This is a genomic window from Sulfoacidibacillus ferrooxidans (genome assembly GCF_022606465.1).
Lineage (GTDB): Bacteria > Bacillota > Bacilli > Alicyclobacillales > SLC66 > Sulfoacidibacillus > Sulfoacidibacillus ferrooxidans.
This window is the reverse complement of the sequence record NZ_JALBUF010000003.1, coordinates 115,343-173,013: the sequence shown is the minus strand read 5'-3', so window position 1 is coordinate 173,013 and position 57,671 is coordinate 115,343. Positions and strand designations below refer to the sequence as shown.

62 protein-coding genes, 1 pseudogene and 1 riboswitch (2 of these 64 running past the window's edge) are annotated in these 57,671 nt (G+C 41.8%); of the genes and pseudogenes, 54 read left to right on the top strand and 9 right to left on the bottom strand.

Annotated elements, in window-relative coordinates; genetic code table 11:
* The 10 genes from MM817_RS07135 to zapE all read left to right on the top strand — a co-directional run.
* A protein-coding gene (locus tag MM817_RS07135) for a GspE/PulE family protein (RefSeq protein WP_241713078.1) crosses the window boundary here: on the top strand, positions 1–285 show its end. Its footprint begins 792 nt before the window's first position; only the last 285 of its 1,077 coding nucleotides appear in the window; its start codon lies beyond the left edge, outside the window; the stop codon is at positions 283–285.
* The gene (locus tag MM817_RS07130; RefSeq protein WP_241713075.1) at positions 227–1,252 is read left to right on the top strand and encodes a type II secretion system F family protein; all 1,026 of its coding nucleotides are present in this window, start codon (positions 227–229) and stop codon (positions 1,250–1,252) included. Before MM817_RS07135 ends, MM817_RS07130 begins: the two co-directional genes overlap by 59 nt.
* 12 nt (positions 1,253–1,264) lie before the next feature.
* Entirely contained in the window at positions 1,265–1,648 is a 384-nt protein-coding gene (locus MM817_RS07125; protein WP_241713073.1) for a competence type IV pilus major pilin ComGC, read from the top strand.
* A gap of 78 nt (positions 1,649–1,726) precedes the next feature.
* On the top strand, positions 1,727–2,188 hold the full coding sequence (locus MM817_RS07120) for a prepilin-type N-terminal cleavage/methylation domain-containing protein (RefSeq protein WP_241713071.1): 462 nt from the start codon (positions 1,727–1,729) through the stop codon (positions 2,186–2,188).
* A 36-nt stretch (positions 2,189–2,224) separates the two neighbouring features.
* Complete coding sequence (locus MM817_RS07115) at positions 2,225–2,569, top strand: type IV pilus modification PilV family protein (protein WP_241713069.1); 345 nt, start codon at positions 2,225–2,227, stop codon at positions 2,567–2,569.
* Positions 2,570–2,628: 59 nt separating this feature from the next.
* Positions 2,629–3,096: a hypothetical protein gene (locus tag MM817_RS07110; RefSeq protein ID WP_241713066.1), complete on the top strand. Its 468-nt coding sequence runs from the start codon at positions 2,629–2,631 to the stop codon at positions 3,094–3,096.
* A 100-nt stretch (positions 3,097–3,196) separates the two neighbouring features.
* Positions 3,197–3,478, top strand: a complete 282-nt coding sequence (locus MM817_RS07105) for a hypothetical protein (RefSeq protein ID WP_241713064.1) — start codon at positions 3,197–3,199, stop codon at positions 3,476–3,478.
* A 60-nt stretch (positions 3,479–3,538) separates the two neighbouring features.
* Positions 3,539–4,054, top strand: a complete 516-nt coding sequence (locus tag MM817_RS07100; RefSeq protein ID WP_241713062.1) for a shikimate kinase — start codon at positions 3,539–3,541, stop codon at positions 4,052–4,054.
* 33 nt (positions 4,055–4,087) lie between these two features.
* Positions 4,088–6,010 (top strand): asparagine synthase (glutamine-hydrolyzing), encoded by a 1,923-nt coding sequence (gene asnB, locus MM817_RS07095; RefSeq protein WP_241713061.1) that lies wholly within the window; start codon positions 4,088–4,090, stop codon positions 6,008–6,010.
* Positions 6,007–6,936 carry an AFG1/ZapE family ATPase gene (gene zapE / locus MM817_RS07090; protein ID WP_241713059.1) on the top strand — a complete coding sequence of 310 codons (930 nt, stop codon included), beginning with the start codon at positions 6,007–6,009 and terminating at the stop codon, positions 6,934–6,936. The genes asnB and zapE overlap by 4 nt, the downstream gene beginning before the upstream one ends.
* Before the next feature lie 188 nt (positions 6,937–7,124).
* On the opposite strand, the gene MM817_RS07085 is transcribed toward zapE, so the two are convergent.
* A complete protein-coding gene (locus tag MM817_RS07085) occupies positions 7,125–7,973 on the bottom strand; it encodes a YqhG family protein (protein WP_241713057.1) in 849 nt (282 codons plus the stop codon).
* Between the two features lie 47 nt (positions 7,974–8,020).
* On the bottom strand, positions 8,021–9,679 hold the full coding sequence (locus MM817_RS07080) for a DEAD/DEAH box helicase (RefSeq protein WP_241713055.1): 1,659 nt from the start codon (positions 9,677–9,679) through the stop codon (positions 8,021–8,023).
* Positions 9,680–9,823: 144 nt separating this feature from the next.
* Positions 9,824–9,932, top strand: a riboswitch (glycine riboswitch).
* Between the two features lie 181 nt (positions 9,933–10,113).
* Here MM817_RS07080 and gcvT point away from each other — a divergent pair.
* Genes gcvT through efp form a run of 6 tightly spaced genes read left to right on the top strand, consistent with a single transcriptional unit; the run spans position 10,114 to position 16,205 of the window.
* On the top strand, positions 10,114–11,208 hold the full coding sequence (gcvT, locus tag MM817_RS07075; protein WP_241713320.1) for a glycine cleavage system aminomethyltransferase GcvT: 1,095 nt from the start codon (positions 10,114–10,116) through the stop codon (positions 11,206–11,208).
* Between the two features lie 38 nt (positions 11,209–11,246).
* Positions 11,247–12,590, top strand: coding sequence for an aminomethyl-transferring glycine dehydrogenase subunit GcvPA (gcvPA, locus tag MM817_RS07070; RefSeq protein WP_336605155.1), 1,344 nt, complete (start codon positions 11,247–11,249; stop codon positions 12,588–12,590).
* Positions 12,587–14,053, top strand: coding sequence for an aminomethyl-transferring glycine dehydrogenase subunit GcvPB (gcvPB, locus tag MM817_RS07065; RefSeq protein ID WP_241713054.1), 1,467 nt, complete (start codon positions 12,587–12,589; stop codon positions 14,051–14,053). The genes gcvPA and gcvPB overlap by 4 nt, the downstream gene beginning before the upstream one ends.
* 47 nt (positions 14,054–14,100) lie before the next feature.
* Positions 14,101–14,532 carry a type II 3-dehydroquinate dehydratase gene (gene aroQ / locus MM817_RS07060; protein WP_241713053.1) on the top strand — a complete coding sequence of 144 codons (432 nt, stop codon included), beginning with the start codon at positions 14,101–14,103 and terminating at the stop codon, positions 14,530–14,532.
* 21 nt (positions 14,533–14,553) lie between these two features.
* Complete coding sequence (locus tag MM817_RS07055; RefSeq protein ID WP_241713051.1) at positions 14,554–15,621, top strand: M24 family metallopeptidase; 1,068 nt, start codon at positions 14,554–14,556, stop codon at positions 15,619–15,621.
* A 26-nt stretch (positions 15,622–15,647) separates the two neighbouring features.
* A complete protein-coding gene (gene efp, locus MM817_RS07050) occupies positions 15,648–16,205 on the top strand; it encodes an elongation factor P (protein ID WP_241713050.1) in 558 nt (185 codons plus the stop codon).
* 97 nt (positions 16,206–16,302) lie between these two features.
* On the opposite strand, the gene MM817_RS07045 is transcribed toward efp, so the two are convergent.
* Positions 16,303–16,455, bottom strand: a complete 153-nt coding sequence (locus tag MM817_RS07045) for a hypothetical protein (RefSeq protein ID WP_241713048.1) — start codon at positions 16,453–16,455, stop codon at positions 16,303–16,305.
* Positions 16,456–16,629: 174 nt separating this feature from the next.
* On the opposite strand from MM817_RS07045, the gene spoIIIAA reads away from it, so the two are divergent.
* The 31 genes and pseudogenes from spoIIIAA (at position 16,630) to MM817_RS06885 (ending at position 42,592) form a co-directional block, all read left to right on the top strand.
* Positions 16,630–17,601 carry a stage III sporulation protein AA gene (gene spoIIIAA, locus MM817_RS07040; RefSeq protein WP_241713046.1) on the top strand — a complete coding sequence of 324 codons (972 nt, stop codon included), beginning with the start codon at positions 16,630–16,632 and terminating at the stop codon, positions 17,599–17,601.
* Complete coding sequence (locus MM817_RS07035; RefSeq protein WP_241713044.1) at positions 17,567–18,100, top strand: stage III sporulation protein AB; 534 nt, start codon at positions 17,567–17,569, stop codon at positions 18,098–18,100. Before spoIIIAA ends, MM817_RS07035 begins: the two co-directional genes overlap by 35 nt.
* 18 nt (positions 18,101–18,118) lie before the next feature.
* Positions 18,119–18,322, top strand: a complete 204-nt coding sequence (gene spoIIIAC / locus MM817_RS07030) for a stage III sporulation protein AC (protein WP_241713042.1) — start codon at positions 18,119–18,121, stop codon at positions 18,320–18,322.
* 9 nt (positions 18,323–18,331) lie between these two features.
* Positions 18,332–18,718 (top strand): stage III sporulation protein AD, encoded by a 387-nt coding sequence (spoIIIAD, locus tag MM817_RS07025; RefSeq protein WP_241713040.1) that lies wholly within the window; start codon positions 18,332–18,334, stop codon positions 18,716–18,718.
* Between the two features lie 18 nt (positions 18,719–18,736).
* Entirely contained in the window at positions 18,737–20,002 is a 1,266-nt protein-coding gene (gene spoIIIAE, locus MM817_RS07020) for a stage III sporulation protein AE (RefSeq protein WP_241713038.1), read from the top strand.
* 4 nt (positions 20,003–20,006) lie between these two features.
* Complete coding sequence (gene spoIIIAF / locus MM817_RS07015) at positions 20,007–20,531, top strand: stage III sporulation protein AF (RefSeq protein ID WP_241713035.1); 525 nt, start codon at positions 20,007–20,009, stop codon at positions 20,529–20,531.
* A 5-nt stretch (positions 20,532–20,536) separates the two neighbouring features.
* Positions 20,537–21,169 carry a hypothetical protein gene (locus MM817_RS07010; RefSeq protein ID WP_241713033.1) on the top strand — a complete coding sequence of 211 codons (633 nt, stop codon included), beginning with the start codon at positions 20,537–20,539 and terminating at the stop codon, positions 21,167–21,169.
* Positions 21,170–21,219: 50 nt separating this feature from the next.
* On the top strand, positions 21,220–21,795 hold the full coding sequence (locus tag MM817_RS07005; RefSeq protein WP_241713031.1) for a SpoIIIAH-like family protein: 576 nt from the start codon (positions 21,220–21,222) through the stop codon (positions 21,793–21,795).
* A 160-nt stretch (positions 21,796–21,955) separates the two neighbouring features.
* The gene (gene accB, locus MM817_RS07000) at positions 21,956–22,459 is read left to right on the top strand and encodes an acetyl-CoA carboxylase biotin carboxyl carrier protein (protein WP_241713029.1); all 504 of its coding nucleotides are present in this window, start codon (positions 21,956–21,958) and stop codon (positions 22,457–22,459) included.
* Between the two features lie 12 nt (positions 22,460–22,471).
* On the top strand, positions 22,472–23,812 hold the full coding sequence (accC, locus tag MM817_RS06995) for an acetyl-CoA carboxylase biotin carboxylase subunit (protein WP_241713027.1): 1,341 nt from the start codon (positions 22,472–22,474) through the stop codon (positions 23,810–23,812).
* A gap of 130 nt (positions 23,813–23,942) precedes the next feature.
* The gene (locus tag MM817_RS06990) at positions 23,943–24,341 is read left to right on the top strand and encodes an Asp23/Gls24 family envelope stress response protein (protein ID WP_241713315.1); all 399 of its coding nucleotides are present in this window, start codon (positions 23,943–23,945) and stop codon (positions 24,339–24,341) included.
* 70 nt (positions 24,342–24,411) lie between these two features.
* Positions 24,412–24,930: an alkaline shock response membrane anchor protein AmaP gene (gene amaP, locus MM817_RS06985; RefSeq protein ID WP_241713026.1), complete on the top strand. Its 519-nt coding sequence runs from the start codon at positions 24,412–24,414 to the stop codon at positions 24,928–24,930.
* 20 nt (positions 24,931–24,950) lie between these two features.
* Positions 24,951–25,181, top strand: coding sequence for a DUF2273 domain-containing protein (locus MM817_RS06980; protein WP_241713024.1), 231 nt, complete (start codon positions 24,951–24,953; stop codon positions 25,179–25,181).
* 18 nt (positions 25,182–25,199) lie between these two features.
* Positions 25,200–25,643, top strand: a complete 444-nt coding sequence (gene nusB / locus MM817_RS06975; protein ID WP_241713022.1) for a transcription antitermination factor NusB — start codon at positions 25,200–25,202, stop codon at positions 25,641–25,643.
* Positions 25,640–26,641 (top strand): tRNA (adenosine(37)-N6)-threonylcarbamoyltransferase complex transferase subunit TsaD, encoded by a 1,002-nt coding sequence (locus MM817_RS06970; RefSeq protein WP_241713019.1) that lies wholly within the window; start codon positions 25,640–25,642, stop codon positions 26,639–26,641. The genes nusB and MM817_RS06970 overlap by 4 nt, the downstream gene beginning before the upstream one ends.
* Before the next feature lie 96 nt (positions 26,642–26,737).
* Positions 26,738–27,748, top strand: coding sequence for an NAD(P)/FAD-dependent oxidoreductase (locus tag MM817_RS06965; protein ID WP_241713017.1), 1,011 nt, complete (start codon positions 26,738–26,740; stop codon positions 27,746–27,748).
* Positions 27,749–27,828: 80 nt separating this feature from the next.
* Positions 27,829–28,695 carry a bifunctional methylenetetrahydrofolate dehydrogenase/methenyltetrahydrofolate cyclohydrolase FolD gene (gene folD, locus MM817_RS06960; RefSeq protein WP_241713015.1) on the top strand — a complete coding sequence of 289 codons (867 nt, stop codon included), beginning with the start codon at positions 27,829–27,831 and terminating at the stop codon, positions 28,693–28,695.
* A gap of 19 nt (positions 28,696–28,714) precedes the next feature.
* On the top strand, positions 28,715–30,091 hold the full coding sequence (xseA, locus tag MM817_RS06955; RefSeq protein ID WP_272879805.1) for an exodeoxyribonuclease VII large subunit: 1,377 nt from the start codon (positions 28,715–28,717) through the stop codon (positions 30,089–30,091).
* The gene (gene xseB, locus MM817_RS06950) at positions 30,072–30,347 is read left to right on the top strand and encodes an exodeoxyribonuclease VII small subunit (RefSeq protein ID WP_241713011.1); all 276 of its coding nucleotides are present in this window, start codon (positions 30,072–30,074) and stop codon (positions 30,345–30,347) included. Before xseA ends, xseB begins: the two co-directional genes overlap by 20 nt.
* Entirely contained in the window at positions 30,340–31,233 is an 894-nt protein-coding gene (locus tag MM817_RS06945) for a polyprenyl synthetase family protein (RefSeq protein ID WP_241713008.1), read from the top strand. The genes xseB and MM817_RS06945 overlap by 8 nt, the downstream gene beginning before the upstream one ends.
* 65 nt (positions 31,234–31,298) lie before the next feature.
* Complete coding sequence (locus MM817_RS06940; protein ID WP_241713006.1) at positions 31,299–31,502, top strand: DUF1657 domain-containing protein; 204 nt, start codon at positions 31,299–31,301, stop codon at positions 31,500–31,502.
* Positions 31,503–31,643: 141 nt separating this feature from the next.
* On the top strand, positions 31,644–33,533 hold the full coding sequence (gene dxs, locus MM817_RS06935; protein WP_241713004.1) for a 1-deoxy-D-xylulose-5-phosphate synthase: 1,890 nt from the start codon (positions 31,644–31,646) through the stop codon (positions 33,531–33,533).
* Positions 33,533–34,354 carry a TlyA family RNA methyltransferase gene (locus tag MM817_RS06930; protein WP_241713002.1) on the top strand — a complete coding sequence of 274 codons (822 nt, stop codon included), beginning with the start codon at positions 33,533–33,535 and terminating at the stop codon, positions 34,352–34,354. The genes dxs and MM817_RS06930 overlap by 1 nt, the downstream gene beginning before the upstream one ends.
* 67 nt (positions 34,355–34,421) lie before the next feature.
* On the top strand, positions 34,422–34,931 hold the full coding sequence (locus tag MM817_RS06925) for a hypothetical protein (protein WP_241713000.1): 510 nt from the start codon (positions 34,422–34,424) through the stop codon (positions 34,929–34,931).
* Between the two features lie 13 nt (positions 34,932–34,944).
* Positions 34,945–35,799: an NAD(+)/NADH kinase gene (locus MM817_RS06920; protein ID WP_241712998.1), complete on the top strand. Its 855-nt coding sequence runs from the start codon at positions 34,945–34,947 to the stop codon at positions 35,797–35,799.
* A 14-nt stretch (positions 35,800–35,813) separates the two neighbouring features.
* Positions 35,814–36,263: a transcriptional regulator AhrC/ArgR gene (gene ahrC, locus MM817_RS06915; protein ID WP_241712996.1), complete on the top strand. Its 450-nt coding sequence runs from the start codon at positions 35,814–35,816 to the stop codon at positions 36,261–36,263.
* 11 nt (positions 36,264–36,274) lie between these two features.
* Complete coding sequence (recN, locus tag MM817_RS06910) at positions 36,275–37,975, top strand: DNA repair protein RecN (RefSeq protein WP_241712994.1); 1,701 nt, start codon at positions 36,275–36,277, stop codon at positions 37,973–37,975.
* Between the two features lie 138 nt (positions 37,976–38,113).
* Positions 38,114–39,331 (top strand): SpoIVB peptidase, encoded by a 1,218-nt coding sequence (gene spoIVB, locus MM817_RS06905; protein WP_241712992.1) that lies wholly within the window; start codon positions 38,114–38,116, stop codon positions 39,329–39,331.
* A gap of 177 nt (positions 39,332–39,508) precedes the next feature.
* Complete coding sequence (spo0A, locus tag MM817_RS06900; RefSeq protein WP_241712981.1) at positions 39,509–40,363, top strand: sporulation transcription factor Spo0A; 855 nt, start codon at positions 39,509–39,511, stop codon at positions 40,361–40,363.
* Between the two features lie 83 nt (positions 40,364–40,446).
* Positions 40,447–41,633, top strand: a pseudogene (locus MM817_RS17400) (MFS transporter).
* 62 nt (positions 41,634–41,695) lie between these two features.
* Positions 41,696–42,592, top strand: a complete 897-nt coding sequence (locus MM817_RS06885) for a DMT family transporter (RefSeq protein WP_241712976.1) — start codon at positions 41,696–41,698, stop codon at positions 42,590–42,592.
* A gap of 510 nt (positions 42,593–43,102) precedes the next feature.
* On the opposite strand, the gene MM817_RS06880 is transcribed toward MM817_RS06885, so the two are convergent.
* Positions 43,103–43,639, bottom strand: a complete 537-nt coding sequence (locus MM817_RS06880) for an HPP family protein (RefSeq protein WP_241712974.1) — start codon at positions 43,637–43,639, stop codon at positions 43,103–43,105.
* Between the two features lie 150 nt (positions 43,640–43,789).
* Here MM817_RS06880 and MM817_RS06875 point away from each other — a divergent pair, with 150 nt between their 5' ends.
* The 3 genes from MM817_RS06875 (at position 43,790) to tpx (ending at position 47,234) form a co-directional block, all read left to right on the top strand.
* On the top strand, positions 43,790–45,718 hold the full coding sequence (locus MM817_RS06875) for a prenyltransferase/squalene oxidase repeat-containing protein (RefSeq protein ID WP_241712972.1): 1,929 nt from the start codon (positions 43,790–43,792) through the stop codon (positions 45,716–45,718).
* A 74-nt stretch (positions 45,719–45,792) separates the two neighbouring features.
* Positions 45,793–46,614, top strand: a complete 822-nt coding sequence (thiM, locus tag MM817_RS06870) for a hydroxyethylthiazole kinase (RefSeq protein ID WP_241712969.1) — start codon at positions 45,793–45,795, stop codon at positions 46,612–46,614.
* A gap of 110 nt (positions 46,615–46,724) precedes the next feature.
* Positions 46,725–47,234: a thiol peroxidase gene (tpx, locus tag MM817_RS06865; RefSeq protein WP_241712967.1), complete on the top strand. Its 510-nt coding sequence runs from the start codon at positions 46,725–46,727 to the stop codon at positions 47,232–47,234.
* A 76-nt stretch (positions 47,235–47,310) separates the two neighbouring features.
* Here tpx and MM817_RS06860 read toward each other — a convergent pair whose 3' ends face one another.
* Positions 47,311–47,808: a helical membrane plugin domain-containing protein gene (locus MM817_RS06860; protein WP_241712965.1), complete on the bottom strand. Its 498-nt coding sequence runs from the start codon at positions 47,806–47,808 to the stop codon at positions 47,311–47,313.
* Positions 47,781–50,768, bottom strand: a complete 2,988-nt coding sequence (fdhF, locus tag MM817_RS06855; RefSeq protein WP_272879804.1) for a formate dehydrogenase subunit alpha — start codon at positions 50,766–50,768, stop codon at positions 47,781–47,783. The genes MM817_RS06860 and fdhF overlap by 28 nt, the downstream gene beginning before the upstream one ends.
* 238 nt (positions 50,769–51,006) lie before the next feature.
* Here fdhF and MM817_RS06850 point away from each other — a divergent pair, with 238 nt between their 5' ends.
* Complete coding sequence (locus tag MM817_RS06850; RefSeq protein ID WP_241712963.1) at positions 51,007–51,774, top strand: IclR family transcriptional regulator; 768 nt, start codon at positions 51,007–51,009, stop codon at positions 51,772–51,774.
* Positions 51,775–51,854: 80 nt separating this feature from the next.
* On the opposite strand, the gene MM817_RS06845 is transcribed toward MM817_RS06850, so the two are convergent.
* The gene (locus tag MM817_RS06845; RefSeq protein WP_241712958.1) at positions 51,855–53,033 is read right to left on the bottom strand and encodes a C40 family peptidase; all 1,179 of its coding nucleotides are present in this window, start codon (positions 53,031–53,033) and stop codon (positions 51,855–51,857) included.
* A gap of 104 nt (positions 53,034–53,137) precedes the next feature.
* Positions 53,138–54,070: a PhzF family phenazine biosynthesis protein gene (locus tag MM817_RS06840; RefSeq protein WP_241712956.1), complete on the bottom strand. Its 933-nt coding sequence runs from the start codon at positions 54,068–54,070 to the stop codon at positions 53,138–53,140.
* A gap of 118 nt (positions 54,071–54,188) precedes the next feature.
* Between MM817_RS06840 and MM817_RS06835 the strand changes: the two genes are divergently transcribed.
* The gene (locus tag MM817_RS06835; RefSeq protein ID WP_241712953.1) at positions 54,189–54,824 is read left to right on the top strand and encodes a histidine phosphatase family protein; all 636 of its coding nucleotides are present in this window, start codon (positions 54,189–54,191) and stop codon (positions 54,822–54,824) included.
* Positions 54,825–54,908: 84 nt separating this feature from the next.
* On the opposite strand, the gene MM817_RS06830 is transcribed toward MM817_RS06835, so the two are convergent.
* Complete coding sequence (locus tag MM817_RS06830) at positions 54,909–55,892, bottom strand: NAD(P)H-quinone oxidoreductase (RefSeq protein ID WP_241712943.1); 984 nt, start codon at positions 55,890–55,892, stop codon at positions 54,909–54,911.
* Between the two features lie 103 nt (positions 55,893–55,995).
* Here MM817_RS06830 and MM817_RS06825 point away from each other — a divergent pair, with 103 nt between their 5' ends.
* Both MM817_RS06825 and MM817_RS06820 read left to right on the top strand, forming a co-directional pair.
* Complete coding sequence (locus MM817_RS06825) at positions 55,996–56,400, top strand: hypothetical protein (RefSeq protein WP_241712941.1); 405 nt, start codon at positions 55,996–55,998, stop codon at positions 56,398–56,400.
* Positions 56,401–56,508: 108 nt separating this feature from the next.
* On the top strand, positions 56,509–57,671 hold the 5' portion of the coding sequence (locus tag MM817_RS06820) for a D-alanyl-D-alanine carboxypeptidase family protein (RefSeq protein WP_241712939.1). It continues 109 nt past the right edge of the window; the window shows 1,163 of its 1,272 coding nt (coding positions 1–1,163); the start codon lies at positions 56,509–56,511; its stop codon lies beyond the right edge, outside the window.

Sequence of the window (57,671 nt, the reverse complement as noted above, 5' to 3'; positions counted from 1 at the left end):
CAATCATTAAAATTAGTTATTTGGCAAACCCTATTACCCATTGTCTGTCCAGATTGTCAAGGGCAAGGGTGCGATTATTGTCATGGAATAGGGCTAAGTGGTCGGAGAGCTGAATTTTCCTTTTTAACATCAGATGCCATCGAACGACATGTGTCAGGATACAAATTTAAACCTACTGCGCCATCTGTGGCGTCAGAACTGAATCGCAAATCTGGAGGAATGTCTGTTGCAGAGCCGGGTGCGCACGAAACTAAATACCGAGAATTTTCTCATCGATTTGAGTGATCTGTTGCGTGCAGGAATTGATGTTGATTTTGCATTAGGTGTCTTATCTGAGCAGAGTGGACTTCACAAAGTAGTTGCGCGGGAATTAAGAGAGCATTTACGAAGTGGTTCTTCCTTATCAAATGCATTTACTGCTGTACAGTTTCCTAAACATATCGTTCGATTTGTTCATATAGCAGAGTTGACAGGTGAACTTGACATTGTCCTTCAACGAGTATCAGAGCTACTTTCTAAACAGAGAATGCGAAGAGAAAAGTTTTTTAAGATGTTGTCATATCCCACGTTGGTGTTGCTCCTTTCCATTGGAGTACTGTATATACTGGCGGCTATGGTTATGCCAAGTTTTGAACAGATGTATCGGTCGATGCATCTTATGTTAACACCTAGTACCATGTATATTTTTGAGTTATCACATGCGATGGTGATTGGGGTTCCTGTTCTAATTTCGTTTCTCGTAATTAGTGGTGTATTCTTCCTTGTTTTTTGGAAGCGAATATCAAAATCAGTGTTACATATCCTGCTCTTTTATTCTCTGTCGCGTTCAATTATTCAAGTTTGGAAAGGTAGAGAAACGATGGAAATATTGTCGTTTTTATTATCGGCAGGTATTGACTTGTTATCTTCGTTGCATGTTCTAGAAGAGATTGATGCAGGGCATATGGCATTATATTGGCATCAAGTGATCAGTAGTCTAAAGGAAGGAAAAACATTTTCAGTTGCGCTTTCTATCGTTCCATATTTACCATCATTAGTATGTGAAATGATTGCTTTGGCAGAAACAACAGGCAATTTAGAACAAACATCTACACGACTATATATACATTTAGAGCGTATGATCGATCGTAAAATGGAGCGCTCACTTCGCATTATTGAACCAAGTCTGACGATTGGATTAGGACTAGTCGTTGGGGGGGCAACTTTGTTTTTAATGTTACCTATGCTTGCTATGGTGAAACAACTATCATAAGGGGGATTAATTGTGAATGGAATTACTAAGCACGCCAAAGATTGTAAAGGTCGGCTATACAATGATGATGGATTTACGTTAATTGAAATGGTGATTGCATTATTTATTGCAGGTGTGATGATGGCTGTTGCATTACCAAACTTAGAGGCTGCAGGTGTAAATGCAACACAATTAGCCACTCAAAGTGATGAAAAAATGATAAGCGCAGCACTCACACAATATTATTTGAATTATCATGTGTATCCAACAGAGACTACAGTGCAAGGTGATCTAGCAGATTTAAAAACAGCGGGATATTTAGATTCAATTCCTACTTGTCCAACTGGTGGTAACTTTATAATTACGATTTCTCCTGATGGAACGACTGCAACTGTTACTTGTTCGACAACACCATAACGAAGTAGATGTAAGGCAGTTCTTGATGAAGAGGGATCATAACCATTCTTAAGTTATCCATTTCCTGGAGGTATTGGTTTGGTCAATGAAGATGGATTTTCTTTAATAGAAGTTTTAATTGCTTTAGTGATCTGGGCAATTATTATCGCCATTGCGCTACCTGATTTTATTGGTTTACTTGATGGTGCCCAATTGCAACAAACAGCATTACAAATTGTTTCAGATCTACGATCACAGCAGATGAAAGCGGAGCAAGTGCAACTATATCAAGAAGTGCGTTTTGCACCTTTTAACACCTATTATTTTCTTTATGGAAACGGGACCGGCTATGAGGCTTACAAGTCATTTGCTTGGCCAACTACTTATTATGATGGATATTTACATCTTCAATATCCTACCGTTCGTTATGATGATTATGGGAATGTGAGTGAGAGTGGGCAAATAGGACTTGTCGATCCATTCGGTCAAATACAAAATATCGTTTTGTATTTGCAATACGGAGATATGAGACTTACGTCTCACATGTTGATGGGTACCTAAGATGGCTAATATACATGAGTGAGGGGTAGCCGATGTATGACTTTAGGCGAAGTAGTTGTAGCTTTATGGATCTTAGGTATGGCAATTCTAACAACATTCAGCAGTATACAAACAGCTCTTTTGGAATTTGCTATGACTGAATCTAGATCACAAGCCATGTATTTATGCCAAAGCCAACTAGAAATGGATTCCCGTTATGTATCTTTAGGAGAGCCAGTGATTGAGCAAAGTATGGCTTTGGTTAATGGCATTTCCTATTCCTTGCATACAACTGTAGAATCTTCTAGTGATCATTTATTTACCATCATTGTTGTTATTTCCTATGAAGTAGACAATCACAATCAATTACTGACAGCTGAGACAGACGCGGCCACATCATGAAGAGGATACACAGAGAAATAATCAAATGCCAGATTTCACGACATGATATATTGAAGTATGTGAATCATGCATTCCATTTAAAGGTAACAGATGGATTTGGTTTGCTTGAAACGATATTTAGTGTAGCTATTACAAGTTTAATTTTAACTTCTAGCCTCGCGGTGTATATTAGTTGTTTACGTTTTAGTGATCAGATGACTACTAAAGGTTTTGAATTAGACGATAGTTGGGTCATGTATCATGCAATGGCTAACGATATGCACTGTGCATCTTCTTATTCTTATGATAATTCGATCATCAGTATATCTGAACAAGGACAAGTCATGGACTATCAATTATCGCCTTCTCTGATGATCTATCGCAGTGTCAACGGCAACGGAACAGCCATCGTATCTACAAATGTAGAAAATGTCAATTATCAAATTCTTCCAAAGACTGGGGTTGTAGTCAATGTCTATTATGGGCAAGATAGTCCAACGCTTAATACAAAATATTCTCTTGTATTTGCGCTTGGACACATCAATTAATCAGGAGTCAAGTGCAGGGCTAGCTCTGCCGTTTGTACTCTTAATTTTTGGTGTACTGATGGTCATCTCATCCTCGATACTTATGATGAGTATCGGAGTTATGCAAAGACAATCAGCGCGCGAAGATATTTTGGCAGCATATAATTTAGCTCATGCGGGAATGGAGTCTGAAATGGCAGTCCTTTTTTCAGGCGGATCGACTATGCTCCAATCAGTTCCTGGTTACGGGGGAGATTATAGTGCCACTATTATTGGAAGCTCACAAGGCCCGGTGGTTGAAATACAAACACAAGGCATCACTGCTGATGGCGCTACTTCAAGCATTACAGCGAATGTAAATACAGTAACACATTCGGTTTTATCTTGGTCGTCCATGCCGTAGTGAAGATATGATCAAGGAGTAAATTGTGTTAACATAGAATTGCGTAGAAGGAGGTTTGCTATGATATCTTTGATTGGTTTTACTGGTGCTGGCAAATCTTCACTAGGCCGATTACTGTCATTGCGTTATGGGTTACTTGTTTGGGATCTAGATTATTTTATTGCATGTCAAGAAAAAATGTCTATTTCACAGATATTCTCACAAAAAGGTGAGTTGTATTTTCGCGATGTAGAGGCAGCAGCTATTGTCGCATTAAGTAGTGGCCCGGGTTCTTCTTACGCCGTTCTAGCAACTGGCGGAGGGGCTGTCTTGCGAGAGGAATCTTCTAAATATCTATCTGAACATTCGTTTGTTGTGCATGTTCATGCTACTTTGGATGTTATTGTACAACGGCTTAAAAAAGATATAACTCGACCTTTATTGCAAGGCGAAAACTTTGAATCTACTATTAAAGAACTTTATGAAAATAGAAAAGGAAAATATGATTTTGCAGATCTCACGGTTGACTCGCAGAATTTAGAAATGGCTGCAAGCTACATTGTGGGATACTACTTAGAAAATGATATAAAGAGATGATTTTTCCGTAAATAGGTAGGAGGATGTTATAACGTGTGTGGAATTGTAGGATATATGGATCGGCAAGGAAAGATATGTGATCCACAAATTGTGCATGCGATGAATGGTGAGATCGTTCATCGTGGTCCAGATGATGATGGTTATTATTTCGATGGAGTTGCAGGCTTAGGGTTTAGGCGGTTAGCCATTATCGATCTGAAAGGTGGACATCAGCCTTTAACTAACGAAGATGATACAAAGTGGATCGTTTTTAATGGCGAAATTTATAATTATAAAACATTACGTGATGAACTTATTGATCTTGGACACACTTTTAAAACGGAGACTGATACAGAAGTCATTGTTCATTTATATGAGCAATATGGTGTGGATTGTGTAACTAAATTGCGTGGTATGTTTTCGTTTGGTATTTGGGATGGAGAGAAGCAACAACTTTTTATGGCGCGAGATCCATTTGGAATTAAACCTTTATACTATACGCAGCAAGATGGGTTTTTGGCGTTTGCATCAGAGATTAAAAGTCTGCTTAGAATTCCAGATGTGTCACGTATCATTGACAGAGAAGCATTTTGGAATTATCTAACATTTCAGTATGTCCCTGAGCCAATGACTATGTTTGAAGGGATTCACAAGTTACCACCAGCGCATTATCTAATTGCACGTGGTAATGAGACGATTGTTAAACGCTATTATCAATTAAAATTTTCTCCAATTGATCAACCTATTTCATATTATGTTGACGGGATTTTAGAACAACTGCGGGAATCCGTACGTGTACACATGAATAGCGATGTGCCACGTGGTGCTTTTTTATCTTCTGGTGTGGATTCGAGTGCAATTGTCGCTTTATTAAAGGAATTAGAAGATGTACAAACTTTTACTGTTGGGTTTGAAGGTGCTGGTGGATTAAGTGAGATTCAGTATGCGCGCGAAACCGCACGAGTATTAGGAACTGTGCATCGTGATACTGTAATTACAGCAAAGAGATATTTGGAGGAACTTCCACGCCTTGTATATCATCAGGACGAGCCTGTAGCAGATCCGTCCGCTATTGCCTTGTATTTTGTTTCTGAGCTAGCTAGCGAGCATGTGACAGTAGTGCTGTCTGGTGAAGGCGCTGATGAGATTTTTGGTGGATATACAATTTATAGAGAGCCCCTTTCCTTGCGTATGTTTGAGTATGTCCCACCTAGTATTCGCCAAAGTCTTTCAGGTGTTGCGCAAATTTTACCTGAAGGAATGAAAGGAAGAAGCTTTTTGATGCGGGGCTCTCGAACAGTTGAGGAAAGATTTTTTGGTAATGCTTTTCTATTTTCAGAAGCTGAAAAGAAAAAATTTGTGAAATTTAATCCGGATGAATATCATTATCGACGTCCAATGGATATCACTGGTCAATATTATAGCCAAGTAAAAGATGCTGATGACGTGACTAAAATGCAATATTTGGATTTGCATACTTGGTTGCCAGGGGATATTCTCATGAAAGCTGATAAAATGACGATGGCTAATAGTGTGGAGCTAAGGGTTCCTTTTCTTGATAAACAAGTTTTTGAGTTTGCGTCCCAGATTCCAATGGCATATCGTTTAGCGAATGGCACAACTAAGCATGTTATGCGTGAAGCCGTTCGGAAATTACTACCAAAAGAAGTGACTGAACGTAAAAAATTAGGATTTCCAGTACCTACTCGCAAATGGTTAAAAGATGAGCATTATCAATTTGCTCGCGATCTCATCGGTTCCAGTACGCTTGATGATCTGTTTGATAAACATTATATTCTTCATCTACTTGAGGAACATCGTCAAGGCACACGTGATCATGCTCGTAAAATTTGGGCGATTGTCATCTTTTTATTATGGCATCAAACGTATGTCGAACAAACTCGCAGCTTTGTGTCCGCTGAATCAGAGTTGGTGGCTAAACGTCGACAACGAATGTTTACGGAGGCCTTGGTATGAGTTTAGAACGTTTGGGTGGTTTATTACCTAAGGGTGCAGTAAAGGTACAAGATCATCACAACCCAAATGAGTTACGTAAATTGATTCCTGCTTTACAAGAACTTCATGTCTCAGATGATGCAATTACTCGTTCAAAACCATTACTGTTAGATCTCATTGCGCAAGATAAGATCTGCAATGGCTGTAATGGATACGATCATTGTGGCAAAATAGGTGATGCAAAAGGGATGCAATATCATCTTGATGTATATAATGAACAAATTGTAGCGCAAACGGGATATTGTGAACCTTTTAAGGATTATTTGGCATTATCTCGTGCGGCGCGTTATCAGACTTATTCAGAACGCACTCCGTATGATTTACAACTAACCTTTGCTAATTTTCCTAAATCACAGAGGATGAGAAAACCCAATCTTTTCGCAGCAGCACAAACATTTGCTAATCAATTTCGTCCAGGTGACAATATGAGTGGACTTTATATTTTCGGACCTGCTGGTGTTGGTAAGACGCATCTTTTGCACGCTATTTTAAATCGATTAGATGATAGAAAAATACCGGCAATATTCGTTCGTGTTGATGCTCTTTTTGATCGTCTGAGAAGTATGATTGGTGAAGGAAAAGACATTGAACCAGCTCTAGAAATGTTTTCTACGGTACCTGTACTAGCTCTAGATGAGATTGGGCAAGAACGTCCCAATGAGTTTACATTAGAAAAGTTATTTCGGATTGTTAATCAGAGATTCTCAGCTAAATTGCCTACGCTCTATACCAGTAACTTTGCACCACCTAATTTGTATGACCGTATGCCACAGGATATGGTGAATTTTGTGGATCCGTTAAAGAGTCGCGTGATTGGTGGGTCGCAGGTAGGGTATTTAGATGGTAGTGACTATCGTATTGCGAATGCAGAAATTCTTGATGTTTAAGTTTAGTAAGCAAGCTATCTCTTGTTAAGTGTTATGAAGGTATGTGGATCATTTTGAATATTTGTATCAGGTGCGATGGTAATCGGTAGCTTTTGATCACAATCAGATGATCTAAAAATGACTGTTACCATGCACCATCTATCAGATGGTAACCATGTACTATGTCTGCACTTTGTCTATGAAAAGTGTTAGACAGGTGGTGATGCTAGATATGCAAGTGCCATTTGTTGTGGACGAACTTCAATTTTTGGTTCAGTACGCCATATGAGTTCTGCGCGACGTAATTCTCTTTCAGCCTGTATCGACAGATCACTTTCACCTTCTCCCTCACCTTCAAGATTCATGGATGGATCTTTTGTACTTGTCCTAGAGGACAAGGAGTTATAGTACTGATCTAATTTTTGTAGTTCATCTTGCAGACGATCATGCGCTTCTGTAGCCCATGTATGATCGCGATCCTGTACGTCAAGGCGAACACATTGTAATAAAAGCGAAAATAATTGATCCATGTCTAATGGAACAGGTAGAATTTGTGCGTGTAGTGGCCGTTCATCCAGTAAGTTGCGCTCATTTAAACGTGTGATTACGTCTCCATATACCTGTAAGGTTGTTAAATCAATAGCGTATGACTCTAAAAAGTCGATTCGACGGTCAGACACAAATGAAACTCTGACAATGAAAATTGCATAAGGGGAGAGAAGAGATTGATTCTCATATGCAGCTGCAAATGCACCACGCGTCTTAGCACTTGCATAGATCCTCATCAGTCGATAACATCCTGGCGTGATTAATTCAGGTTTTGCGTCTTTAGGAATTTCCTGTGGTTGCATGTCTTCTTTAAATTGTAAATAAAGAACGGTATTTGGTGGATTTTCGTTCATTGCTTCAACCCACATCCAATAAAATGGGCGATCTGTAAGTTCTTTGTCAACATCACGCGTAATTTCAACACAAAGTGCATTCTCATCACTAGGTAATATGGTTGCTCCCACTGTTTTAAAATATCGTTCACAATACTCGTAGAGCGTTGATGGCATATATGGATGGCCCCCTAGTCGTATGGTCATGTTCATCAAAAGTGAAGTTATATATTGACAAGTTGATCGTCGTCAGATCTCTGTACACGGTGAGAGATAGCAGAGAGTCTAGCTCTAATTTCTGATTCATCTGAGCTTTCCATAAATGTTTTCATGAGATCTTCTTCAAATGCTTTTGTGCCTAAGATAATGTCTAGTTTACCGATAACCATTTCAAACATGCGTATTTTATCTTGCAGTAAATGTACGATATGCTCTTCAATGGTATTGATGGTGGAAAAGTTATGAATATAGACGGGACGCGTTTGTCCAAGTCGATGCACACGACCGATGCGCTGTTCGATACGCATGGGGTTCCATGGAAGATCAAAGTTGATGACTTGATTGCAAAATTGTAGGTTTATTCCTTCTCCGCCAGCCTCGGTAGCAATAAGAACTTGTGCGCGATGTTCAAATAGATCCTTCATCCAATCTTTTTTCCCCCGTTTATAACCTCCGCGAAAGAGCACACCTTTGATGCCGGATTGTTGTAGCATATAAAGGAGAAAATCTTGTGTAGCCCGATATTCGGTAAAAATGATGACCTTGTCATCAATTTTTTTTACTAGATCAATCACTCGATTAACTTTTGTATAAGTAGGTACTGACTCAGCAAGATGATAGATTTCCATAAGTGAAATTCGGTCGCCTTCAGAATTGCGTTTATCTTTTTGCATTGTTTCTAACGTTCCGAGTGCTGCATAAGAACTACTGCATATTTCTCGCTGCAATGTGATTAGCGAGAGGACACTTCGCTTTGCTTCTTTGCGTTTTGTATACGCATCTTTGATAAATTCTGTAACTGCGTTATAAAGCATTTGTTCTTCTTTTGATAAGGTGATCGGAACTACTTCTACAAAACGTTCCGTAAATAAAACATCACCTGCTTCGCGACGATTTCTAACCATGACTTCGCCTACGGCAGTACGTAGTGCCTGTGGGTTTTTGGGATTTCGCTTTGAATGAACGTGTGTCGAACGAAAACTTGTAGCATTGCCTAATTGTCCAGGGCGTAACAAATTGATCAAATTAAATAGTTCACGCATATCATTTTGAATAGGGGTAGCAGTGACAAGCAGTAAATATTTTTTTCTTAGTTGATTAATTAATTGCCAGTTGCGCGTTTTACTATTTTTTAGCTTATGTGCTTCATCGACAATGACTATATCGTAATCTTGTGTTAAAACAGCACTGCGATGTGGATCTCTTTTTGTGGTATCGATAGAAGCAACAAGGATGTCATACGTGGTCCATGACCATTCATTGCGTTGTGCAAAAGCAGGAATAGCGAATTTTTCATTGAGTTCTCTCGTCCATTGCAAAACCAGTGAGGCTGGAACTAAAATGAGCGCTTTTTTTATAAGTCCTCTCATTAAATACTCTTTTAAAATCAATCCGGCTTCTATTGTTTTTCCAAGACCAACTTCATCTGCGAGTAGTGCTCGACCATGCAATTCATTGACTACGCGCTTGGCACTTGCAATTTGATGAGGAAATGGAACCAGATTAGGAATGGCATCTAAGCAGATAAAGTCTTCAAAAGAGGATGATAAAAACTGTTTTTCCGCCTCATAGGCCAATTGGAACATAGACCATTTTCCTGCTGGCATATCGCCACACTTCGCTAGCTGTTTTCGCAAATCCAGTTGCTCGTGATACTGATACATGTATTGTGCCCCTCTCTCAGACGAAATGAGATGCATTGTTGCTAGTATGTCCAACTTTACGTAGAACACGCAAAGGTCAGAAGATTTGAGGGTGGTAATATCGGTGTATTCACTGTATACTTTAAAGGAAAATTGCATAAGCGAATGACCATCGTAGGAGAGTGCAGACGATTGTTCTGCCGCCGAAGGAGCAAACAAGTAACATGCGGTTTTACTTTGTGAATCTCTCAGGTATAAGTACTGCGATGCGACGCAACTCTGGAGAGTGCTATATGCCACCCACGGGGAAATGGTGATGTTTTTTCTATACATCTCACGAACTCTCAGGTAAATGGACAGGGAAGATACCGACATTTGTTTTGGTGTCTTTTTTTGTTGTGCTTAGTGATTAAAAATGAAATTGTACATGATTGAGATGATCGTATAAGGAGTGAATACACGTGCTAAAGCGGACTCCGCTATTTGACCTCTATGCTCAATTTGGAGCAAAGACTATCGATTTTGGTGGCTGGGAAATGCCTGTGCAATTTAGTGGTATTATGGCTGAACATGAGGCGGTTCGCACAAGGGCAGGGTTATTTGATGTGTCCCATATGGGCGAATTTGAAGTGTCTGGACCTCATGCATTAGAATTTTTGCAAACTATTTCAACTAACGATGTCAGTCGATTAGAAATTTTACAAGCGTTGTATACACCCATTTGTTATGACGATGGGGGAACGGTGGATGATGTCCTGATTTATCGATTAGCGGATGCTGATTATTTGGTCGTTGTCAATGCGAGCAACATAGAAAAAGATGAAGAGTGGTTCATGTCTCATTCCTGTGGAGCAAACATTGTCAATCGCTCTTCACAAATGGCTCAACTAGCGCTTCAAGGTCCATTCTCTGTTCGTATTTTACAAAAACTTACAGATGAAACAGTGGAACAGATTCCTTACTATTATTGCCGTTCGAACGTGATGATTGCAGGTATTTCTTGCCTTGTTGCGCGCACTGGGTATACCGGTGAAGATGGCTATGAAATCTACTTGAATGCGTCAGATGCTGCCCACATGTTTCTTGCACTCATGGAAGCCGGAGAACCTGAAGGAATTGTACCGTGCGGTTTAGGTGCACGAGATACATTGCGTTTAGAGGCGCGGTTGCCACTATACGGGCATGAATTGACTGCAGATATTACGCCTCTTGAAGCAGGAATTGGGATGTTTGTTAAATTGCAAAAGGGTGAGTTTCACGGTTCAACTGCTTTAACGCGACAAAAAGAGCATGGAATTTCCCGCAAAGTGGTGGGATTTGAATTACTTGATCGCGGTATTGCCCGTGCAGGACACGAAGTCATGGTAGATGGAAAAAAGATAGGATTCGTTACAAGCGGTACACTCAGTCCAACTTTGCATAAAAGCATTGGTCTTGCTTTACTAGACAAGGGGTATACGGAGATCGGTCAAGACATTGTGATTGATATTCGGGGTAAACAAACTCGCGCCACAATTGTCAAAACGCCATTTTATCGCAGACAGAAGTAACTCAAGTCATACGGTCATAAAAATATGGGGGCGAGTCAGTGAATTCTTTTAGTTATATTCCAAATACGAATGACGATCGCGAATATATGTTGCGTGAACTTGGGATGAAGGGCATAGATGATCTTTTTAGTGATATTCCACCATTAGTCAAGTTAAAACGTGATCTGGAACTACCAGCTGCTGCGAGTGAGTGGGAACTTATGCAAGAATTGAGGAGACTGGCTGGTAAGAATGTCGAGCTTGGACATGCCATCTCTTTGATTGGTGCAGGTGCCTATCGTCACTATATTCCAAGCGTGATTGATGCCGTGATCGGACGATCGGAGTTTTATACTGCGTATACTCCATACCAACCTGAAATTAGTCAAGGTATGCTGCAAGCTATTTTTGAATATCAATCACTCGTTGCCAATTTAATGGGGCTAGATGTATCGAACGCATCTCTATATGATGGTCCTACCTCACTAGGTGAGGCAGCAGTGGTTGCATGTGCGCATACGCGCAGATCAAAAATACTCGTTTCTCGTACAGTTCATCCAGAGTATCGTCAGGTGCTTCAAACATATGTATCCGGACAACATATTGTGTATCAAGAAATACCCATGATAGATGGGCAGATTGACATGCAAAGGCTAGAGATTGAACTCTCTGATGAGATCGCAGCGGTTATTATTCAATACCCTAATTTTTTTGGTGGAATTGAGAATGTGCGTGCAATGGCTGAACTTGCACACGCACATGGTGCGCTCTTCGTTGTTAGTGCAAACCCTATCTCACTAGGATTACTTGAGTCTCCAGGAAAACTGGGTGCTGATATCGCTATTGCAGAAGGACAACCACTTGGTAATTCATTGCAGTTTGGGGGTCCTTATCTTGGGGTGATGGCTGCTACGTCGGCACTTACGCGTAGGTTGCCAGGTAGAATTGTTGGACAAACCAAAGATCACGATGGGAGAAGAGGATTTGTTCTCACTTTACAAGCGCGTGAACAGCATATTCGTAGAGAGAAAGCCTCGTCCAATATTTGCTCTAATCAAGCGTTAAATGCACTCGCAGCTTCAGTATATTTGTCCTATATGGGCCCCAAGGGATTAAATGAGGTTGCTTCTCAATGTTTTGCAAAAGCACATTTTGCAGCAAAATTGTTTAAACAAGCTGGTGTAAGTATAGCGTTTAAGGGCCCCTTTTTTCATGAGTTCGTGATTAAAGTAGCAGATGGTGCGCGTATTTGGCGACAACTAGCAGATGAACACATTTTTCTTGGTTATCCGCTAGCTGATGCTTATCCTGAACTACAAGATCACTATGTAGTTGCTATCACTGAAGTTGTGAGTCGTGAGCAGCTAGAGCATGTAGCTAAGCGTTTGGAGGAGATCCGATGAGTAGGCAAACAGTAGATTACCCAATTATTTTTGAACTCAGTAAACCGGGCCGAGCGGCGTATAGTTTACCTGCTCTAGATGTACCTGAGGTCGATCTGACAGACGAATTACCAAAAGAATTTCTACGCACAGAAACGCCCTTGTTGCCCGAACTATCTGAGGTGGATCTGATTCGGCACTATACTGGATTGTCAACGCGCAATCATGGAGTAGATTCAGGATTTTATCCACTTGGGTCATGCACAATGAAATATAATCCAAAGCGCAATGAAGCTGTTGCGCGTCTCACCGGATTTGCAGATATTCATCCCTATCAACCTGTAGATACAGTGCAAGGTTCGCTTGAGGTGCTTTTTTCACTTCAAACATTCCTGGCAGAAATTACTGGCATGGATGCTGTGAGTTTACAACCAGCTGCAGGTGCAGCAGGTGAATGGACCGGCCTGATGATGATTCGTGCGTATCACGAACAGCGAAAAGAAAAGCGCACCAAAGTGATTGTTCCTGATTCTGCACATGGCACAAATCCTGCGAGCGCTGTGGCTGCTGGTTTCACAACGATTACGGTTCGCTCTAATGCACGTGGTGGAGTCGACCTTGATGCACTGCGAGCAGTAGTAGGCTCGGATACAGCTGCTTTAATGTTGACGAATCCAAGTACTCTAGGTTTATTTGAAGAGCAGATTATAGAAATTGCTGAAATCGTACATGATGCGGGTGGGCTTTTGTACTATGATGGGGCAAATGCCAATGCAATTTTAGGATATGCACGTCCTGGTGATATGGGGTTTGATGTGGTTCATCTCAACTTGCATAAAACTTTTTCAACGCCTCATGGCGGTGGTGGGCCTGGAGCGGGTCCGGTCGGAGTAAAAGCTGATCTAATTCCATTCTTACCAAAACCTATGGTCGCACGTTCAGATGATGGATCTTTCTATTTAGATTACAATAGACCACAAAGTATTGGAAAAGTAAAAGGGTTTTATGGGAATTTTGGTATCTTACTTCGAGCCTATGCGTATATCCGCACCATGGGACCGGATGGTTTGCGACGAGTATCACAAGATGCTGTTCTCAATGCAAATTATTTATTGCATCGATTAGCTCCCTATTATCATGTGCCATTTCAGAGCATGTGCAAACATGAGTTTGTATTGTCAGGGAAATCGTTTAAACCTACTGGTGTAAAAACGCTGGATATTGCAAAACGGATTCTTGATTTTGGATATCATCCACCTACCATATACTTTCCCCTCAATGTGGAAGAAGCGCTCATGATTGAGCCTACCGAATCAGAGAGTCGTGAAACATTAGACGCATTTGCAGATGTTATGATTCAAATAGCGCGAGAAGCGGTGGAAGATCCTGATATGGTGAAACTTGCGCCACACACGACAATGATCAATCGACTGGATGAGACGACAGCTGCGCGTAATCCTATCCTTCGATATCAACCAGAGTAGCTTTCTCGATGGACACAGCATCGCAAAATATGGGGGAGTGAGTATGGGTGAAGAAAATCCTCGTTTTGCATGGACCTAATCTAAATATATTAGGTCAAAGAGAGCCAACAGTATATGGATTTGAAACATTAGCTGAAATTGATGAGAGGTTGCGTAAAAAAGGAGAAGAGCTTTCTTGCTTGGTAGAAAGTTTCCAGTCCAATAGTGAGGGTGCATTGATTGATGCACTCCAATGTGCAATGCGTGATGGGACAGCAGGTTGCGTCTTTAATCCTGGAGCCTATACTCACTATAGTATCGCATTACGCGATGCTGTCGCAGCCGTTCAATTTCCTGTGATTGAAGTGCACTTATCAAATATCTATGCGCGGGAATCATTTCGTTCACACTCTGTAATTGCACCTGTAGCAAAAGGTCAGATCTCTGGATTCGGGTCTCTTGGATATGAACTTGCACTGCTTGCTTTACATGCACAATGAAATCGTAAAGGGGTGTGTTGTATGAAGCATCGGCGTGACAAGGTATGGTTACAACTAGCCTCATATGAGGTAGATGGATTTCTTACATTTTCTCCAGAAAACCGTCGCTACATGACTGGTTTTTCTGGCTCATCTGGCTATGTCGTTATCACTGCACAGGAGACTCTGTTACTCACCGATTCACGGTATGCAGAGCAGTCTGCATATGAAGCAAAGGAGTCAACCGTGCATTTACATGCCGCAAAGTGGATGACTTCGCTAGCTGACTATATTGCCGATAAAAAGATTCGTCGTTTAGGATTTGAACCAGAGTCGGTCAGTTTTGCTACTTATCAACAATTAGCAAAGACAATTCCGCATGTTGTACTTGTTCCTGTTGTAAATGTGATTGAAAATGTACGAATGGTTAAAGAAGATTCTGAAATAGCTACGATGAAAATTGCGGCGGAAATCGCTGATGCTGCATTTACTCATGTAACGCAATGGTTGCAAAAAGGCGTGACAGAGCGCGATGTAGCCTTGGAATTACTTGTTTTTATGCAAAAACAAGGGGCGACGGGTGTTTCGTTTGACACCATTGTGGCAAGTGGAGAACGATCTTCGATGCCACATGGAGTAGCATCAGATCGTGTCATTCAAACAGGAGATTTAATTACGCTTGATTTTGGTGCGCGTTACAATGGATATGCTTCTGATATGACGAGAACTGTAGGTATTGGAGAAGTAAGTTCACGGCAGCGTGAAATCTATGATGTTGTGTATAAAGCACAGACGACAGCCCTTAGTGCGATTCATGCTGGAATGACGGGACAAGAGGCAGATACGGTCGCGCGCGATGTCATTGTACACGCTGGCTATGGGGAAAACTTTGGTCACTCATTAGGACATGGTCTCGGATTAGCCGTTCATGAAGCTCCCCGACTTGCACAACAGTCACAAGATGTGTTACAAGAAGGAATGGTGGTTACTGTAGAACCAGGGGTTTATGTTTCTGGATTTTGCGGAGTGCGCATAGAGGACGACATCGTGGTGACAAAGAATGGTTCCTATTGTCTAACACAGTCGACTAAAGATTTGCTTATTTTATAATTTGTATGGGGGGTAGGAAATGAACTATGATCTCAAGTAACGATTTCCGTACAGGTGTTACCATTGAATATGATGGCGCTATATGGCGCGTCATTGAATTTATGCACGTGAAACCTGGCAAAGGTGCAGCCTTTGTCCGTACCAAATTAAAAAATATTCGCACTGGCGGAGTGAAAGAAATGACTTTTCGCGCTGGTGAAAAAGTAGCTCGTGCGCGAATTGAAAATAGACAGATGCAATACTTGTATGCCGATGGTGACAATTATACATTTATGGACACTGAGTCATTTGAACAATTGTCGATCAGTCATGATCAATTAGAATATGAACTAAATTTTTTGAAAGAGAATATGAATTGTGTTGTGATGCTTTATGATGGTGCTGCAATTGGCGTCGATTTACCAAACACAGTAGAGTTAGAGGTAGTCGAAACTGAACCTGGTATTCGTGGTGATACGGCAACAGGCGGTAGTAAGCCTGCCAAAATGGAAACAGGATATTCGGTACAAGTACCTTTTTTTGTTAATACAGGTGACCATTTAATCATTGATACACGCTCAGGATTATACGTTTCACGTGCGTAATTTTATTAGTCATTGCTTTGGCAAAAAGGCTTCCCTTATCAGTAAGCATAGGGAAGCCTTTTGCGAAGACTTTTTGCGCTTTGACAGATAGCTTGCATCATGCGCTAACAGCACTCCCTAATTGCTTAGGCCGTTTCATCCAACTAAAGACCAGCACCATGCAAAGGAGGAATATAATTAGAAAAACAACGATCCAGCGTGTAATGACTGCAAATGTATCCGACATGGTCAACCCCTTCCATGAGGACACGAAATCTAACCTCTTCTTATGTTTATCCACTTGCTTTCAATTCTGTGCAACTATTTCTTCCTAAACATGACTGCGATAAGTCTACCAATTACATATGGTATAAATGCAGATCTCGTCCCATATACATTGGACTAGTTAAGTAAATAGCATTACGTGTTGCGAGGTGAATGAGATATGCCCGAACTATCAGCAATCAGTGAAGTGGCGAGTATCTCAAAGTTACTACCTCAGGCTTTGCGTGGCATCATTGATGGGTTAGAACCGAATGCAGCAGGCAGAATTGAGGAAATTCGCCTTCGTGCACTGAGGCCTTTCGAATTAGTAGGATTGCGTGATTATGCCCGTCCTGTGGTGACCATGGAGCAGTTACGGCATGTGATTTCAGCAGTTACCGGTTCTTCTTATTATGCAGTCGAAGCGCAACTGCGATATGGATACCTTACGTTACCTGGGGGACATCGTGTCGGCGTTGCTGGTCGTACTGTAGTAGATGAACAAGATCACATTGTCACCATCAGGGATATTGCCTCGTTAAACATACGGGTCGCTCGGCAGATCTTGCATTGTTCGAAAAGTTTGGCGCCATTTGTATTGGATGAGTGGGGTCAATTGCAATCAATACTGATTGTCGGGCCGCCGATGTGTGGCAAAACGACTATTTTACGGGATCTCGCAAGACTTTTGGGTAATGGTGAACTTCATCCAAAACTCTCTGCACGTGCCGTTTCCATTGTGGACGAGCGCTCAGAAATTGCAGCTTGTCACCAAGGTGTTCCACAGTTTGATATCGGTCAATCAACAGATGTATTAGATGGGTGTCCTAAAGTGCAGGGAATGTATCTGATGCTGCGGGCAATGGCACCTCATATTGTGATGACCGATGAAATTGGGAGTGTAGCAGATGTGAAGGCAATACTCGATATTGCTCGTGCTGGAGTCCGATTTATTGGCACAGTTCATGCCAATTCTATGGAAGATTTAAAACAAAGGCCAGCACTTCGTACACTCTTGACCCAAGGTGCTATCGACCGTTTTATATTTTTGAGTCGGCGTTTAGGACCAGGGACTGTTGAACATGTATACGATCGAAGATTTCGCGAGGTGAAACGCGGTGAATCCGACCCTATGGCAAATCGCAGGAGCTAGCATTGTCATGGTAGGTAGTGCTGTGTATGGTCGTCAATTCTCGCTATACTTTCGCGCTCGACCACAAGAATTGCGTCAATTGGCTGCGATGCTAAGGTCACTGCGAGCGGATATTAGTTATCAACGATTGCCTTTACAGGAAGCATTTTTGCACGCAAGTCGGCAAGGACAAGCAGGTCATGCACTTAGTGAGTTATTTATAACCGCATCAGAAGCGTTGGGACATCCAGGCAGTACGGCATTTGAAGCATGGCGAGATGCTTTGCAACAACATCTTCCAAAACTACATTTGTCTACAGAAGATGTTCACATTTTAGAGAGTCTGGGTCACTCCATCGGAATGACAGGCGTAGTTGAGCAAGCCGCACAATTAGATGCAGCGCTTGCGCTACTGAATGATCGTGAACGAGACGCAATGGAAGAAAGAACCCGCTATGAACGCGTATATCAGACGCTTGGGGTATTGGCAGGTGTACTCATCGTTGTCATGCTTATTTAGTTTGAGGAGGACTCACTTATGAGTCTTGAACTGCACGTTATCTTTCAGATTGCAGTCGTCGGAATTGCAGCGGCTATTTTATCTAGTTTGTTAAAGCAATCCGGTCGAGATGAAATTGCAACTCTTGTAACGATTAGCGCGTTAGTACTAGTTGCAGCGGTTGTTGTGACGAATATTAGCCATTTGTTTTTGGAAATCCGCGATGTCTTTAGCATTCAATAAAGGTGCGCTATGAGCATATTGCAAATTGTTCTGTTTGGACTCGTCGGAGCGCTGTTAATTACATCTATTCGTGAAATGGCACCGCAAATTGCCTTTTGGATCACATTGATGGTTTCCGTTTTTCTTTTTCTCATTGCATTGCAACGTTTGACAGGATTGCTTGTTCCGATTGAAAGACTCGCTGAATTAGCTAATGTAAATGTGCTTTTTTTCGCCACAATTATAAAAATTATCGGGATAGCCTACATTGCGGAATTTGGTGCTGAAATTGCACGAGATGCGGGCGTATCAGCGATTGCTGGAAAGATTGAACTGGTTGGGAAACTAGCCATATTGGTTCTAGCTGTACCGATTGTTACTGCAGTAGTTGAAACGGTCACACACTTACTTCCGTGAAGGGAGGTCATGATGCACATGAAGATCGTACGTTTCGCAGTACGAGAATGGTATAAGATAGCGTTTGTTTTTGTACTAATCGCATGTTTACATGTGGCTCCATATGCGTATGCAAACGAATCGATGCCATCTGTATCAGGGCTACCCCCTCCACAATCGACGTTTAAAGACAGTAGCACAACTGTACCTACACCGCTTCAAACTGCAACTACGCAGTATCAATCGGTATCTCAAAATGCAATTGAACAAGCATGGAACAAATTGGACACACAATATAATGGCTATGTTCCTGCGACTGCTGAAGGAGAGCTCGTTCCTGCGTTTTTTCCAGGTAATCCGTCGTTTCATTATCACCAACTGTTACAAGGATTACTTCGCTATCTACTAGATTCTTTATTTGAAAATGCTAGGTTACTTGGGATCATTCTAATCTTAGCAGTATTAGCTGCTGTGTTAGAAACAGTTCAATCCGCGTTTGCATCGCAAATGGTGGCTAAAGTAGCTTTTTGGGTCACGCAAATGGTGTTAGTCGTACTTGCAGTGTCCTCCTTTCATGATGCAACGACTTACGCCAGCGGTGCGATTGACACAATGACAGCCTTTATGTATGGTTCGCTACCGGTTGTTCTTGCCCTCATCGCTGCATCAGGTGGTCTTACATCAGCTGCAACGTTTCATCCCTTAATAGTATTTATTGTAAATGCCATGGGGCTCATAGTACACAATTGGGTGTTACCACTAATCTTTTTTTCTGCTGTATTGACTATCGTAAGCACGTTGTCAGATCGCTATAAAGTGACGGCACTCGCAGGTTTTATCAAAAGTGTGGCCCTTGCAGTTTTAGGTCTTGGCATGAGCGCATTTTTAGGGATTATGTCAGTACAAGGTTCGCTTGCCAGTATATCTGATGGCGTTGCACTGCGAAGTGCCAAATATGTGGCTAGCAATTTAGTTCCAGTTATCGGTAAGGCGTTATCAGATGCGTCAGAGTCGATTGCTGGTGCCTCGCTCATCGTAAAAAATGCAACAGGGATGGCAAGTGCTGTTCTATTATTGTTAATTTGTGCTTTCCCAGCACTTAAAATACTAGCCTTGTCCATAGTGTATAACGGATCTGCAGCATTACTTCAACCATTAGGAGACTCACCTGTGATCTCGACGCTATCGACGATTGGAAAGAGTCTAGGCCTTGTTTTTGCTGCAGTTGCAGCCATTGGCTTGATGTTTTTCTTTTCCATTGTCATTGCAGTTGCTGCCACTAACCTAACGGCGTTTGTGAGGTGACATCGTGATTGGTGCTTTGTCTGAGTGGCTGCGGCATCTAGTGATGATTATCTTGCTGGCAGTATTTTTAGATCTCATATTACCGACGACCTCATTGCAAAAATATGTCCGTACAGTGCTTGGTTTAGTTGTTATGTTGACCATGCTTACGCCAATAACAGCCCTTATTGAAAGCCACTTTAGTGTGGATGCATTAGAAACTAACATTGCCGGACCGCTCTTTGCAACAGGTTTTCCAGGACAAACATCATCTAATTATCAGACCGCATCTGGCAATATTGCTTTTCAAAATGACTTGTCTGCTACGTTGCGAGAGGAAATCCAAAGCGGGCTTGGTATCTCGTTACAATCCGTAGAGGTGGAGACTACCGTAAACTCAACTGGAACTCCAATTGTGACAGGAGTCAATGCAACATTGCCCCTTATCAGTAACAAGACATCTAAGACCACTGTGTTAGAAGAAGAAGTAAAAGAACAAATTGCAGAATCGCTAGGGTTGCCAATCAGCGCAGTGCATGTCAGTAACTAGTTCACATGCTGAGAGGGGGGAGATGTAATGGGATAGGTGCATCAATAAAAAAATTATTTGCAAATAAGTGGTTATTAGCAGTAACTGCAATAGGTATTTTGTTACTTGTATTTGGGGCATCAGGTGGCAATGGGTCTAAACCACCACCCAGTGGACAAGGGGTTCTATCAGTAGGTTCGGCATCGTCAACCAATGCGGCTACGACTCAAACATCGACAACAGATCCGGCCCTATCTACTGCCATTACTTATGAAAGGTTTTACGATCATGAGTTGGAGAAAATGATTGACCAAATAAGTGGCATCAGAGATGCACTTGTCATGGTGACAGTAGATTCAACTCCTTTAGAAAAGTATGGCAGTAATACATCGACGTCCACTCAGTCTTCGTTGCAAACAGGTTCAGGGAGTCAGACAAAGACAACAACACAGCAGAGTCAGACTCAAATGGTTACTGTTCAAGGTCCAAATGGAAGCCAAGTGCCGATTGTAGTACAGCAGCAATTACCACATATCATTGGTGTGCTTGTTGTAGCGAAGTCAAATGATGTCGTGCAAATGCAAACTGAGATTGTGGGTGCAGTACAAGATGCTCTTGGTATTCCAAGTTATGAAATTACCGTTTTACCACGCGGCTAAAACCTGTCTTATGACAATCAATTGATCATGTATGAAGGGAAGCGAACAATATGGTGAAAAGACAAACAGTGTGGCTCTCGACAATGATGGTACTATCTTTAATGTTGATTGGATACTATACATTAGGAACTCCTGCTTCACCCAGTACGCAGGATGTCAACGCTAGCGGGAGTACTTCGGTAGTTCCAACAAACGCTAATTCCTTAGGCGCAACCAAAACAGTGGCAAAAACTTCAACTAGCACTGCACCGGCGTCGAAACCTACTTCTTCGCTTGCGAATGACTGGTTTGCACAAACATCGCTCGATCAAATGCAATCTGAGTCAAAGGTCATTCAAACGTTGCAAAATGAGATTAGTGATCCGCATGTAAGTCAAGCAGCTGCCTCCAGTGCTTATTCACAGTTAACTGCGATTCAAACGCAGCAGGCTGAAGCGAACAAAATTCACGATTTATTGACTTCGTCTTATCCGGATTCTCTTGTTATCTTCAATCCACAAGGAGAAGTTCATGTATGGGTTGAAGCGAGCAGCTTAAGTCCTACGTCCGCAGTTAAAGTGATTGATTTAGTTTCGCAAACCTTAGGCATTCAATCCAATCAAGTCATTGTTAGCGCCCACGTTTAAGTTTATACTTGCACATGACTTTTCTGAGCCCCCTTTACTATGCTTGAACCATGAATTCATCATGGTTGCATAAGAAAGGGGGTGGACTTGATCAGGACGACTTGACTCGGTTTGTGCTATACTGTTTTTAAAGCATAGTACACTGAGGAGTGAGTTGTTGTTGCTAAGAACGAGTGAGATTCGCGAATTAATACGTTTACTTGATGAAACAAGTGTGCATGAGTTAAATATCGAGACAGAAGATATGAAATTACATATAAAAAAAGCTAATGTAACTTCTTTATCAGAACCTGTACAACGGATTGAAGTGTCTCATGCGACACCAGTATCGTCTGTGCAAGCTGTAGCAAAAGAGTCAGATATACAAAATACAGTCGTTATTGAATCACCAGTTTCACAAACGACATCAGCGATAGAAGAAGGATTGACTGTCATTAAGTCTCCAATGGTGGGAACCTTTTACTTGGCGCCATCTCCAACAGCTCAAAATTATGTGGAAATCGGTACTAAGGTAACTGAAAAAACCGTTGTATGTATCGTTGAGGCAATGAAATTAATGAATGAGATAGAGGCCGATGTGCGTGGGGAGATCGTCGAAGTATTAGCTGAAAATGGCCACTTGGTGGAGTATGGTCAGCCTCTATTTCGAGTCAAACTGGCATAACGGAGGTAATCTATGTTTAAGAAAATTTTAATTGCTAATCGCGGCGAAATTGCTGTGCGCATCATTCGCGCATGTGAAGAACTTGGGATTCAGACCGTTGCGATATATTCTGAGGCTGATCGTGAGGCGTTACATGTCCAGTTGGCTGATGAGGCCTATTGTGTTGGTCCTACACCTAGTAAACAGAGCTATTTAAATATCCCCAATATCATGTCAGTGGCTACTGCTGTAGGTGTGGATGCCATTCATCCGGGGTACGGATTTTTATCTGAAAACGCCGATTTTGCAGATGTCTGTGCCGCAGTTGACATTAAGTTTATCGGTCCTAGTCCAGCTGCGATTGAAAAGATGGGTGATAAATCGACGGCTAAAGCAACGATGAAGCAGGCCTCTGTTCCTACGGTACCTGGCACTGAAGGACTCATTCAAAGTGAGGAAGAAGCAGTAGAAGTTGCTAAGAAGATCGGTTATCCGGTGATTATTAAGGCCACTGCAGGTGGTGGTGGTAAAGGAATTCGAATTGTTTCTTCAGAAGACGAGCTTCGCCAAGCGATCTCTATTGCAAAGACGGAAGCAGGATCTGCTTTTGGAAATTCTGGAGTATACTTAGAAAAATATCTCGTTCGTCCACGTCATGTAGAAATCCAAATCGTGGGAGACCAATATGGCAATGCTGTTCATCTTGGGGAACGTGATTGCTCAGTGCAAAGACGTTTGCAAAAGTTAGTTGAAGAATCACCTTCTCCGGCGTTGACTGAAGAAACTCGTGCAGCGATGGGGGCAGCTGCTGTAGCTGCTGCAAAAGCAGTACAATACGAGGGAGCGGGAACTATTGAATTTTTATTGGACGAGGATGGCTCCTTTTATTTTATGGAAATGAATACGCGCATTCAGGTGGAACACCCTGTTACAGAATTTGTAACTAGCATTGACTTGGTCCGTGAACAAATTTTGATTGCGTCAGGTGAACCGTTATCATTTACACAAGAAGATGTGATCCAACGTGGTCATGCGATCGAATGTCGAATCAATGCTGAAGATCCAGATCGGAATTTTATGCCTTGTCCAGGAAAAATTGGCACTTATCTTACCCCAGGGGGATTTGGGGTACGAGTTGATAGTGCCGCATATCCTGGTTATACTGTGAGTCCGTTTTACGATTCGATGATTGCTAAGCTTATTGTATGGGCTCCTACTCGGATGCAAGCGATCCAGCGCATGAAGCGTGCATTATCTGAATACCAAATAGAAGGCATACAAACGACAATTCCATTTCATTTGCGCCTTTTGGAACATCCGGCATTTGTTGAAGGGGATATCAATACTCGTTTTCTTGAAATGTATTCAGTTTAGTCTTGGGATTAGGTATGCTGCGCTAGATACATTATTTTATGTCGTGCTTTGGTCGTAGTTTTGTTATAGTGAAAGAGGATGTTTGACAGAGGCATATGCTTAGGGGGGGATTCGGGTGTCTATCAACGGAATGGTACCTGCTGAAATTGGATCGAGCGATATGGGGACTACGCAGATTGCTAATGAGGTGATTGCTGTTATTGCAGGCCTAGCGGCAACGGATGTGCGTGGAGTTGCAGATATGAGTGGTGGCGTAGTTGGTGGAATTGCAGAGCGCTTAGGCCGTAAAAATTTGAGCAAAGGCATAAAAGTAGATGTTTCAACTGATGAACGACAGTGTTCGGTTGACCTTTCGATTATTGCGGAATATGGGTTTCGCATACCTGAAGTTGCTACGGAAATTCAAGATAGTGTAAAACGAGCGATTGAAGGAATGACGGGACTTGAAGTGACATCCGTCAATGTCAATGTGCTTGGTATTTCATTTCGACATGATGATGGTGAAGAACGCGAAAAAGTGCGTGGTTAGATGACAGAGGCCTCCGTGATGGGTATGATAAACAAGTGCGGAGGCTTTTCTCGTAGAAAGGAAGAATCCTGTGACACTCTTTGATCGTATGCTACTTAGACTGTTCAGTTTACTTGTGCTCGTTAATGTGTGTTGGACAGTACTTGGGGTCTTGGGTGTGCCGTTTGTTGATAATTCCTCCCTCAGCTCTGGTTCTTCCGTCATTGCGTTATGGGTTGATTTGGGGCTTATGATTGTATTATCAGTGCGGTTTTTGCTTTATCGACTCGCCCGTCGTCGACCACCTTCTTTTGTGAAGGATGCGGGAACTGGTGAAATTCGTATTGGTTATGAAACGGTAAAAGAGATTGCCCATCGAGCGGCAAAACAGGTTCGCGGAGTTGAACGTTTACAAACGAAAATTAGCGCTGATCAAGAAGGACTTGTTGTACTCATGGATGTGAGATCATTGCCTGCAGTCGATGTGACAGCGATGAGCGAGCAGATTCAAGAGTTGGTTATGACTGCTGTGCGTAATTATACTTCGCTTGCAGTGTCTAAGGTCCATGTGCACATTGTCGCAATTGCACCTGAAGCAGTTGCTAAATAACTGAGTGAGGGGGATGAGTAATGGAACTGATCTTGCGGTTTGCTCACAAAGTAGCTGCGTTACAAAAGCGATATTTGGGAGTAATCGCTGGTATCGTTTTTTGGCTTCTCATTCTCATTGTTGGTTTTTTCCCTACTCTATTACTTGCGGTATTTATGGTAATTGGTTACTCGATTGGAAAGTTTATTGATGACCGATCGAATGTGCAAGAATTGGTTCACCGGTTATGGCAAACAGATCGTTTTGACTAGTAGTTGGAGGGTAATGGAGTGAGTCGTCACAGAGCAAGAGAAAGAGCGTTACAGACATTATTTCAGCTAGATATTAATGATTTAGACCAAGAACAGGCCGTTCAATATACTCAAACTGTCCTTACGGAAACGCTCGGTGAGCGTTCCATTAATATGAAATATTTTCGTGAACTTGTTTCAGGGGTATTGGATCATATAACGTATATTGACTCCATTTTAAACCGCTATAGTCAGGAATGGGAAGTATCAAGAATGCCTGGTGTAGATCGGTCAATTTTGCGTGTCGCTCTATATGAACTTTTGTTTCAAGAGGACATGCCACCTGCTGTAGTGATTGACGAAGCTGTCTCTTTGTGTAAAACATATGGTACGGAGCGTTCTTACAAATTTGTAAATGGTGTTTTATCAGGTATACTTGGCGATTTATCTGGACTACGCGAGCGGCGCTTAGAGACTTTATGAGTAACTACTTTGGAACACATGGGGACAGGCAAACGGCTGTACTTGGCATTGATACAAGTAACTATACAACATCCGTTTGTCTTGTGGATCAATATGGAGAGATTGCCTTTGAGGCCAGAAACGTGTTAACCGTGAATAGTGGAGAACACGGTCTCAGGCAATCAGAGGCATTATATCAACATATTGTTCATTTACCTGATATTCTTCAAGAGATGAATTCCATCCGTGCACACTACGAACTGATTGGGATTGGAGTTAGTACAAAACCTCGCAATCACAAAGAGTCGTACATGCCTGTTTTTCGAGCAGGATATTTGGCAGCACAAAGTATTGGACTTGGTTCTTTAGCACCCATTATCGAAACATCTCATCAGTCTGGTCACATTATGGCAGGCTTGGTCACTTCGCATATGGATGTATTACCTACAGAAGCTTTTTTGGTTCTTCACCTTTCTGGAGGCACGACTGATATGTTGCGTGTTACCAAAGCAAGATGTGATTTTGAAGTCGAGTTGCTAGCTTCTAGTATGGATCTTCATGTTGGTCAATATGTGGATCGGATAGGTGTTCAACTCGGGTTGCCTTTTCCTGCGGGGAAGTTTCTTGAAAAATTAGCGAGCGAGTGGGAAGATCAATCCATACCTATAATTCCTTCAGTAGTAAAAGCGGGTGCACCGAGTTTTTCAGGTCCTTTGACGGCAGCGCAACGCCTCCAAAGTCAGGGAATACCAGATACCGCCATTGCTGCAGCTGTTCAAAGATCCATTGCGTCAACAATTGAAAAAATGATTCGTCAAGCTTTTTTGTTGACTGGAATCAAACGGATTTTATTAGTAGGTGGAGTGGCTTCGAACATGGCCATACAAAACAGACTTCGTCAACGTTTTGCTATGGATCCTCATGGTAGTGGACCACTTTATTTTTGTGATCCACATTATGCATCAGACAATGCTTTTGGAGTGTCGCATATTGCTCTTGCTACCATTAGCGCTAAGTAATCGCTTGATTGGATTGCAGGTGTGGCTGTAGTATACTAATTACGTGTTTTTAACAAAGTGATCAATTGAATCTGAGTATTCAAAGGAGGGCTTTTTTTGGTTGCACAATCGACATTACCTGTGGATGAAAAAGTATATGATATTACGATTATTGGTGGGGGCCCCACTGGACTTTTTACTGCATTTTATGCAGGTATACGAAATGCAAGCACTAAAATTATCGATAGTTTGCCACAACTTGGTGGTCAATTAGCAGAATTGTATCCCGAAAAATTTATTTATGATGTAGGTGGTTTTCCTAAAATTCGAGCGATGGATTTAGTGGATCAACTTATTGAACAAACTAGTCAATATCATCCATCAGTGTGTTTGAATGAGAAAGTCCTTCACGTTACCAAAGGTGAGGATGGGATTTTTAAACTAGAAACGGATCATAAAGTGCATTTATCTCGTTCGGTTATTGTTACAGCAGGGATTGGCGCTTTTTCACCAAAATCATTACCTGCAGAAAACGTTAAAAAATTCGAGGGTAATGGCATATTTTATTATGTGGATGATGTGAAAAAATATAAAGATAAGAAAGTTGTAGTCGTTGGTGGTGGCGATTCAGCTGTTGATTTTGCACTCATGCTTGAGGGAATTGCTTCTCATGTGACGCTCATTCATCGTAGGGATCAATTTCGTGCGCATGAAGAGAATGTCAAAACGCTGTATGCATCGGATGTTGATGTAAAAACATTTTACGAATTAAAGGTTGTTCACGGTGATGACCATATTACAGGAGTCACCATAATGGAAAATAGAACGAAGGAAACGATGGATATTGAAGCAGATTTAATTATTGGTAGCTTAGGTTTCACTGCATCACTAGGACCTATTCTGGAATGGGGTCTTGAGGTTGAGGGTAATGAAATTGTCGTTGATACGCGCATGAGTACCAATATTCCTGGAGTGTATGCTGCTGGCGACATCGTTACATATCCTGGTAAAGTAAAATTGATCGCAACTGGATTTGGAGAAGCACCTACTGCTGTCAATAACGCTAAGACTTATCTTGATCCAACGTCTAAACTTCATCCAGGTCATAGTAGTAGCCGCAAGGAGTAAAAAAAGTTATTTTGTTGCGGAATGCTCATAAATACAATGTGGTTCCATGCAATTTTAGAACGAATGGAGTGTGTTTTTTTTTGGCGCAGTTGATCGACGGCAAGCAGTGGGCTTTAGTTAGTCGGGAAGAGACAGCGAAAACCGTTTCTGACTTAAAAACAAATGGGTTTACACCTGGGTTAGTCGTAATTTTGCTTGGAGAACACCCTGCTTCAATGAGTTACGTCAAAGGTAAAGATAAAGCGGCGACAGCTGTTGGAATCCATTCGGAGTTAATTCAACTTCCAACAAGTACAACAGAAGCTGCTCTTTTGCAATTGATTGAACGTTTAAACCACGATGATCGTTATCACGGTATTCTTGTACAGTTGCCGTTGCCACAGCATATGAATGAAGAAACGGTGATTCGGGCGATTTCACCGCAAAAAGACGTAGACGGTTTTCATCCACTCAATGTGGGTGCACTGACGTCTGGACTTCCTGGTTTTATACCATGTACTCCACTAGGTGTGATGAAGCTGCTGGCATATGAGGGGATATCTGTTGAAGGAAAAAATGCTGTTGTGATTGGTCGTTCTAATATTGTAGGTAAACCGATGGCACAACTTTTATTGCGCGCCAATGCGACTGTGACTATTTGTCATTCTAAAACGCATAATTTGGCTTCTTTTACACGCGAGGCTGATCTTTTAATTGCAGCTATTGGCCGGCCCAATTTTATTACAGGTGACATAGTGAAGCCTGGGGCAACAGTTATTGATGTAGGGATTAACCGTGTTGATGGTAAGCTTTGCGGTGATGTAGAGTTTTCAACAGTGGATCATGTCGCGGGCTTTCTAACACCTGTCCCTGGTGGTGTTGGTCCTATGACGATTGCCATGCTGCTACATAACACAGTAGAGGCAGCCATGTTGATGGCTAACATGGATACAGACAAAGCATTGTAATGCCTGTCACTTTACATGTATGCAATGGGAGGTTAGGTCGATCGAGACTGTCTATACAGTATATGAAGCTACCACGATATTGAAACGGGTCATACAGTCGAGTCCCGACTTATCTCAGATATTCATACGTGGTGAGATATCCAATGTTAGTCGTCCAGTTAGCGGCCATCTATACTTTACATTGAAAGATGATCGTGCACGTTTGCGTGTCGTGATGTTTGCTAGTCGTGCGAAACTATTACAATTTCAAATGCGCGATGGTATGAATATCATTGTACAAGGTAGTATTGATGTATTTGAACGACTAGGTGATTATCAATTTTATGCAGAAAATGCTCAACCAGATGGGTTAGGTGCATTATACCTTGCATTTGAACAGCTAAAAGAACGTCTTGATAAAGAGGGACTTTTTTCTCCTCAACGAAAACGTCCCTTACCTGTATACCCAAAACGCATAGCGCTTGTGACATCTGCAACTGGTGCTGCCGTAAGAGATATGATCATCACATTGTCAAGACGATATCCAATTGCGCGTGTTTATGTGATTCCAGTTGCTGTTCAAGGTGAAGATGCACCCAAACAAATTGCTAAAGGCATTGAATTGGTTGATCACTACAATTTAGCAGATGTTATCATTGTTGGAAGAGGCGGCGGATCTTTAGAGGAGTTATTTGCATTTAATTCTGAAATTGTAGCAAGGGCTATCGCTGCTACTCAACTGCCTATTATTTCAGCAGTTGGTCATGAAACAGATGTAACGATTGCGGATTTTGTAGCAGATGTTCGTGCAGCAACACCGACTGCCGCAGCTGAACTTGTAGCACCAGATATACGTGAGCTTCATTCGCGAATTGATATGTTTGAACAGAGTATGCAGACCAGAATATCTATGCATATTGGGCGATTACAGCAGCGAGTTGATTATTTAGCTGAACATCGCATGTTAAAAGATCCTATGCGAATGGTATCCGTGTTACATGAACGAATTGATCGACTAGAACCTCGTTTACGCTTATCGCTCCGCGACACAGTTGAACGAGGGATAAAAATTACAACACAACTTGAATTGCGAATGGCTCGTTGTTCTCCGAATGGACAAGTGTCACTGATGCGTGTACGATTAGATACTTTGCAAGAACGTCAACTTCGGGCTATACAAAAACGGTTAGAAATTGCCGATCAAACCATTAATCGCTTGATTTCTTCACTTGAATTACTCAGTCCACTAGCGGTATTAAAACGAGGGTATGCTGTGACTTATCGCGCGGCAGAACATGGCGTAATTACAAGTGTAGGTCAAGTTCAACCCGGGGAATCTCTGCATATAAAATTCATTGACGGCTGGCTTGATTGTCAGGTCTGGGGGGTGTACGAAGATGACGAAACTTCAAAGTGATGATCATATTGAAGAGGAGCTTTCATTTGAAGTAGCCATTGGCAAACTAGAAGAAACGGTTCGTGCGTTAGAAGCAGGCGAGTTATCACTTGATGATGCCATTGCAAAATTTCAATTAGGCATGCAGTTAGTACGAATTTGCAGAGATAGATTGCAGGTCGCTGAACATAAGGTAGAAAAAGTTCTTGCTACTGAACAAGGTATAGAGATCAACCCTTTTGCTGTGGATACGAGAGGAATGGATGTAAATGACTAGCTTTAACTACGATGAATACTATAAAAACTTAGGCGATTCCGTCAACAAAACGATGGACAAGTATCTGACTCCAGATCCTAATTTTCCTGAGCTATTGAATGAAGTTATCCGCTATAGTGTATTTGCAGGAGGTAAAAGGCTTCGTCCAGTACTTCTATTGGCTACATTAGAAGCATTTGGTATTGAAAGCACTCCATTATTACCTGCAGCTGCTGCTCTTGAATTTTTGCATACGTATTCTCTTATTCATGATGATCTTCCAGCGATGGACAATGATGATTATCGACGTGGCAAATTGACTAGTCATAAACGATTTGGTGAAGCTGCAGCTATTCTTGCGGGTGATGGGTTACTTGCACTTGCATTTAGAGCGATAGTGGATTGCTTGATTGAACCTGATTTACTTATACTTATGATCAAAGAACTTGCGGAAGCAAGTGGTGTAAGAGGTATGGTCGCCGGTCAAATGGCAGATATGTATTATGAGCATAAAACTGTAACGCCTGACATGTTGGAATTTATTCATGAACATAAAACAGCTGCTATGATTGCAGCACCTCTAAGAATGGGAGCCATTGCTGCATCTGCTAGTGATGAAAGCATTGCCCTTCTGACTGAGTTTGGCTATTCAATTGGACTAGCTTTTCAAGTAATGGATGATTTGCTTGATGTGATTGGTAACGATCAAGAGCTTGGAAAACGATCGAGAGTTGACGAAGAACGAGGCAAAGCTACCTATGTTTCCGTGTATGGAATTGAGGAGTCCAAAAAACTTGTTGATAAACAGACGGCGCACGCCATATCACTTATTCAACATGTGAAAGAATTAGAGCATCCAGAATATCTAATTGGTATTGCGAAGTATCTTTCTAAACGGAGTCAATGACATCCTGTGATTTCCTGATTAGTTCGTCACTCTCGTGGTAAAGCTACCTCACGGGGGTGATAATCATGACAGTAGGCGTGAAAATGCAACAAACGATTGCATCAGCAGAGGGCGTTGCAGCGAATTTAAAGCAATTTGCCCTGGACACACAAGATAAACAAGCGCAACAAATGTTTAATCAACTCGCACAGACAGTTGATAGTTGTGTGACGACGATGCAGTCGCGGTTAAATTATATTCAACAACAGGAACCACAGTATCGTCAGTAAAGATGTAGAAACCAAAAGAAGTGATAATTAGGCATGGTATGGCAGATTGAATGCCGTACCATGCCTATGATATACTTTTATTAAATTGATACTACAATAAACTATGAGTGTGCGGCGATATAAAGAGAGGATGACGCTACCGTGTTTTTGGAGCGTGTGAATGATCCAGCAGATATAAAAAGGCTAACCATCCCGGAATTAGAGACGCTTTCAATAGAGATTCGGGACTTCTTAGTTCAAAGTATTACATCAACAGGTGGGCATTTTGGTGCGAATTTAGGGGTTGTTGAACTCACAGTTGCTCTGCATTATGTTTTTAATTCTCCGGTGGATCGAATCGTATGGGATGTCGGTCATCAAGCATATGTGCATAAAATTCTCACAGGAAGAAAACAAGATTTCCCAACTCTTAGGCAGTTTCATGGGCTGGCGGGGTTCCCTAAGCGATCTGAAAGTCCTCACGATTTTTTTGGTGTTGGTCATGCGAGTACTTCAATCTCTGCAGCATTAGGTATGGCTATTGCTCGTGATTTGCATAAAGAAAACCACCATGTTTTAGCTGTTATTGGCGATGGAGCGATGACAGGTGGTATTGCTTTTGAAGCGTTAAACCACGCGGGTCATCTGAAGAAGAGATTACTTGTCGTGCTCAATGATAACGAAATGTCTATTTCTCCAAATGTAGGAGCTATATCTCATTATTTAACGAGACTTCGTACGGATCCTTATTATGGAAAGATTAAAGGTGAACTAGAAACATTACTAAAACGCATACCTGCATTTGGATCTCGCATCGCTAATACAGCCGAGCGCTTTAAAGATACCTTGAAATATGCGATGGTGCCGGGAATGTTGTTTGAAGAAATGGGTTTTTCCTACTTTGGACCTGTACCTGGCCATGATATAGCACAGGTTATTCATTTGTTGAGGCAGGCAAAAGAAATGGATGGACCTGTTATCTTACATGTCATTACACAAAAAGGGAAGGGCTATCCGTCGGCTGAAGCTGCGCCAGATAAGCTTCACAGTATTGGTGGAGCGGTTGTAAAACCAAAGGCAACTGCTCCATCTTACACAGGCGTTTTTGGAAAAACGTTAGTGGATTTAGCTAAAAAAGATAAAAGAATAGTTGCTGTTACTGCTGCTATGCTTAATTCTGGTTTGAACGAGTTTGCATTAGAGTTCCCCGATCGTTGTTTTGATGTTGGAATTGCCGAACAGCATGCGGCTACACTTTGTGCAGGGCTTTCAACTGCTGGGATGAGGCCGATTTTCTCAGTCTATAGCACATTTTTACAGAGAGCGTACGATCAAGTGATTCATGATATTTGTATACAGCAATTACCTGTCGTCATTGCTATAGATCGCGCTGGTCTAGTGGGTCCTGATGGTGAAACACATCAAGGGGCATTTGATGCAGCATTTTTGCGTGCGATTCCTAATATGACGATTATGATGCCAAAAGATGAAGGCGAATTGCGCCACATGCTTTATACAGCGTTTACTCTATCAGGTCCTGTCGCTGTTCGATTTGCGCGTGAGGATGGCATTGGAGTTGCACTTGATGTTCCATATGAAGAGATTCCTGTGGGTAAATCTGAGGTGATTCGCGAAGGTAGAGATGTAGCTTTACTGGCACTTGGACCTATGGTAGCAGTTGCTGAAAATGCATCGCTTATGCTTGCAGAGCGGGGCATATCGGCTCAAGTAGTCAATATGCGCTTTGTTAAGCCTATCGATGAGGAAGCACTGCGCAATCTGGCTCTTAAAAACATGCCAATTGTAACTATTGAAGAGGGTACCATAAAAGGTGGTCTTGGATCGGCTGTGTTAGAATATTTTGCTTTACAGAAATTGCAATGTTCGGTGTACCCTATTGGTTTGCCAGATCATTTCATTGAACATGGAAGTCGTCCCGAATTATTACATCAAGTTGGGTTAACGTCAGAACATATTGCAGAAGTTGCAATCACGTTGGTGGAGAATCAGCACGGTCAAAAATGGGTTAACCGCAAAACGGCTGGTCGCTGATGTCAAAAGAACGAGTGGATGTTACTCTTGTGGCGCGTGGGTTGGTAGCTTCTCGTGAACAAGCGAAACGGTTAGTCATGGCAGGTCTTGTGTATAGTGGCACAGATCGCGTTGACAAACCTGGTACTCAGGTTGACGATACGATTCAGTTGTCAGTAAAGGGTGCTTTGCATCCTTATGTGAGTCGAGGAGGATTAAAGTTAGAAAAAGCTTTGCAGAAATTTCCTGTCTCTTTGTTGGGAAAGGTCGTTATTGACATTGGGGCATCCACAGGTGGGTTTACAGATTGTGCACTGCAACATGGTGCTTCACTTGTTTATGCGGTGGATGTAGGATATGGTCAATTAGCTTGGTCCCTTCGTGAAGACCAAAGAGTGAAGGTTATGGAGCGCATTAATTTTCGTTACGTAGATATTGTACAGTTTTCCCCTTTGCCAACGGTTGCTGTGATGGATGTTTCATTTATTTCCATTGGGAAATTATTACCTAAAATTGCTGAATTATTAAGACCGGGTAACGATGTCATCACCTTGATTAAACCACAATTTGAGGCCGGCCAAGAATTTGTGGGCAAGGGAGGCATTGTTCGTGATGAGCATGTTCATATGACGGTAATACATCGAGTCATTGAACAAGCTAAGTCACATGGTTTTTGTGTTCTTGGATTAGACTTCTCACCTATTAAAGGAGGAGAAGGAAACATTGAGTTTCTTTTATGGATGCAAAAAATTGATGTATCTGGGCAAGATAGCTTATGTCATACGAATTCATTTTCTGTAGAAAAAGTGGTTCAACATGCTCATATGAGCGATTTTTCTTAATATAAGGATCCTTGGACGAGAAGGATTTTGAATTCCTGCGGCGAACAGATACTTTGGAGGTGCCGCTATGGAAGTCCTTGCGATCCTGACTTTTTTAACTGTAGTTTTTCTATTTATTAGGGCTCGTTATCTAGCCAGTCCACTTCATGAATTCGAACCGACGTCTACACGTGAGCATCTGCTTGAGGCTGGTGACATTTTACAAAATAAGGGCTATCGCATCATTGGAGAGCGTATTGCTCATGAACTTTCTTCATTTTTTGGTAATAGAAAATTTATTACATATATTATTGTGGATTTCTTGGTTGAGAAGGAAGGCATACAATATCCAATTAAAGTCCGTTCTCCTCGCGACTCTACACGCATAAGCGGTGCGATGTTACGCAAACAACTTTTTGCTTTATATACGCTTTATGAAACGCCCGTCGGTTATTTATCTCCTGATACAGGTGTGTTGGAGTTTGTGGATTTTACTATCGATTTTCCAGGACGTTATTATGCGAAACGGTGGCGTATGCGCTTATTGTGGATGGCGATAGGACTATCGATAGGCTGGCTTTTGTCTTTCTCGCATTGAAAGGAAGAGGTACATGCCAAAAACGATTGGCCTTGTAGTAAATCTGACAAAACCAAAAGCTACAGAGATTGCAAAACAACTAATAGTGGCCATTCACGGATGTAAAGGTCAAGTTTACATTGAACAAGAAGCAGCTATAGCTATGGGCATGGAACAATTTTCACTTCCAAGTGGTTCATTTCAGGGTATAGTGGATCTCATCTTTGTACTTGGAGGAGATGGTACGTTACTTGGAGCAGCGAGACATTTTTCTTGTTATGAGATTCCAATGTTAGGTATTAATATTGGACACCTTGGGTTCTTGTCTGAAGCGGAACCAAAAGATTTGGATGATTCTGTACAACGTGTATTGAATGGTGATTTTTACCTTGAACATCGCATGATGATCGAAACGTCTGTGATGCGAAGTGGTACTTGTGTACATCGCAGTGTAGGACTGAATGACGTTGGTATTGGAAAAGGTTCATTTGCGCGCATGATTCAGGTGGGCATATACGTGGATGATCAGTTTTACGATGAGTACTTTGGGGATGGATTACTCATATCAACGCCAACTGGATCAACTGCTTACTCGCTCTCTTGTGGCGGTCCGATTGTCGTTCCTAATTTACAGGTTATGGTCTTAACGCCCATTTGCGCTCATAAGCTAGTCGTTCGACCATGTGTCATAGGTGCAACACAGCAAATTCGGGTAAAAGTGAGTGCACGCCATAGTGATTTTGGTCTTACTGTTGATGGACAAGTAGGGTTTCCTTTGGTTAGTGGCGATGAAGTCGTCATTTCCAAAGCAGGGTGTGATACGATATTAATTAGATGGCAAGAACGAGCTTTTTTTTCTATACTGCAAGAAAAACTTAGAGGAGAATGAAAGGGCGGTTTTGATTGAAGGGTCAGCGTCTATTGAAAATCCGTGAAATTATTACAGGAAGTGTTATTGAAACGCAGGAGGAGCTAGTAGACGCATTGCGTGAGGCTGGTTTTGCAGTTACTCAGGCCACTATATCACGAGATATTAAAGAAATGCACTTGTTAAAGACGCCCACATCAGATGGTAAATACAAATATTCTTTACCTACAGCTCCCTCTTCCTATCAGCCGGATGTAAAGTTACACCGTTTGTTAAATGACGTGTTTGTTGCTATCGACTATGCCGAAAATTTAGTAGTTATGAGAACATTACCAGGTAATGCGCATGCAGTTGCTGTTTTATTTGACACGCTTGACTGGCCAGAGATATTAGGTACAGTAGCGGGGGATGATACTATTTTATTAATTGCGCGTTCAGTTGAAAATGCAAGTTCTATTGTTTGGCGCATTAAGTCATTACTATAGGGGTTGATTGGGTGCTTCGTACCTTGTATGTGCAAAATATTGCATTGATCGAGCGCCTTGAATTAGATATTCACCCTGGGTTTACTGCTTTAACTGGGGAAACGGGTGCAGGGAAATCCATCTTATTAGATGCTGTCGGATTATTATTGGGTTTTCGCGCAAGTGCTGAATTGGTTCGCTCAGGAGCAACTAAGGCCATTGTGCAGGGGGTTTTTGACATTGAAGAGGCATCTGCTTCTTCCATTCGTTTGCTCTGTGCGAAAGAAGGCATTGAGTTAGAGGAAGAACAACTCGTACTGACTCGTGAACTTTTATCTGGAGGAAAAACTACTGCCAGAGTGAACGGTAGGATTGTGACTGTGCAATTTTTACGTGAAGTTGGGCGATTGTGCATACATCAGCATGGTCAGCATGATAGCATTGCCTTGATGCGTAAAGAGGAGCATTTAAGCTTGCTTGATGCTTATGGGGGCGAAGATGTACTTGCTGCAAAACTAGAGTATAGAGATGTGTATAACACGTATAATGACTATTTTAAACAATTACAAAAAATGGAAATATCACAACGTGAACGCGCTCAGCAACTTGATTTATTATTATTTCAAAAAAATGAAATTGCATCTGCTGATTTGAAAAGTGGAGAAGAAGAAGCATTGCGAGACGAACAAATAAAATTGCAGCACAGTGAAAAACTGCGCACAATAGTGGATGAAGTATATCAAAAATTGTATGAAGGTGACGCGCGTTCCTCTGCCATTGCAGATGAGGTGTATCGTCTCTCACACAATGTAGCAAATGCAGTACATTATGATACTGGCTTAACCGAACTTCACGACTATTTACAAACTGCTCAGGTCAATCTTGCTGAGGCAATTGAATTCTCTCGGCATTACCTATCGAGTATTGATTCAGATCCCCTACGCTTACAATTTGTTGAGGATCGTCTAATGACGTTGATGCACTTATTTAGAAAATACGGGGAAAATACAGAAGATGTTCTTGCGTTTTATGCAGAGATAGATCGTGAATGTGATCAATTAGTACACCATGATGAAACGTTAGCTGCTTTGCAAGCAAAGGTAGATCAATTTGCGAAAAAGGTGGAGGAGTCGGGGAAACGTTTATCTGATCTGCGCCTTCATGTTGCTCACAATCTTGAACAAGCATTGGCAAAGGAATTAGGATTTTTATTGATGCCTAAGGTTCAATTGCATCTTCAGTTTATACAGACAAAACCAACTGCATCAGGTATGGACGATGTTGAAATCATGATGAGTGCAAATCAAGGGGAAGCATTAAAGCCACTTGCTAAGATCGCTTCTGGCGGTGAATTATCGCGTGTTATGCTAGCCATTGTACATGTATTAAGTGAATGCTCACCTGTACCCACACTTATTTTTGATGAAATTGATACTGGTATTTCAGGACGGGCTGCTCAAGCAGTAGCAGAGCGTATTGCACATATAGCACAAAAACATCAGGTACTCACGGTTACACATATGGCGCAAATGGCAAGTCTTGCGACACATCACTTAGCCATATCAAAAGAAATGGATGATGGGCGGACGTTCACCCATGTAAAACAGTTAACATTCCAAGAACGGGTGGACGAAATAGCTAAAATGATTGGCGGGGAAAATGTCACGGAAACGACACGCAATCAAGCTAAAGAAATGCTGAGTTGGAACCCACCTGCTCTTGCATCAAAGTAAGACATTGAAAATAAAGCAAAAGTTTCATCCCTCTCCGGAACTTGCAGCATTGTGGCATCTTTTGTACAACATTGCTTTGACCCTCGAAGGGCATTATAGAAGCAACGAGATGCACTTCAATGAGGGGAGGCAAACCGGGTGAATCGATGGAGCTTGCGGATCTTTAGTGCTATGTTTAGCACCTTCACTTTTTTTTCAACGATAACTTCATGTTCAATTGCACATGCTTCTGAACAACCGTCTGAAATTCATCACGAAATGACACAGGAGGCTACAGAAGGACAATCAGGTGGACAGATGGTTAACACAAGCTTTCCTTGGAATTGGTTTTTTTCTTCCTCTGTTCAGGCAAATCAGGATCATCGGGTATATGTAATACCAGGAGGTCAATCGATTGGTATCAAATTGCATGCTTCAGGAATATTAGTTGTTGGTTATCACTTAGTCCATGAAGGAAAAGAATCTCTGAGTCCTGGGGAAAAGGCGGATTTGCACGTCGGTGATGTCATTGATTCTGTAAATGGAATTTCTGTAAGAAGCGTACAACAGGTATCGAAATTGGTTGAAGTTGCTGGGGAAAATAAAAAACAACTAACATTTGGGTTTCATCGTAAAGGTCACACATATTCAGTGAAGGTACGTCCGGTATTAGATGATGAAACTGGCACTTATCGAATAGGTCTTTATATTCGCGATTCTGCTTCTGGTGTTGGAACGCTGACATTTTATGTTCCTGGCAATCATGGATTTGGAGCATTAGGTCATGTCATTACTGATGTAGATACAGGAGAACCGATTGAAGGTCATGGCCAAATCGTTCATGCAGCGGTTACGTCCATTGATCGTGGTGAAAGTGGACAACCTGGTGAGAAACGCGGCCTGTTTGTTAATGAAAATCTTATTTTAGGAACGATTATTCGCAATACTGATTTTGGAGTCTTTGGCTTCATGAAGGTTAGTCCTGATCATGGGTTTTCCAATCAGTTGGTTCCGGTTGCTCGCCCAGAAGAGGTTCATCCTGGAACTGCAAAAATTTTAACTGTTGTCCATGGACAAAAAGTAGAGGCCTTTAATGTGCTCATAGTAAAAGCTAATAAACAGTCAAGTGCAGAAGTTAAAGGTATGATTATTCGCGTGACAGATCCAAAGTTATTGGAAGAGACAGGTGGTATCGTTCAGGGAATGAGTGGCAGTCCTATTTTGCAAGATGGTAAATTGGTAGGTGCTGTAACGCATGTTTTTGTTAGTGATCCCACTCAAGGGTACGGTGTATATGCACAGTGGATGTTACGTAATCTCGGCTTAAACACAAAACAATTAGGACGGCTTACACGCGGCTTTAACTCTGCTGCATAAGGTATATCTCGATTGTTTCAGGCTGGTATCGATACGATAAACGTATCGATACCAGTATACATATGATTGATTGCAACGCGCTTTGTCAAAATTAGTCGGAAAGTATTTATTCAAAACATAAAGGACGTGAACATTTGATGGCGAATACTATATATACAGAAGTAAGGAGGATGTCCCGTGGAAAAAACCCGCATCTTAATCGCGGATGATAACCGTGAATTTGCAGAATTATTGACAGAGTATCTTGGCGAAGAACATGATATGGAAGTAGTAGGTACGGCATTTAATGGTCAAGAAGCACTATCATTGATTGAAGATGAACAACTAGATATAGTGATACTTGATATTATTATGCCTGTATTAGATGGGATTGGTGTTTTAGAGAGACTCCGACAAAGTGATGTACCTGTTCTTCCTCGTGTTATTATGTTAACTGCATTTGGACAAGATGCAGTAACAAAACGTGCGTTAGATCTTGGTGCATTATATTATGTGCTAAAACCATTTGACATGGAACTTCTCGTTGAACGTATACGCGGAGTTGTGACTGTAGATACTTTTGTTGAACGCTCTCGAGTTGCTGCAGGTATTGGTACCGGAAGTAGCTCTTATACTTATGCAAGTGGATCTTCATTTACGACCAGTAGTCCGCGCTTAGTTTCAGTTAATCCAAAAACAAGATCGATTGATCAATTAATTACGAGCGTTATTCATGAAATTGGCGTACCTGCTCACATAAAAGGTTACCAATACTTACGTGAAGCGATCCTTATGGTGTATAATGATGTCGAAATTCTCGGATCAGTAACAAAAATTTTGTACCCTAAAATCGGGGAGAAATTTGGAACTACTGCATCTCGTGTAGAAAGAGCGATCCGCCATGCTATTGAAGTTGCCTGGAGTAGAGGGAATACCGATGCAATTGCTCAAGTATTTCGCTATACTGTGAATGTCAGTAAAGCAAAGCCTACTAATTCGGAGTTTATTGCAATGATCGCAGATAAGCTTCGCATGGAAACAAAAGTTAGTTAAGCGATTTGGAGGTAATGTGAACGTCAACAGATCATTCATGGCGAGCGTTAGTTCATAGTCCACCTGCCTTAGTTATATTTTTGATGGGATCTGCACTATCCGATGTGGGAAATGGCTTATATCGTTTAGCATTACCATGGATGGCTTATGATTTGAGTCACTCAGCATTTGTACTTGCAGCGGTAGCTACATTACAATCTATACCAGGTCTTTTATTACCTATTATGGGGCAATGGTTAGATCGGATCATTCATACTCGGAAAGTCATTGTAGGGTCAGGCCTATTGCAGGCGATGCTGATTGTATGCACTGTCGGTTTGGAGCATATGCATATACTGCAGTTAGGCTTTTTGTATGTCATTGTTGGGGCTATGTCCGTATTATCACTTCTTCTTTTCTCAGCAACTACAGTCTTTATATCCCGTAATGTATTGAAAGAAGCAAGGGTAGCTGTAAATTCTTTTGGAGCAGTACTCAGTACAATAACTTGGAATATATCTCCTGGAATCGCGGGGTTTTTATTCAACGATGGGGAATGGATATCACGTTGATTATCGATGCAGGGTCGTTTCTATTTGTATTGGTACCTGCTTTATTTATTTCAGAAAAACGTGTACTTCCTATAGTCGTATTTGATCAAAGTAACTCCTTACATTTCAAAGAATTTTTAGCTATGTTTAAAAAAGCACCGCGGTTACTGTGGCTGACTGTATTCTTTATTATATGGTATTTTACATGGGGCGGAACTTTTGCTTTAACCGTATTTTTGTTGCGACAGTATCATCATTTACCAGCTAATTTAGTTGGTGCTGCTATGGCGATTGGAGGGCTTTTCCCTATTGCTCTTGGTGTTTTAGGTCCATGGTTATCGCGTCATATTCGCTTGCCGTGGTTAATTTTTTTGACACTTTGTGTTTCTGGAGTAGGTATGATCCTTCTTGGGATTGCATCCAATCTATTCACTATATCTATTGCACTGGGCTGTCTGGATAGTGGTATAGCTCCTAGCAGTATTGCATTGACAAGTATTACACAGACAGAGGTGCCAAGTCATATGTATGGACGTGCTAGCGGATGGCAAAATTTTTTGATGCTTCTTGCTCAGACTATTGCTAGCATGTTAGCTGGGATCATGGCTATTCATTTTGGTGCACCGTTAACTGTGATGATTTTTGGAGCGTTAACTATTATTTCTTCTATATTTTTATTTGCTACTCCCCTAAAAAGGGATCTTTCTCTTGGGAAAATTATCAGTAATAATGAAAGATAGTCGATTTCATGGATGTTACATGTTAACTATAGGATAGCGACCTGATTAGGGTGATTCAATTGATGCAGACGGTGTCTTTAGGTATTTTGTCTTCATTATTTTTTGCGGTTACCTTTATTTTAAACCGGTTAATGGCAGTTACAGGTGATAGTTTTATTTGGAGTGCCTCTTTACGGTACGTATTTATGATTCCACTTCTTTGGCCACTGGTGTACTTTAGAGGCGGCATCGTCACGATGTGGAACGAAATGATGAAAAATCCTTGGAGTTGGATGGTATGGAGTACAGTAGGTTTTGGACTGTTCTATATACCTCTTTGTTTTGCATCGTCCTATAGTCCGGCGTGGTTAGTTGCTGGTACTTGGCAATTTACAATTATCGCTGGATCTTTATTAGCACCTATCTTTAGAAAAAAACTACCATTGCGAGGTCTTTTTTTCTCTTTCATCATTGTTGTGGGCATCATGCTTATGGAGTGGGATCAAGTAACCCGGGTCACATTGGAAGATACACTATGTGGAGTTCTACCACTATTATTGGCTAGCTTTGCTTATCCGCTAGGGAATCGTAAAATGATGGAACTTTGTGCAGGTCGACTGAATGCGTATCAACGTGTACTTGGTATGACTTTGGCTAGTTTACCGTTATGGATGATCATGAGTATAATTGGCTTTTTCACTGTTGGAGCCCCATCCAAAACGCAGATCTTACAAACGTTCCTTGTGGCCATATGTTCTGGTGTAGTTGCTACAGTGTTATTTTTCTCTGCTACGGATCGAACAAAAGGAGATGTTCATCGTTTAGCTACAGTGGAAGCTACACAGTCAGGAGAAGTTGTATTTACACTGCTATTGGGGTGGCTTATTCTTAGAGAGCAAGTTCCATCTGGACTTGCCATAACAGGAATCATCGTTGTGATTGTTGGCATGGTTCTTCACAGTTTTCTTGTGCATACCTAATCATCAATTATAAAGCTAAACTACCGGATCAGAAAGAGGGTTACATGATTATGATTCATAGTTGTCCAAAATGTAAGCAAATTCATATAGGCGCATCAGAACTTTGTTTCGCGTGTATCAAACTAGAAGAGGTAGACTTTTCATCTGTATCAGATTACTTACATCATCACCCAAATGCTAATGCCGATGAGGTAGCGAAAGAAACAAACGTGGACATTCATCTTGTAATGAAATGGATAAAAGAGGGCCGGCTAATTTCACTTCATGAATTGACTTGTGAGCGTTGTGGGAAAAAAATCAAGAGTGGGCGGTTTTGTTCAGAATGTGGCGTAGATCTTCAGAAAAGTTTACATCAAATGAAACAAGGATTAGCAAAAAGGACAGGATATTTCACACACATCGATGGCAAAAAGTAATCGTTCATCATCCATTAGTAAAGATAGCACGCACATAAAACCTTGGTAGATTATATAGCCAAGGTTTTATGTGTGTGTTGTGATCATACACACATTAACTGGGTGCATGATCTTTTTGGTGGAGGGGAAGAGGATATGTACTCATGTGTACAAAACATATACTGAGGCACCATCGTGAAACTACTGCAATCACTTCTAGAGGTAACACAACGGCTATCGGAAACCATATATTGGTGTGCAATAAAACGGTAAACATAGAAAGTGCAACTGCTGGTGGATGAAAAATGCGTAAAAGTGACAATAGAATTAGAGTGATGATTGCTGCTATGACTGCGTAATAGGGACCGTGTCCAATTAAAAGGATGACTTCACCGATCCCCGCACCAACTGTGGAACCAATAATCACGGGAAAAGGTTGAGCAATTGAAGCTTCTGGTAAAAGCATGAGAATGGTGAGTGTAGCCCCAAAAGGAGGTGTTAACCAAATCCAATCTGTATTTCCTGATAACCACGCTAGAATACATAGGATGACGAGAAACCAAACGACTTGAACAATAGATGGCTGTTCATGGGATAACCAAGTAGAATAACTTTTTTTGTTACGAACATTCTGTCTTGATGTGTCCTGCATATCTACTCCCCCTTGAAAGCGTAGTTTTAGGGCTCTTACATACGTTTTTCAATACTATTATCCCATATTCGGTACAGATGCCGCCACCATTCACAAGTATTGTGGAATAGGGTGCTAGTATCTGTAAGCTAGCGGGAGGGATCATGGGGAATGATTCAGGGAGTGATGCAGTCATGTTTGCAACCACAGGTTGAACGGAACGACGAACTTATTGAGCCACTTCTCCGTATTGATGAAACAATTGCGCGGGCACAAACACAATTAATCCATGCTCAGCAAACAGACGGTGCATGGCACGAATGTTTTGAACTGGGAGTAATGCCGGATGCCCAAACATTAATAAGTCTGGTTTTACTTGGTGTAGAGGACGCAAAATGGAAAGGCAAGTTACTGCAAAGAATATGGTCGACACGTAGGGAAGATGGATCATGGGGAGCGTATCCTACAGCAACTGGTGATGTATCTACAACAGTAGAGTGTTATTATGCATTATCATTATGTGGTGAATGGGCACACCAAGATGAAAAAAAGCAGATGACTGAGAATTTTATTCTAAGCAATGGAGGTCTTGAACAATGTCGCAATTTAACTAAAGTATTTCTTGCCATTGGCGGCGAATGGTCTTGGGATGATCTTCCGATGGGAGGATTGTATCTTTTATTGTTTCATCCGAACATGCCTGTAACAATTTACGACATTGCTATGTTTACAAGAGTGCATGTGGCACCCATGGTTATCTTGTCAGTACGCAGATATCAAGTAGTACAGAATCCATCGCTTCTTAGTCATCTAACCATATCCAAAAAACATAAAAAGAAGAGGCAAGTATTTTTGCAGCGGATAAATCATTCGCGGTTTATGGGTGCGTTAATTAAGCGCTGTGAAGTATTTATGAATGCTCAAGTTGGCGTAGATGGAATGGTGATGGGTTATCATTCGTCTACTTGGTTATGGCTGTTTGCAAGGCTTGCACTTGGTGAGAAGCGTCATGATACTTTATTCACACAAACACTTCATTCGATGCGCAGACAATTATATGAAGACCCACAAACCCATTTTATCCATCAACAAACATGTGATAGCCACATTTGGAATACTGCACTCGCAGCAGAAGTATTGGAACAAGGAATGTTTTTTAAGGCCATAGAAAATCAACCAGTACTGAAGGCACGAGCATTTTTAGCTAAAACACAACACCAGATGTTTGGCGATTGGTTTCGCAATAACAAAATGCATCCAGGTGGATTCGGTTTTTCTGCAAATAATTCAATGCACCCTGATAACGATGATACTGTCGCGTGCCTAAGTGTTTTGGCTACTGCAGGTCCTCTTTATCAAGCTGAGTGGGAACGGGGAGTGGCATGGTTACTTGGGATGCAAAATCGGGATGGCGGGTGGTCAGCATTTGATCGCAATACTGGGAAACGTTGGCTTGAATATATGCCTGCCAACGATATGCAACGGGCGATCGCTGATCCATCGACGACCGATTTGACAAGTCGTGTAATTAAGTTATTGCTTTCGCATAAGGTGGTTGAACTAGATGACGAGCGGGTATTAAAAGCCATTCGGTGGTTACTACACCATCAAGAGCAAGATGGGTCTTTTTACGGTCGATGGGGAAGCACCTATTTATATGGTACTTGGTGCGCAATGCAAGCACTTCGTTTCGTTCCAACGGATCATAGCATGAAAGCGTTAATGAGAGCGGCGTATTTTTTACTATCTGTACAGCAACCTGACGGTGGATTTGGTGAGGATTGTGTTAGCGATGTCGTTGGTAGATATGTGGCTGCTGCTAGTCAAGCTTCTCAAACAGCATGGGGCATGGATGCGCTTTTGCAATTTTATAGTGTCATCCCTGAACAAGAGGTTTCTATACGTTCAGAAGTTTCAAAGGCAATTATACGCGCAACTACTTGGTTGATTGAGCATGCAGATGACGGGGTGTGGGAAGATTGTTTACCAAACGGTTCTGCCTTTCCGGGATCACTCTATATTAAGTATCATATTTACCCTAAGGTTTGGCCGTTATTGGCACTTATTCATTTTAAACAATCCTCATTAGGTAATGCTTAATGGACATTGTGTAGTCGTTGTGTTTAGATGAAATCGTAGTACGCTACAGTTTGATGAATAAAGGGGCATCTATCATGAAGAATGATTCAATCTCAGAGTTATTATTGGAAGTGAGAACAAAGCATCCACTTGTGCATAATATCACGAATCTTGTGGTGACAAATATTGTTGCTAATGCGCTATTGGCAATTGGTGCTTCTCCTGTTATGGCGTATGCCAACGAAGAAGTAGGTGATGTGGCCTTAGCTTCTGCTGCCGTTGCTCTCAATATGGGCACATTAGATTCTCGCATCGTCAATGCAATGGAAATTACTGCTCATGCAGCAAATGAAGGCCAAGTACCCGTTGTGTTTGATCCAGTAGGAGCTGGATTTACACCGTATCGCAATGAGGTGGCAACAAAGATGATTAATAAGTATGATCTTGCGGTCATTCGGGGCAATACGGCCGAGATTGGTTTTCTTGTAGGAGCAGGTGGAACAGTCAAAGGTGTGGATGCAATTGGCGTAGGAGATTCATTACTTTTGCGTATGGTGCAATACGCCCGCATACAGCATTGTGTCATTGTTGCCACCGGTGAGACAGACTATGTAACAGATGGTAGGAACTTGTGGTCTCTTCGAAATGGACATTCTTTATTAGCTACCATTACTGGTTCTGGATGTATGTTAACTGGTATCATTGGCGCTTTTGTCGGAGTTATTGAACGTGACGCATCATTACTGTCCATTGCGCACACATGTATCGCAGCTATTACGTGTTATAATGTAGCTGGAGAGATAGCTGCACAGACGGCGAGTGGACCTGGAACTTTCCAAGTAGCATTATTTGATGCTCTTTATCATCTTTCAGGGGATACCGTAAGCGATCTTGCAAAAGTTGAGCTTGTCATGTGAGTGGGATCATCGTTGTCGATGATTGCTCACGAATAGAACAGCGTCATTGTACAAAGTTTAGTATAATAAAAAAGGCGAGTAAGCCTAAGTTGTATAGGAGGATGTTACATATGAATGAGCGTACAGGTCTTGTTACTTTTAAGGGGAACCCGATTACTTTAGTCGGTAATCAAGTCAAAGTTTCTGATCAGGCTCCAAACTTTCAAGCGTTGCAAAATGATCTTTCAATTGCTACTTTAGATTCGTTCAAAGGTGTTCGCATTATTAGTGCAGTTCCATCTCTTGATACAGGGGTATGTGATGCACAAACGCATCGTTTCAATGAGGAAGCAACAAAAGCTCATGGATTTACTGTTATTACGATTAGCGTAGATCTTCCATTTGCTCAAAAGCGTTGGTGTGGAGCTGCCGGCTTAGACAATGTCATTACACTATCTGATCACCGCGATCTATCCTTTGGATATGCTTACGGTGTTGTGATGAAAGAACTTCGTCTACTGGCACGATCTGTTTTTGTCATCGATGCACAAGATAAAATTACTTATGTTGAGTATGTTCCAGAAGGAACAACGCATCCAAACTACGATGCTGCGATTGCAGCGGCAAAGGCACTCTTGTAATCAGACACAGTATGATAGAAAGCGAGCTACATGAGTTGTAGATCAAAAGATCTAACCTCATGTAGCTCGCTTTTATTTATACTTCACTTGGATGTGACTCTGCCATGGCGTGACCAAAGCCTTTTAAAAATCCAAATGCTGCGTTAAGTGTAAGCATGACATCAGGATCTCGCAGTAGTCGCCACATCTCCATCATACCCATAGAGTGAGGATGATCAAGAGCTGATTGTGCACTTTGTGATCCTTCTGTAAACCATGAGAGCAGATGTTGCAAAGAAGCAGAATCCACTGCACCAACACCACTTACAGTTGTTAATACATTTTTTATGAGTTGTGTGTTTTGAGGTTTTAGCACCTGTTCAACAAGCACTTTGCTGATGTTGTCAGTAGCATTTAGTAAACCCGAAGTGATTGCTAAAACCCCACTTTGATGCATGGCTTCGATCACTGTTAACCACTCAACCACTGCTTCTTTGTGTGCTGCTAGTTCAGCCACAAGCTCATCTATGTGGTCTGCTTGAATATCGTATTCACTAAGTTTTTGCGTTATACATGCGGTGCTTGCTTTTGCCACGGTTGATCATCTCCCCGTATACCAGCTGTAGTGAGTGGAACATAATCTTTTCTTTTCCACTTCTTTGAAACTTCCACACCAGATCGTGAAATTGACGTAGTATGACGCCAATTGTGTTTTGGAATGGGATCTTGTCCGCTTTGCTCAAGAACTTCCATACGCACAGACATCTCTTTATAAGCAGGCGTATGGGTAGCTAGATCATGATAGCTACTCGTTAGATAATTGACTGCTTCTGCATCCGCACGAGTATTCATTGGGACATATAGTTCTTTTGCATGCACTCTGTCAGTGATAGCTACACGTATTTCGATCCGACCATAGGGAGAAATTAGCCTGACTAGCGCACCATCTTGTAAGTCTCTTTCTTTAGCCAATTCATGTGAGACTTCAACAAATGTGGAAGGCACCTTATGAACAATACCATCCACATGATAAGTCATATTGCCTTCATGAAAATGTTCGAGTAATCGCCCGTTGTTTAGATGTAAATCATATTGTTCCTCAACTTCAACTGGTGGAGTAAATTCTACTGGGTATAAACGAGCTTTCCCATCGTCAAAAGGGAACATTTCTGTGTATAATATTTTTGTATCAGTCCCATCTTCTGCAACAGGCCACTGTAAACTTTTGTACCCCTCAAGTCGATCATATGTGACACCTGCAAATAGGGGAGTGAGTTTTGCAGCCTCCTCCATGATTTCGGACGGGTGTTCATACGTCCAATTGGCACCAAGATGATTGGCGATTGACATGATGATCTTCCAATCCGGGCGGGACTCATAAAGCGGATCTAGTGCTTGGTATAGACGTTGAAATCTGCGTTCCGTATTGGTAAATGTACCTTCTTTTTCAAGACTTGGACTAGCTGGCAAGATGACATCTGCAAATTGTGCCGTCTTACTGAAAAACACGTCTTGTACGACGAAAAACTCAAGTTTCTCAAAAGCTGCATGTACATGATTGGCATTAGAATCAACAAACGCCATTTCTTCACCAAATAGATACATCGCTTTCACTTTGCCTTCGTGGATGCCATCTACCATTTGATGATTGTCATAACCTGGTATTTTCGACAATTTTGTTCCCCAAGCTTTTTCAAACTTTTCTCGAACTTCATCATCTTGTACTTCTTGATAGCCAGGGAACCAAGCAGGCATGGTACCAAAGTCAGCTGCACCTTGAACATTATTGTGTCCACGGAGTGGATATGCGCCAGTACCTGGTCGTCCATAGTTACCTGTGATGAGCAGTAGATTTGAGATCGCAGTGCTCGTATCACTACCACCGCAGTGTTGAGTGACACCCATGGCCCATAGCACGCATAATCCTTTAGCTGCATGAATCATTTCAGCTGTCTGAATTAATTGTGCTCGTGGGATGCCTGTAGTCTTTTCTGCATATTCAAGTGTGAACGATTCTAAACTTGCAACGTACTCATCATATCCATTGACTCGTTGTTCAAGAAATGCTTGTGCAGAATAGCCTTGATCGATGATGTACTTTGTGATGGCGGAGAGCCAAATTAAATCGGTACTCGGAGTTGGGTGAAGATGCAAATCAGCTCGTCTGGCCATTTCATTTTTACGCAGATCGGCCACAATTAATTTTTGACCAAAATGCTTATGCGCTCGTTTAATTCTTGTGGCAAGTACAGGGTGTGATTCTGCAGGATTGGCCCCTACAATGAGGATTAAATCTGCGAGCTGTAGATCGTGCATCGAACCAGAGTCCCCACCGTAACCCACCGTGCGAAATAGACCAGTCGTAGCAGGAGACTGGCAGTAGCGAGAACAATTATCCACATTATTCGTTCCAAATACAGATCGAGCCAGTTTTTGCATGAGATAGTTTTCCTCATTGGTACATTTGGATGATGCAATAAAAGCAAGAGAGTCAGAGCCATGCTCATGTTTAATCGCTGTCATTTTACTGGCAATTAAATCAAGCGCCTCATCCCAACTGGCTTCATAAAAAGTGTCGTCTCGACGAATTAAAGGTTTTTTTAATCGATCAGGACTATTTACAAATTGCCATCCGAATTTCCCTTTTACACATGTGGAAATACCATTTACAGGAGCTTCTGTTGTAGGCTCAATCTTTAAGATTTTTCGGTCCTTTGTCCAGATATCAAAACTGCAACCTACACCACAGTAAGTACAAACCGTTTTTGTACGCTTTACTCGAGTTGCCCGCATGGAAGACTCCACGTTAGATACAGCAAAAATAGGACCATAACCTGGTTCGATGTCTTTTGTAAGTTCAATCATCGGTTCGAGTAATTCCGGTTGTATCCCTGTTAGATATCCTGCCTCACCTAACATGCTTTGCTCCATCAGGGCATTACAAGGGCAAACTGTCACGCAGTGTCCACATGAAACGCAGGAGGACATATCGATCGGAACATCTTCATCCCACACGACACGAGGGCGTTCACGTTCCCAGTCAATCGACAGTGTTTCAGTCACTTGAATATTTTGGCATGCTTCCACGCAACGTCCACAGAGGATACATTGGTTTGGATCATATCTGTAAAATGGGTTAGACATATCTTTAGCGTAGGGTTTTGCTTCAAAAGGGTATTTCTGATGTTCTACTTGCAAACTTTCAGTGGTATTGTGAACTACGCAGTTTCCATTGTTATTGTCGCACACTGTACAGTAGAGCTCATGATTGTGTAGGATGCGATCCATCGCTTCAATGCGCGCGAGGTGTGCTTTTTCTTGCATTACGAACACGGACATATTGGGCAGAACAAAAGTAGTACATGCGCGCACGAGTTCACCATTCACTTCCACAATACAGGTGTCGCATGTTTGAATGGGACCAAGGGTCGGATGATAACAAACATGCGGAATGTCTACATCATGCTCTAATGCGACGTCTAAGATAGTTTGATGATCCATGGCGTGATAGGAGTGTTGATCGAGTGTGATCTGTATACGTTCGTTCACGGTCATCCAATGCGGACCCCCTAATTCTCATCAAAAGTGCGGTATAGTGAAGCGTTACATGTCACCTTAGCGTGCGCGATTTACCTATATTTCAAACCATGTAGTTGCAAAATGTTGTAACGGATGCGTCTAATGAAGATAGAATATAGTCCTACGAGTGAATGTCATCCTATACTATTGTTTGCAAAATGTTTTCTGTTAGTGGTAGATTTACGGCAATAGACGAGTGTAAGGGAATGGTCAGATGGAAGACTATACAGTAAAGTCAGTAGAAAAGGCATGCGTATTGTTAGATATCGTGAGTATGTACCCAGATGGCATCGGGATAACAGAACTTGCCGAGCAGGTAGAGATGTATAAAAGCACGGTTCATCGTTTATTAGGTACACTGATGAAAAGGAACTATATTCAACAAGATGTAAATACTGGAAAGTACAAACTAGGATATCAATTGCTTGATCTTGGGATGAAGATGCTGTCTTCATTAGATTTACGTAAAGAAGCGGCTCCAATCTTACAATCTCTGGCGCAGCGAACCACGGAAGCTGTACATCTCGGTATTTTAGATCAAAATGAAGTTGTATATATTGACAAAGTAGAGAGTAATCAAACAGTGAGAATGCATTCTCGTATTGGAAAACGCGTTCCTGTGCATGCGCTTGGACTTGGAAAAGCGATATTAGCTGCACTTCCAGATCGTGTTGTACAGGAATTGATTGCAACACACGGACTTTCTGCCGTTACGCCTAAAACGATCATTGATGCAGAACAACTGCTTTCTTCCTTGCAGAATACTCGAGAACAGGGGTATGCCTTTGATATTGAGGAAAATGAGTTGGGGATATGTTGCGTAGCGAGTGCTATTTACGATAACAATCATCATGTAGTCGCTGCCTGTAGCGTTTCTGGTCCGACATTGCGCATGAACACGGATCGGTTAACAGAACTTGCCCCGCTTGTACGACAAGCAGCAGAGGAAATCTCTATCAGACTTGGTTATTCACCTGTATAGATCGTAGTAACGAATAAAAAACTAACCACCCGAAATTTAATGTTGGGTGGTTAGTTTATAAGGAGTTAGTTTAGGAGTGATTAATTCCCTAACATTTGCCGTGCTCCAATGTATTTAGGACCCCAGTATGAATTGGCGATATTATCAATACTCACTCCATAATCTTGAGCGTCAACCATGAGATCATTTCCAATGTAAATCCCTACATGGGTAGCTCCTGCTGCATATGTGCTGAAAAACACAAGATCACCTGGTGTTAGTTGATTTTCTGGTATGGATAGTCCTTCTGCAAATTGTTGCTCAGATGTTCGAAGGATATCTACGCCAAAATGCGCAAAGACAAACTGCGTAAACCCCGAACAATCAAAACCAGATGGACTGGTACCACCCCATACATAGGGTGTGCCCATAAAAGATTCTGCATACTGTAAGAGGCTTTGTACGTTTACAGTAGGTAGCGTTTTTTCAGTTTGCTGTATATACGATGAACTTTGTACAAGTGATTGCGCTTGTTGTGTCTCTTGTTCAATCTGCTGAATTTGAGATTGTGTCAATTCAATTTGGCTTTCAAGTAAACCATGCTTAGTGGATGCATTCTGGATGTTTTGATTTAATTGCGCCAACATTTGATTTTTTTGATCTTCTACAAGTACATCCGCTTGTTTCATAGCCTCGTATTCTGTGTGTTTTTGAACCAGTAAAGAATAGTTATACTGTTGAGCCTCTTTTTTTAAGACAAGTTGTTGTTGTAATGAAGTGACTTCTGAGACGAGATGCTGGTCTGTTTTTGCGATGGTAATTAACATATATAGGCGACTGAGAAAATCTTCCCAGTTAGAAGATTCAAGGAGGACGTTTAGATAGGAAACGCGACCATTTTCATACATCACGCGAATTTGTGCACGTAAACTGTCTTTATATAAGTGAAGCTGCTTCCTATCAACAGCAATGCTATGATTCATCTGAGTGATTTTTTGTTCCGTCGCTTGCATCTGATGTAAGTTGTGAGACATAGCACTTTTTAAATTTGTCAAGGACTGTTGATAATGAGCAATCTCTGCTTTTACAGTCACCGTTTGCGTTTTAGCAAATGTCATCGAGTTATTGGTCTGCTTAACCTCTGCTTGGAGCTGCGCCATGGTTTGTTGTTCTTGTGAAAGTGACTCTGCATATGTATGTTCGAGCGGTGCACCCAGCAAGAGTACAGAAGTAACCACACCAACGATCCATCTTACGTTTCGCTTTCGATTGTGCTTCAAATGACATAACCCCTTGTTATCAACTTCTTGCATTCCTTGTACTCTATTTCGACACAAGTTTTAAAAATCCTGCAAGAAGTGACTCAAAAGGATGTGCTTTGACATCATCCTAGCAACTCACCACGCGCCACTGTGTGCACGGCACCGCCAATTTCAATCTGATAGTGCTGATCGACTCGTGAACCGCGTACATAGAGTAATGATGGACGACCGATCTGGTATCCTTGTTCGACACGTAATGTAAACGCTTGGTATTGGTGTGCCTGAGAGAGTGGGCTATCTTTGACGCCATGATGCAATAAAAATGCACATAAACAACCGTTAGCACTTCCTGTTGCGGGATCTTCAGATATGCCAAGTTCAGGAACAAATACGCGAACGTGAAGGTCATTTTCGTTATGTATTGGATCCGGAGCAAAGACAAGTACATTGGCTTCTGGACCAACGATGGTGCTTAGTGTCTGCCATATTGGCAGATGCAACCAAGCTTTTTGAACTGCCGTGCGGTTTTTTAAGGCGACAATGACAAAAGGAAGCCCCGTTGAAATCATTTGTACGGGATAGTCTGTGTCAAGTTCGTCCAGAGTGAGACCAAGGCACTGTGCAATCTCTGCGTGCGCGATGATAGGGCCAAATTGCGGTTGATTTTGCGTCATCGTTAATAAGTACGGATACTTCTCCCGATAGCTGATGTGAACAGGAATGATACCTGCTTTCATGTGGAGATGGACGGTTGACACGGTCTTTTGCAATAACAATTGTTGGATGATAAACGCAGTCCCTAAGGTAGGGTGTCCTGCAAAGGGTAGCTCTGCAGCTGGTGTGAATATGCGAATAGGGATGACTGCCTGTTCGGATGATCGTAAGGCGAACTCTGAGGCAGACTGCATGATAAAACTGGTTTCAGAAAAATGCATTTCGCGTGCGAGTGTCTGCATTTGTTCTGTGCTAAAGGTATGACCATTTAAAAAAACTGCTAATTGATTACCTGTGTAACGCTCGATTGAAAAAACATCTACAATATAAAAATCGGACATCGGTTTTCCTCCTGAGAGTTGAGCTAGTGTCGTGCTATAGCTATAGTATCGTGAAAGTTTAAGATTGTCAGGATCTTGACTTTTAGTTACGATCAACATGATAAAGGAAGGTGTTCTATTGAAAACGACTCTATGTTTGATGAGACACGGGGAGACGGATTGGAATGTAACACGGCGTTTTCAAGGTCGCACAGATGTTCCGCTTAATGACAGAGGGCGTGAACAGGCATTGCGAAGCGCTCTTTTTTTATCACAAGGACATTATGAACATGTTGTATCAAGTCCATTATTACGCGCAAAGGAAACAGCTGAGATTATTGCAAATGAGTTGCAGATGGGGACAGTGACAGTCATAGATGAGCTAGCAGAACGAGATGCAGGATCTGGTACAGGTCTTACACTTGAGGAATATAAAAATGCAGATGCACAATCGCTGCTTTCCGGTGTAGAATCTCATGATGATGTTCGCAATCGTGCGATGAAAGTTCTGTATGTTCTTTGCGAGCGGTTTGAGGGTAGAAGAATTATCGTAGTTTCGCATGGAGCGGTTATTAATGCCGTACTCGCAGAGCTATCAGGTGGCGAAGTTGGAACAGGAAAAACGATCTTGCAAAATGTATGTCTAAACACACTTCATTTTCATCACAATAGATGGGAGATCGAATCATACAATAGGATCGACCATTTGCGTAAGAAAAATGGGGACATGCTAGGTTCTCTGAGCGATGATCTAGATGTATTCTACATGCAATAGGGACTATGTATGTGAAGTGAAGTCATCGGGACAAACCGCTGTTGGTAGTATGTTTGCCCGATGCTCCACAATGAACAATAGGGCTTATTCTACAGATAGAACAATTTTTCCAATGTTTGAATTCGTCTCCATGTAGCGATGTGCTTCTGCCGCTTGTTCAAGTGGGAATACGTGATCTACTAGTGGTTTGAGTCTTCCATCTGCAAATCTCGTAAAGGCAAATTCCCAAAATTCCGATGTGAGTTGTTCTTTTTGTTCTTTTGAGCGAGACCTTAAGGCCGTGCCGATTACTTGCAGGCGACGACGTAAGAGTAGACCTAAGTCAAATGAATGTTGCATGGAACCGCCCATGGCTCCAATCACGATGAGTCTTCCGTCTACAGCAAGTGCTTGAAGGTTTTGTTCAAAATACGGAGCACCAATAAAATCAAAAATTAATTGTACTCCTTGTTGCTCAGTGAACTTCATGACAGGATCGAGGAACGGGCCTGCTTTATAGTCAATAGCTAAAGCCGCACCTAGTTTCATGCATGCTTCTCTTTTTTTTTCTGAACCAGCGGTTACAATGGGTATACTACCTAGTTCGCGAACTAACTGGATGGCTGCAGTACCAACACCGCTTGCACCAGCATGAATGAGGACAGTTGATCTAGGGACCAGTTGTCCGAGCCACACAAGATTAGAGTACGCAGTTAAAAATGCTTCAGGAATGGATGCGGCTTCTTCAAAACTGAGAGCATCTGGAATGCGTGCTAGCATTCCCTCGGGAACAACGACTTCTTGTGCGTAGCCTCCACCTGGCAATAGTGCACACACACGTTGTCCAAGACTAAACTGTGTGACATCAGGAGCCACTTCAGTGACGATGCCAGCCATTTCTAAACCGAGAATTTCAGATTCGCCCGCAGGTGGTGGATAGAGTCCTTGACGCTGCAGTAAATCAGCCCGATTCAAAGCAGTGGCTTTCACTTTTACTCGCACGTGCTTAGCTTGTAAGGTTGGAGCAGCAATCTCTGTCATTTGCAGTACATCGGGAGTTCCAGGCTTTGTTATCATTATCGCTTTCATCATATCGGCTCCTCGTCATGTAAAATGAGTTGTGCATTACATACATTATCGCGCAAAATAGAGCAAGGCAAATGAGTAGTGAAGAATTGAAGGAGTGATTGTGATGATGTATCACGTGATGGGAAAATTTGAAACGCACAGTAAGGCATTAGAATCTGCTGGAGAATTAGAAAGACAACTAAAAGGGCGCGTATCTGTCAGTACTACAACACCACATGAAGAGTGGAAGGGAACATGGTTAGAAAATTCATTTGGAGTTATCGGTGGCTTAGCTGCAGCAGTATCAGCTGTTGTCCCAGGTTTTGGCGTCTTATTTTTAGGCGGACCTATGGATGGCGCGATGCAAGGGCGTGTGCTCGCTGATTGGCTAGAGGCGCACCCAGACTCTGCAAAGAGTGAACAGTATCACCATTTTGTCATTGTTGCATGCTCAGCTGAGCAAGTTGATCTCGTGAAAACAGCTTTGAAAGATATGGGAGCAGAACATGTGCACGTGGTAAAGGAATAATTTTGAATTGTAAGGATTGACTCCTCACAGTAAACGACGTTCGTGTATAATGATTCACGGAGAGCTCGGTCCATCGCAAGGACTGAACGATGTACAGGAGGGCTATACGTGGGAACAGTAAAACGCTCCTTGATAATTGGAGCGGCCGTCATTGTATTGTTGTCTGGTGCAGTTGTTGCACTTGCTGACACAGGAACAGAAAAATCGGTCGTGACACCTAGTGAACAACCGATTACTGCAAATGAAAACACCAATGCGGTGTCAATAACAGCCCCTGCAGCGGTCTTGATTGATGCCAATACAGGGCAAGTGCTTTATGCTAAAAATGTATTGCAAAAGCATTATCCCGCATCGCTGACAAAGCTGATGACATCGGTCATTGCACTAGATCTTGTTAAACGGGGGCAGCTCACTTTACAATCCATCATTCCCGTGAGTCAGTCTGCGTACAAAGTGGCGCAAACACCAGGATTATCAGTAGCATATCTTAATCCTGCAGAACATATTACGTTAGCGCGAATGCTTCAGTATATGTTTATCGTCTCAGCTGACGATGCAGCTGTAGCAGTGGCTGATTCCATAGCAGGTTCTCAAAAGGAATTTGCTAAGTTGATGAATGAGAAGGCGCAAGCACTTGGGTTGACAGGCACTCACTATACTAACGCGTCAGGTTTACAAAATCGCGATATGTATACGAATGCCTGGGATGTTGCGATTCTATCTCGTTACTTGATAAAAAATGATCCAATTGTTTTAAAGTATGCTTCAGAACCGGGTATGTATATTCATCCGGGACAATATGGCCCGAATTATGATCAATTATTAGGGCAATTTAATGGTCTAGATGGTTTGAAAACAGGTTCGACAAACGAAGCTGGATATTGTTTCTCTGGGACTGCGATTCGGGGCAAAACGCGATTGATCAGTGTTGTCTTAGATACGAATTCTTTTTCTGATGTATTTCAGGATACGGCTAGTCTATTAGGATATGGTTTTTCACAGTTCTCATCCAAGCTATTTCAAAGTGCTGGACAACCATTGACAACACAATTACAAGTTGTTGACGCTGCTAATTCAGAATTGAGCGTTGCGCCAAAGAAAGACGTCTATGTTGATGTTCAAAAGGGCAGTAAGCAAACGATCTCGTACACTATGACGCCTGATGTTCTTTCTGCGCCTATTGTAGTAGGACAAAAAGTGGCAACAGAAAACATTGTGATCAACGATCATATTGTGCAACAGGTGCCGCTATACGCCCTTAAAAGTGATCC

Coding starts and splice junctions, on each gene's coding strand:
- MM817_RS06980 (WP_241713024.1), top strand. CDS start 24,951: ATGGAACTGATCTTGCGGTTTGCTCACAAAGTAGCTGCGTTACAAAAG.
- spoIIIAE (WP_241713038.1), top strand. CDS start 18,737: ATGAAGATCGTACGTTTCGCAGTACGAGAATGGTATAAGATAGCGTTT.
- MM817_RS06945 (WP_241713008.1), top strand. CDS start 30,340: ATGACTAGCTTTAACTACGATGAATACTATAAAAACTTAGGCGATTCC.
- MM817_RS06930 (WP_241713002.1), top strand. CDS start 33,533: ATGTCAAAAGAACGAGTGGATGTTACTCTTGTGGCGCGTGGGTTGGTA.
- MM817_RS07085 (WP_241713057.1), bottom strand. CDS start 7,973: ATGCCATCAACGCTCTACGAGTATTGTGAACGATATTTTAAAACAGTG.
- MM817_RS06825 (WP_241712941.1), top strand. CDS start 55,996: ATGATGTATCACGTGATGGGAAAATTTGAAACGCACAGTAAGGCATTA.
- xseA (WP_272879805.1), top strand. CDS start 28,715: ATGCAATGGGAGGTTAGGTCGATCGAGACTGTCTATACAGTATATGAA.
- tpx (WP_241712967.1), top strand. CDS start 46,725: ATGAATGAGCGTACAGGTCTTGTTACTTTTAAGGGGAACCCGATTACT.
- MM817_RS06850 (WP_241712963.1), top strand. CDS start 51,007: ATGGAAGACTATACAGTAAAGTCAGTAGAAAAGGCATGCGTATTGTTA.
- spoIIIAD (WP_241713040.1), top strand. CDS start 18,332: ATGAGCATATTGCAAATTGTTCTGTTTGGACTCGTCGGAGCGCTGTTA.
- zapE (WP_241713059.1), top strand. CDS start 6,007: ATGAGTTTAGAACGTTTGGGTGGTTTATTACCTAAGGGTGCAGTAAAG.
- MM817_RS07080 (WP_241713055.1), bottom strand. CDS start 9,679: ATGTATCAGTATCACGAGCAACTGGATTTGCGAAAACAGCTAGCGAAG.
- MM817_RS06940 (WP_241713006.1), top strand. CDS start 31,299: ATGACAGTAGGCGTGAAAATGCAACAAACGATTGCATCAGCAGAGGGC.
- spoIIIAA (WP_241713046.1), top strand. CDS start 16,630: ATGCCCGAACTATCAGCAATCAGTGAAGTGGCGAGTATCTCAAAGTTA.
- xseB (WP_241713011.1), top strand. CDS start 30,072: ATGACGAAACTTCAAAGTGATGATCATATTGAAGAGGAGCTTTCATTT.
- fdhF (WP_272879804.1), bottom strand. CDS start 50,768: ATGACCGTGAACGAACGTATACAGATCACACTCGATCAACACTCCTAT.
- MM817_RS06880 (WP_241712974.1), bottom strand. CDS start 43,639: ATGCAGGACACATCAAGACAGAATGTTCGTAACAAAAAAAGTTATTCT.
- MM817_RS07005 (WP_241713031.1), top strand. CDS start 21,220: ATGGTGAAAAGACAAACAGTGTGGCTCTCGACAATGATGGTACTATCT.
- MM817_RS06885 (WP_241712976.1), top strand. CDS start 41,696: ATGCAGACGGTGTCTTTAGGTATTTTGTCTTCATTATTTTTTGCGGTT.
- efp (WP_241713050.1), top strand. CDS start 15,648: ATGATCTCAAGTAACGATTTCCGTACAGGTGTTACCATTGAATATGAT.
- thiM (WP_241712969.1), top strand. CDS start 45,793: ATGAAGAATGATTCAATCTCAGAGTTATTATTGGAAGTGAGAACAAAG.
- gcvPB (WP_241713054.1), top strand. CDS start 12,587: ATGAGTAGGCAAACAGTAGATTACCCAATTATTTTTGAACTCAGTAAA.
- MM817_RS06875 (WP_241712972.1), top strand. CDS start 43,790: ATGATTCAGGGAGTGATGCAGTCATGTTTGCAACCACAGGTTGAACGG.
- MM817_RS06970 (WP_241713019.1), top strand. CDS start 25,640: ATGAGTAACTACTTTGGAACACATGGGGACAGGCAAACGGCTGTACTT.
- MM817_RS07100 (WP_241713062.1), top strand. CDS start 3,539: ATGATATCTTTGATTGGTTTTACTGGTGCTGGCAAATCTTCACTAGGC.
- accC (WP_241713027.1), top strand. CDS start 22,472: ATGTTTAAGAAAATTTTAATTGCTAATCGCGGCGAAATTGCTGTGCGC.
- MM817_RS07105 (WP_241713064.1), top strand. CDS start 3,197: ATGCAAAGACAATCAGCGCGCGAAGATATTTTGGCAGCATATAATTTA.
- MM817_RS07115 (WP_241713069.1), top strand. CDS start 2,225: ATGACTTTAGGCGAAGTAGTTGTAGCTTTATGGATCTTAGGTATGGCA.
- MM817_RS07010 (WP_241713033.1), top strand. CDS start 20,537: ATGCTGAGAGGGGGGAGATGTAATGGGATAGGTGCATCAATAAAAAAA.
- MM817_RS07055 (WP_241713051.1), top strand. CDS start 14,554: ATGAAGCATCGGCGTGACAAGGTATGGTTACAACTAGCCTCATATGAG.
- MM817_RS06830 (WP_241712943.1), bottom strand. CDS start 55,892: ATGAAAGCGATAATGATAACAAAGCCTGGAACTCCCGATGTACTGCAA.
- MM817_RS06925 (WP_241713000.1), top strand. CDS start 34,422: ATGGAAGTCCTTGCGATCCTGACTTTTTTAACTGTAGTTTTTCTATTT.
- MM817_RS06920 (WP_241712998.1), top strand. CDS start 34,945: ATGCCAAAAACGATTGGCCTTGTAGTAAATCTGACAAAACCAAAAGCT.
- MM817_RS06990 (WP_241713315.1), top strand. CDS start 23,943: ATGGTACCTGCTGAAATTGGATCGAGCGATATGGGGACTACGCAGATT.
- spoIIIAC (WP_241713042.1), top strand. CDS start 18,119: ATGAGTCTTGAACTGCACGTTATCTTTCAGATTGCAGTCGTCGGAATT.
- MM817_RS06840 (WP_241712956.1), bottom strand. CDS start 54,070: ATGTCCGATTTTTATATTGTAGATGTTTTTTCAATCGAGCGTTACACA.